This is a genomic window from Actinoplanes sp. 13, assembly GCF_056134165.1.
Genome location: NZ_JBVYOQ010000014.1, coordinates 1 through 57238 on the forward strand (window position 1 = coordinate 1; position 57238 = coordinate 57238).

Consider the following 57238-nt stretch of genomic DNA (forward strand, 5'->3'; position numbering starts at 1 on the left):
CCCCCACGCTCCTTTCTTTGTTATGAACAGTGGTCCCCCTACCCTCGATTACGTTTTCCGTCCCCCCCCCTCCCCTTTTTTGCGCCCCCCGTCCCCCACCGCGGCCGCCGGGCTGAAGCGGCCCGCCGCGCCGATCAGCGCGCCTGAGGTGGCCCGTCACGCCGATCAGCGCGGCTGGTGTGTCTCCGCGTACGCCTCCAGCCAGGCGACCTGTGTCGGGTCGAGCGACGCCCGGACCCGGCGCCGTGCGGTGTCCACGTTCGCCGCGGTGACTGTGGACGCCTCCAGCGAGTCCCGCATCGCGGCCAGCGCCGCCTCCCGGATCAGCGCCGCGCAGTCCGCCGCCGAGAAGCCCTCCAGCTCGGCGCCGAGTTTCCCCAGGTCGACGGTCTCGTCCAGCGGCACCGCCCGCGACGACGCGCGCAGGATCGCCGCGCGCGCCTCGGCGTCCGGCGGCGGCACATAGACCAGCCGCTCCAGCCGGCCGGGCCGCAGCAGAGCCGGGTCGATCAGGTCCGGCCGGTTGGTGGCGCCGATCACCACCACGTTGCGCAGGTCCTCCACGCCGTCCAGCTCGGTGAGCAGCGCCGCCACCACCCGGTCGGTGGTGCCGCCGTCGGTGGCCTGGCCCCGGGTCGGTGCCAGCGCGTCCACCTCGTCCAGGAAGACCAGGGTCGGCGCGGCCTCCCGGGCCCGGCGGAACAGCTCACGCACCGCACGCTCGCTGTCGCCGACCCACTTGCTGAGCAGCTCCGCGCCCTTGACCGAGAGCACGTTCGCCTTGCCGGTGCCGGCGATCGCCTTGACCAGGTAGGTCTTGCCGCATCCGGGCGGGCCGTAGAGCAGCACCCCGCGCGGCGGCGAGACGCCGAGCCGGGCGAAGGTGTCCGGATAGGTCAGCGGCCACAGCACCGACTCGGTGAGCATCTGCTTGACGTCGGCCATGTCGCCGACGTCGTCCAGGGTCACCTCGGCGACCTCCAGGGTGGACTCGGCCATCGAGGTGGGCCGGACCACGTCCAGCGCGGCCTCGAAGTCGGCCATCGTCACGATCGGTGACGCCTCCGCCTGCCGGCCGTCGCCGACCAGCCGCAGCGCGGCGCGGACCCCGGCCTCGCGGGCCAGGGCCCCCAGGTCGGCGGCGACGAACCCGGGGGTACGCCCGGCGACGTCGTCCAGCCGGACGTCCTCGGCGAGCGGCATCCCGCGGGTCAGCACGCTCAGCTGCTCGCGGCGCATCGCCGCGTCCGGCAGCGGCACGGTCAGCTGGACGGCGAGCAGGTCGGGGGAGCGCAGTGACAGGTCGACCGACTCCGGCCGGCTGGTGGTGCAGACCACCGCCACGCCGGCCGCCACCGTCTCGGCCAGCACCTGCCGGAACACCGTGGAGATCGGGCCCGGCTCCTCCCGGGGCGCCAGCGCCTCGACGTCCGAGATCAGCAGAACCGCGGGCCCTTCCGCACGTACCTCCGCCGCCAGTTCCCGCAGCCGTGCGGCCGCGGCGTTGTTGGTCAGGGCGGCGAGCTCCGGCGCCCAGATCGGGCGGACCCGCGCGCCGACCGTCGCGGCCACCGCCCGGACCAGCGCCGACTTGCCGGATCCGGCGGGACCGGAGATCAGCACGCCGAGTGACACCTTGGTGCCCAGGCGGGCCAGCACCTCGCCGTGGTGGAAGCCGAGGTCGAGCAGTTCCTCCAGTTCCTTGGCCTGGGCGCGCAGGCCGGGCAGGTCGTCCAGGCTGGGCGGCGGCACCTCCGGGTCGGTCGAGGCGGTGGTGCCGGTCCGGGCCGGGCGAGTGGTCGCCGTCCCGCCGGCCGCGACCGGGCCGTCCTGCCAGCCGACCACGGTGTCCATCGTGACCAGGGCGGCGTCCCCGCCGGTGAGATCCGTCACGGTCAGCAGGGTGCTGGTCCAGGCGTACCCCACCCGGTTGGCCAGACTGCGCCGGGCTGCCTCGACCAGGGACCGGTGCCCGGCCTCCGGGAGCACGTCCTGCGGCAGCAGCGAGACGTCGTCGCCGGCGCTGACCACCTTGCCGAGCAGGGCCAGGCGCAGCATCTCGGGGGAGACCACGGCGACGATCTCGGGCGGCCCGGCCAACGTGAGCCGGCGGGCCTCCACCACCGGCACCGGCGTCACCGTGACCTGGGCGCCGTCACGTACACCCAGGTTGCCCAGGGTGAGATCGTCGGCGTACAGCAGCGCGCGGCTGGCGGTGGCGTCGGCCCGGGCCACGATGCCGGCCGTGGTGCGGGTGCCGGCGAGCCGGACCGGGTCGCCAGGGCGCAGCGCCAGGGCCGCCATCACCTCGGGATGGAGCCGGACGATGCCGCGTCTCGCGTCCAGGGCCGCGGGCCGCAAAGTCACCGTCAGCGTGAGATCATCAGCCACCGCGGATGCCTCCGATTGATCGTTTTGGGGGCTCTCGAGTGTCAACGCTATCCGCCACGGGGTCGGCGGACCTGCCCCGTCGGCGCCGCCACGCCTTCTGGAGGCTACTGATGAGGCGCAGCCCTCTCACCCTGATCACCGTCGTGCTCGCTCTCGGCGCGCTCACCGCGTGCAGCGACGACGCCGAAGAGAAGGCCACCCCCGCGCCGAACGCCGCCGGCAGCGCGCCGGCCGGCGCCGAGCCCACCGTCTCGCTGGACGCGCCGGAGGGCACGTCCGGTGCCCCCAAGCCCGAGCCCACCGGCCCGGCCGTCGGCTTCGGCTCGATGGTCGAGGTGCAGCCGGACGGCGTCGGCCCGTTCGTGGTCGGCGAGCCGCAGGCCGACCTGGTCGAGTCGGGGCTGCTGGGCGCCCCGGCGGACGCGGCCGGCTGTGCCACCGCGGTCGGCACCGACCGGTTCGCCAAGCCCGAGGTGTTCCTCGCCCAGGGCAAGGTCGTCATGGTCAAGGCGACCAAGGAGGACCCGCGGATCGGCCGCCCGCTGACCGAGGTGCAGGAGGAGTTCTCCGACGGCAAGGCGGTGACCGGCGCCGGCGGGGCCCAGGGCTGGGAGATCGCCGAGGAGGGCAACGCGCTGCTGTTCTCCGCCACCGGCGGCACGATCAACGCGGTGATCGGTGGTGTCACGGCCAGCGTGGAGAAGCACTTCACCGCGGGAAGTGGTTGCTGAGGCTGTTCACAGGCACCGCTCAGCCGCATCCGGCTAGCGTGGGCGCCATGTCAGCCCTGACCGCCGGAGTGCGTCGCATGCTGCCCCGGCTGAACCGTCGCCGGGCCGTCGCCGCCGCGGTGGCGATCCTGGTGATCGCCACCGCGGTGGTCTGGGCGGTCCGCCCGGAGCGTGCCGCCTGGACCTTCGAGGACCTTCGGATCACCGTCCGTTCCGGCCCGGCCGGCGACGAGCCGGTCGACCTGGACGCCCGCTTCTATCTGCCCCGGGAGCGGTCCGGCAAGGTCCCGGCCGTGCTGCTGGCGCACGGCTTCGGCGGCACGAAGAGCTCGGTCCGCTCGGACGCCGAGTCGCTGGCCGACCGGGGCTTCGCGGTGCTGACCTACACCGCTCGGGGCTTCGGCCGCAGCGGCGGGCAGATCCACCTGGACCACCCGGACTACGAGGTCAAGGACGCGCAGGGCCTGCTCGACTGGCTCGCCGCCCGGCCCGAGGTGCGGACCGACGGTGCCGGCGACCCCCGGGTCGGCGTGGTCGGCGGCTCGTACGGCGGGGCGCTGGCCCTGCTGCTCGCCGGCCAGGACCAGCGGGTCGACGCGATCGTCCCGTCGATCACCTGGAACGACCTGGGCCGGGCTTTCCTCCCGCAGTCCGCCGGCACCGACGCGATCGGTGTCTTCAAGAAGGCCTGGGCGGGCTTGTTCTTCGGCAACGGATCGGCCGCTGCCGAGGGCGCTCTCGGCCAGGCCGGCCTGGGGGCGGCCGCGGGCGGCGACTCCCCGGCCGGGGAGGACGACGCTGCGGCAGAAGGCCCCGGGGCCGGTCCGGGCGAGACCGGCGCCGGCAGCGGCCTGGCGCCGGGCGCCGCGACGCCGGGCGCCGCGACGGCCGGTGACCCGGCGTGCGGGCGGTTCGCCGCCGACGTCTGCCGGGCGTACCTGTCGATGGCCACCACCGGCGTGCCCGACCAGGCGACCCTGGACCGGCTCGCCGAGTCCAGCCCGGCCGGCGTGCTCGACAAGATCAAGGCACCGACGCTGCTGATCCAGGGCGCGGTCGACTCGCTGTTCCCGCTCTCCGAGGCGGACGCCAACGCCAAAGGCATCGCCGCGTCCGGCACCCCGGTCCGGGTGGCCTGGTTCACCGGCGGCCACGACGGCGGCGCCGGTCCGGACTCCGACTCGGACCGGGTGAAGTTCCTCACCGTCCAGTGGCTGGACCACTACCTCAAGGGCGAGGGCGAGGCACCCGGCGACAGCTTCACCTGGTCCCGGGTGGCCGGCTTCAGCGCCCTGGACCGGGGCCTGGTGACGAACGGGTACAGCGTCGACTCGTACCCCGGGATCGCGGGCAGCGGAAGCACCCAGGTCTCCCTGGCCGGTCCGGCGCAGCCGGTCGCCAATCCGCCCAACGGCAATCCGGGCGCGCTCAGCTCGCTGCCCGGCATCGGTGGCCGGCTCAGCTCGCTGCTCAGCGGCGGCGTCGCCATGGACGTCCCCGGCCAGTTCGCCACGTTCGCCTCCGCCCCGCTGACCGAGGCGGTCGAGGTGGCCGGCTCGCCCACGCTGCGGCTGAAGGTGGCGTCGCCGACCGGCGAGGCGGTCGTCTTCGTCAAGCTGTACGACGTCGACCAGAACGGGGCCGCCACGCTCAGCGCCGGCCTGGTGGCGCCGGTCCGGCTGACCGGCCTGCCGGCAGGCATCGACCAGGCGCAGGCGGTCACCGTCACACTGCCGGCGATCGTGCGGCGCGTCGACGCCGGGCACCGCCTCCGGGTCGCTGTCGCCACCTCCGACCAGGCCTACCTCACGCCGGCCCGGCCCGCCGTCTACACCGTCGCGGTGGAGCCGGCGCTCACCCTGCCGACGCTGGTCGGCGATCCGATCGCCGACCCGGCGACGATCTGGTGGTACGTGCTGGCCGGCGTGGTCGGCGCGATCCTGCTCGGGCTGCTGGTGCTGATCCTGGTGCTGCGCCTGCGGAACCGGCGGCAGGAACGCACCGTGACCGAGGAGTACGCGGACACCCCGCTCGTCGTGAACGGGCTGCGCAAGGCGTACGGGGACGGGTTCGTGGCGGTCCAGGAGATCGGCTTCACCGTGCAGCGCGGCCAGGTGGTCGGCCTGCTCGGCCCGAACGGCGCCGGCAAGACCACCACGCTGCGGGTGCTGATGGGGCTGACCTCGCCGACCGCCGGTGAGATCTACGTCTTCGGGCACCGGCTGGTGCCGGGCGCCCCGATCCTGTCCCGGGTCGGCGCGCTCGTCGAGGGCCCCGGCTTCCTGCCGCACCTGACCGGCTATCAGAACCTCCAGGCGTACTGGCGGGCCACCGGCCGGCCGGCGGCGGACGCGCGGTTCGACGAGGCCCTGGAGATCGCCGGTCTGGGGTCCTCGGTGCACCGCAAGACCCGCAAGTACAGCCACGGCATGCGCCAGCGCCTCGCCATCGCCCAGGCCATGCTCGGCATGCCGGAGCTGCTGGTGCTCGACGAGCCGACGGACGGGCTGGACCCGCCGCAGATCGCCGAGATGCGCCGCGTCCTGCAGCGGTACGCCACCGACGGCCGGGCCGTGCTCGTCTCCAGCCACCTGCTCGCCGAGGTGGAGCAGACCTGCACGCACGCGGTCGTGGTCAACAAGGGCCGGATCGTGGCATCCGGCCCGGTCGAGGACATCGTCGGCGAGTCGCCGTCGGTGCAGCTCGACGTCTCCGACGTGCCGGCCGCCACCCGGGTCCTGGAAGAGCTGGGCGTGCGCTCGGTGACCCCGGAGGGCTCGTCCGGCTTGATCGTCGACATGAACGGCACCGCCCGTTCCGCGGTGGTCGTGTCGCTGGTCGAGGCCGGTATCGGGGTGGACCGGCTGGTGCCGCGGCGCCGGCTGGAGGACGCGTTCCTGGCCCTGGTGGGCGACAACTCGCGAGGGAGTGGCGACCGATGAGCTCTGCGACGTCCGAGCGGCCGGGCGATGCCCTGGAGGCCGCGCCGGGTTACCGGCCCACCCGGACCCTGCCGATCCTGGCCGAGGTGCGCCGGCAGGCGGCCCGCAAGCGGACCCAGCTCGCCCTCGGGTTCATGGCGCTGCTGCCGATCATCATCCTGCTCGCGTTCGAGTTCGGCGGCGACGCGGTGGAGGACGACGACGCCGACGGCGGCGGTGCGTTCAGCAGCATCGCCGACCTGGCCACCTCGGGCGGGCTCAACTTCACCCTGTTCTGCCTCGCGATGTCGGCCGGTTTCCTGCTGGTCGTGGTCGTCGCCCTGTTCTTCGGTGACACCGTCGCCAGCGAGGCGAGCTGGGGCAGCCTGCGGTACCTGCTGGCGGTCCCCGTCCCGCGGGCCCGGCTGCTCGGCGTCAAGCTGATCGTCGCGGCCGGGTACTCGTTGCTCGCCCTCGCGATCCTGGTCGGCACAGCGATGCTGATCGGCACGGTCCGGTACGGCTGGGGGCCGCTGGGCAGCACCATCGCGGCCGAGATCCCGCCCGCCGAAGGCATCGTGCGGCTGCTCGGCATCGTCGCCTACCTGGCCGTCGTCCTGCTGGTCGTGGCCGGCCTGGCGTTCCTGCTGTCGGTGCTCACCGACGCCGCTCTGGGCGCGGTCGGCGGTGCGGTCATGCTCTGGATCCTGTCCAGCATCCTGGACCAGATCACCGCGCTCGGCGGTATCCGCAACTTCCTGCCCACCCATTACGCGGACGCCTGGCGGGGGTTGCTCTCCACCCCGGTGCAGGGGGAGGACCTGGCGCAGGGCGCCATCTCGGCGGTCGTCTACGCCACCCTGTTCTGGGGGATCGCCTTCTACCGCTTCACCCGCAAGGACGTGACCTCCTGACCCCCGCCGGGTAATCCCGTGTGTGAAGTTCGGGCTCGATTCGAGCCCGAACTTCACACACGGGTTTTGGGGTGACCACTCACGCACGTTGCCGGGTGGTGGGGAGTGGTTTGGACGCGTAGCGGCCAGCGAGCCGCCGCGCGGCCCTCGGCGTGAGCAGCGGTCTGTACCCACCACCCCGCTACGACAGCCTGCTCCTGATCTTGCAGTTGACCGTGGATGTGACCGGCCGTCACGGACGATGAGGATCAGCTCACAGCTCGGGAACTCGTGGTGGCGCCGGCGGCATCTCGTCGTAAGGTGTGGGAAACAACTGAATACCTCATCCAGAGGGGCTGAGGGATACGGCCCGTTGACGCCCCGGCAACCACCACGCATGTCTCGATGACGAGGCCGCGCGTGGCAGGTGCTAATTCCGTCCCCGTTCGTGCAGGTCGCCGCGGGGAAAGATGAGAGGAAAGGCCTCGATGACGTCTACCGTCAGTGCACCTTCTGCTATCAAGACCCCGGCACGTGGCCTGGTCTGCCGTGCCTGCGGCGCGGAATATCCGCTGGCCGCCCAGCACGCCTGTTACGAGTGTTTCGGCCCGCTCGAGGTCGCCTATGACGAGGCGGCGCTCGCGCGGGTGACCCGGGCCCAGATCGAGGCGGGCCCGCAGAACATCTGGCGGTACGCGGGGCTGCTGCCCGCCGGCCAGGACCCGGCGACCCGGGTGACGCTGGACCCGGGCCTGACCCCGCTGGTGAGTGCTCCGGCGCTGGCCGCGGCGGTCGGCCTGCAGGCGCCGCTGTGGGTGAAGGACGACTCGCAGAACCCGACCCACTCGTTCAAGGACCGGGTCGTGTCGGTGGCCCTGACCGCGGCCAAGGAGCTGGGTTTCAACCGCTTCTCCTGCGCCTCCACCGGCAACCTGGCGAACTCGGTGGCCGCCCACGCGGCCCGCGCCGGGGTGCCGAGCATCGTCTTCATCCCGTCCGATCTGGAACCGGGCAAGATCATCACCACCGCGGTGTACGGCGGGGAGCTCGTCGCGATCGAGGGCTCGTACGACGACGTCAACCGGCTCTGCAGCGAGCTCGTGGAGACCGACGAGTTCGAGGACACCGCGTTCGTCAACGTGAACGTGCGGCCCTTCTACGCCGAGGGCTCGAAGACGCTCGGTTACGAGGTGGCCGAGCAGCTGGGCTGGCGCATCCCGCCGCAGGTGGTCATCCCGATGGCCTCCGGCGAGCTGCTCACCAAGGTGGACAAGGCGTTCTCCGAGCTGGTCGAGATCGGACTGGCCGAGGCGCCGGAGGGCGGCTGGGCGGTCTTCGGCGCGCAGTCCGAGGGCTGCAACCCGATCGCCACGGCGCTGCACGCCGACACCGACGTGATCACCCCGGTGAAGCCGGCCGGCATCGCCAAGTCGCTCAACATCGGCGACCCGGCCGCGGGGCCGTACGCGATCGAGGCGGTCAGGCGGACCGGTGGCTGGATGGATTACGCGAACGACGACGAGATCCGCGACGGCATCCGGCTGCTCGCCGAGACCACCGGCATCTTCGCCGAGACCGCGGGCGGCACCACGGTCGCGGTGCTGAAGAAGCTCGTCGCGACCGGCAAGCTGGACCCGGCCAAGGAGACCGTCGTCTACAACACCGGCGAGGGTCTCAAGACGATCGACGCGGTCGCCGGCCAGGTTGGACCGACGCACACCATCAAACCGTCGCTGCGTGGCGCCCGCGAGGCCGGCCTGCTGGGATAGCTCTCCGTAACCGGTTCCGAGCCGGTTGTCGAAGAATCCCTCCTCGGAGGACTTGCACACCGATCTCCGGATGGGCAAGATGCATGACGCGGGAGGACGTGACGCCGTACGAGGCCCCTCACCTGGACATTGGCGACAATCTCCGAGGGACCCGACGACCCCAGTGCTGACCCTCTGCGGAGGCACTGTGCGTCCGTCCTCCCGACCAAACTTCCCCTACCGCCTGCGCAGGGCTTTTTGCGCCCACGGGCGCAGCGGGAGCTCCTCGGGATAACCACCGTCCAGCAGCCCGGCGTGCTTCTCGAAGAAATTCCGCACGCCGTACGACCTGGTGAGCGCGATCGACCAGCCGCAGGCGAGCCAGTACGCGGGCCAGAAGAGCGGGCCCAGAACGGCGTACTGGCCGGCGTGACGGCACTCGTGGGTCAGCAGGCGGGCCCGCTCCTCGGCGAGCAGCCAGTCGGCGGACCGTTTGGTGAGGATCACCGAGCCGACGGTGAAGCAGGTGTTCCGGGGGACCTGCAGCCGGTATCCCTCGGCGATCAGCACGCCGTCGCGGCCGCGCCTGATCCGCGCCCCGGCGACCTTGGCGAGCAGGAGCCCGGCGGCGGTCGTGCCGTTGAGGGCGGTGAGGACGCTGCGGACCGCCGGCCTCATCAGATCCGCCGGCGCATCTGCAGCTCGGCCAGTCCGGGCACGGTGGGGTGGGCCAGCCGGAGGCCGGTGTCGGCGAAGCCGAGCTTCTCGTACGCCCGGACGGCCCGGTCGTTGCCGACCACCACCTCCAGCATCAGCTCGGTGCGCCCGGACGCCGCCGACCAGTCGGCCACCGCGTCGATGAGGTGGGCCAGCACCTTGCCGCCGCGGTAGGCGGGCGTGAGGTAGACCGCGAAGACCACCGTGCAGTCCGGCTCGTCCGGCACCGTGGCGCCGCCGGCGTGCCCGATCAGCGGCCCGCCCGGGTCGGCGATGAACTGGGCGGTGTCCGGGCCGCTGGCGGACTGGGCGATCCGCTGCCGGTAGCTCTCGTGCGGCCGGGCGGCCGCCTGCGCCAGCGTTTCCAGGAAGGCCAGCGGGCTGTCGGCGAGCATCTCCAGGCGCAGCGCGCGCATCCGCCCCGCGTCGGCCGTGGTCACTCGTCGAACCGTCCAGTTGTCCATGCCGTACTCCATACCGCCCGGTGTGACGAGCGGCAACCCGGTTGACGTAAACCGGTCGTGACCAGGCCTTCAAGATCTTTGCAAGGAAACCGGGGCCGGTCGCGGGGTTTCGCGAGAAGATGGGGTTTCTTGCACTCGCCACCGGGGAGTGCTAAACAAGTGATTGGCACTCGCGCCCAGTGAGTGCCAAGCAGGTCGGGACGGTGGGGTTCCGGTCACGGCGCCGCCATCGGCGCTGCGGCACGGAGCCGGTCGTCGCGGGCTATCCGGCTCGGCCTGAGGACGTCACATCGCCAGGTGGTGACGTCCGCAGTCGTTCCTCAACGTGCGGAGAGCGGGGCCGAGCAGGCCCGGCACCGCGGATGTCCGGGAGGACAACGCCGTATGGCCAAGATCATCGCATTCGACGAGGAGGCTCGTCGGGGCCTCGAGCGGGGCATGAACCAGCTCGCCGACGCGGTCAAGGTGACCCTCGGCCCCAAGGGCCGCAACGTGGTTCTCGAGAAGAAGTGGGGCGCCCCCACGATCACCAACGATGGTGTATCCATCGCCAAGGAGATCGAGCTCGAGGACCCGTACGAGAAGATCGGCGCTGAGCTGGTCAAGGAGGTCGCCAAGAAGACCGACGACGTCGCCGGTGACGGCACGACGACGGCGACCGTCCTGGCTCAGGCGCTGGTCCGCGAGGGCCTGCGCAACGTCGCTGCGGGCGCGAACCCGATGGCCCTGAAGCGGGGCATCGAGGCTGCGGTCACGAGCGTCTCCGAGGCGCTCTCGCAGCTCGCCAAGGACGTGGAGACCAAGGAGCAGATCGCCTCCACCGCGTCCATCTCGGCCGGTGACTCCACGGTCGGCGAGATCATCGCCGAGGCCATGGACAAGGTCGGCAAGGAAGGCGTCATCACCGTCGAGGAGAGCAACACCTTCGGCCTCGAGCTCGAGCTCACCGAGGGTATGCGCTTCGACAAGGGCTACATCTCGGCGTACTTCATGACCGACGCCGAGCGCATGGAGGCCGTCTTCGACGACCCCTACATCCTGATCGCGAACAGCAAGATCTCCGCGGTCAAGGACCTGCTCCCGGTCCTCGAGAAGGTCATGCAGTCGGGCAAGCCGCTGGTGATCATCGCCGAGGACGTCGAGGGCGAGGCGCTGGCCACCCTGGTCGTCAACAAGGTCCGTGGCACCTTCAAGTCCGTTGCCGTCAAGGCCCCGGGCTTCGGTGACCGCCGCAAGGCCATGCTGGAGGACATCGCCATCCTGACCGGTGGCGCCGTCATCAGCGAGGAGGTCGGCCTCAAGCTGGACGCCGCCGACCTGAGCCTGCTGGGCCAGGCCCGCAAGGTCGTCATCACCAAGGACGAGACCACCATCGTCGACGGTGCCGGCAACGCCGAGCAGATCCAGGGCCGGGTCAACCAGATCCGCGCCGAGATCGAGCGCTCGGACTCCGACTACGACCGTGAGAAGCTGCAGGAGCGCCTGGCCAAGCTGGCCGGCGGCGTTGCGGTGATCAAGGTCGGCGCGGCCACCGAGGTCGAGCTCAAGGAGCGCAAGCACCGCATCGAGGACGCCGTTCGCAACGCGAAGGCGGCCGTCGAGGAGGGCATCGTCCCGGGTGGTGGCGTCGCGCTGGTGCAGGCCGGCAAGACCGCCTTCGACAAGCTGGACCTGTCCGGCGACGAGGCCACCGGTGCGAACATCGTCAAGGTCGCGCTGGACGCCCCGCTGCGTCAGATCGCCGTGAACGCCGGCCTCGAGGGCGGCGTCGTGGTGGAGAAGGTGCGCAACCTCGAGGCGGGTCACGGCCTGAACGCCGCGAACGGCGAGTACGTGGACCTGCTGGCCGCGGGCATCATCGACCCGGCCAAGGTCACCCGCTCGGCGCTGCAGAACGCCGCGTCGATCGCCGCGCTGTTCCTCACCACCGAGGCCGTCGTGGCCGACAAGCCCGAGAAGAACCCGGCTCCGGCCGGCGCCCCGGGCGGCGGTGACATGGACTTCTGAGTCCAGTCGTAAGAAGGCGGGTCGCGCGAGCGACCCGCCTTTTTCGTTCTCCGGCGTGCGTGTTCAGGAGGCGTCCCGCCGGGGGTCGCCGGGTGGGTGCGGCCGTATGAACCCGCTGAGCCAGTGCAGCACGGCGCCGCCGATCACGGCGGCGGCACCGGTGCGGACCACGGCCGCCACGTCCGAGCCGGTCACCGGCATCTGCGGGGCCGGCCTGACGTGCACTGTGACGGTGCCGGTCCCGGCACCGTCCCGGCCGTCGCCGACCGTGTAGGTGAAGGTGTCGGCTCCGGCGGCGAGACCGGCCGCCGGGGCGTAGGTGATCGATCCGTCGGCGCTGCCCGCCGCGGTGCCGTGCGCCGGCTGTCCGACGTCCACGAGTTCGAGCGGGTCGCCGTCCGGGTCGCTGTCGTTGCGCATCGGCTGGAGCGTCACCCGGCTGCCGGCGTCGACGGTGGCGGTGTCCGCGCCGGCAACCGGCGCCCGGTTCGGTGCGTTCGGCGGCGAGGTCACCGGGGGTGACGAGGTCGGCGAGGTGGGGGCCGGCGGAGCCGGTGTGCCCACCTGGACCACGATGGTGGCCTGAGCCGCGGTCCCGTACGCGTCCACGACCGTGTAGCTGAACGTGTCCGTCCCGGTGAACCCGGGGTTCGGCCGGTAGACGACGGTTCCGTCCGCGTTGAGGACCACGGTGCCGTTCGCCGGCGTGCCGACCGCGACGACGGTGACCGGACGGCCGCTGAGGTCGACCGGGGGCAGCGGGATGGTCACCCGGGCTCCCGGCTGCGTCGCCGCCGCCTTGTCCGACACCGACGGTGGTCGCTCCGGCCCCCGACTGGGCGGAGAGGACCCGGGAGTGGGCGGAGAGGACCCGGGAGTGGGCGCAGAGGACCCGGGAGTGGGCGGGGAAGACCCGGGAATGGGCGCAGAGGACCCGGGAGTGGTGGGCGAGGGTCCCGGAGCAGTGGGCGAGGGTGCCGGCGTGGTGGGCGAGGGTCCCGAAGCAGTGGGCGAGGGCCCCGGAACCGTGGGCGAGGGGCTCGGCGGTGACGGGCTCGGTGCGACCGGTGGTGCCGCCGCCACCCACACGCTGACCTGACCGTAGGCCGTGTTGCCGACGGTGTCGCGCACCCCGTACCCGAAGGAGTCCGTGCCGCTGAGACCGTTGCTCGGCGCATATCCCACCGTGCCGTCCGGATTGATCTGTGCCGTTCCCCTCCCCGGTACGCCCACCGAGAAGACGGTCAACGGGTCGGTCTCCGGATCGGTGTCGTTGCCGAGTACCGGGATGTTCAGCGGTGTCATCCAGGCTGTCGACACCGAGTCGGGCACCACCACCGGCGGGCCGTTGATGGTGACGGTCACCGATCCGGTGTCGGTCCGCCCGAGATCGTCGCTGAGCACGTAGGGGAACGTGTCCTGGCCGGTACTGCCCGGGGCCGACCGGTAGGTGACGGTCCCGTCCGGGCGCAGGACCACGGCACCCTTGACCGCCGGACCGGCCGCCGCCACCGACAGCGTCTGCCCGATGTTCGGGTCAAGGTCGTTGGCGAGCACGGCGAGCGGCGTGGTCACCTGCGGATGGGCCATGAAACTGTCGTCGACCGCGATCGGTGCGGCATTGCGCACGGTGACGGTGAGGACGGCGGAGGTGGCCAGCCGGGCCGGGTCCGCGACCGTGTAGACGATCGCGTCTGTGCCGTAGAAGCCCGGCGACGGCGTGTAGGTGAGGGTGCCGTCCACGTTCGGCACGACCGTGCCGTGCCCCGCCGCAGTCACTCCGAGCAGGGTCAGCGCGTCGCGGTTCGGATCGTCGTCGTTGGCCAGCACGTCCACGGTGACCGGGGTCCCGGTGTCGGTGGTGGCGGAGTCCGGGCGGGCGGTCGGCGCCGAGTTGACCACACCGATCGTCACGGTTGCGCTGGACGAACCCTGGCCGTCGCTCAGGGTGTAGTCGAACTGGTCGGCACCGGTACCGGTCGGGTGGAACGTGATCCGGCGGCCGGGCCCGACGATCGCCGTGCCGTGCGCGGGTGGCGCCGTGATGCTGACCGTGACCGGGTCGCCGTTCGGATCGTCGTCGTCGTTGGCCATGACGTCGATCGCCAGCGGTACCCCGGCCTGCACGGTGACCGCGTCCGGCCGGGCCACCGGCAGCGCGTTGGCGATGGTCACGGTGATCCGGCGGGTGTCGGTGCCGCCGTGACCGTCGTCGATGGTGAAGTCGAACTGGTCGACACCGGAGAACCCGGGGTCGGGGGTGTAGCGGATGGTGCCGTCCGGGAGGACCACAGTGGTGCCGTCGGCCGGGTTCGTCGTCCCGCTCACCCGCAGCAGCGGAAGATCGGCGGGATTCGGATCGGTTGCGGTGGTCAGCACGTCGATGTCGAGGTGCCGGCCGTAGCCGGTGCCGATCGCCTGGTCGGCGGCGACCGGCGGGGCGTTGCGCACGGTCACCGTGACGGTTGCGGTCGCGGTGGCCAGGCCGAGATCCCGGATCGTGTACGGGAAACTCACGGTCCCCGAGAATCCGCTCGGTGGCCGGTACCGGATCCGGCCGGCGTCGATCGTGGCGGTTCCGGTGCCGGGCGTGCCGACCGAATAGATGCTCAGCACGTCACCGAAGAGCCGATTCGGATCGGTGTCGTTGGCCAGCACGTCGATCAGGACGTCGGTGTGATGAGGCGTGCCGGCCGCGTCGTCCGCCGCGGTCGGCGCCGAGTTGGCGACGTCCACGTACACCCTGCCGACGGCCTGCCCGCCGTGGCTGTCCTGGACGGTGTAGGTGAAGTGCGCCCGGCCGGCGAACGCCGGGGCAGGCGTGTAGGTCAGTAGCGGCCCCACCCGGGTGACCGTGCCGGCGCCGGTCTGCGGCTGGCCCGCGTCGACGACCGTGAGCCAATCTCCGGTGTTCGGGTCGGTGTCGTTGGTCAGCACCGCTACCACGACCGGGACGGCGGGCGGGGTGTTGATCTCGTCGTCGTTCGCGGTCGGCAGCGCGTTCGCCGTGGTCACCGTGACCGTGGCGGTGCCGGTCCCGCCGTTGCCGTCGTCCGCGGCGTAGGAGAACGTGTCGGCGCCCGTCCACCCCGGAACAGGGGTGTAGGTGACTGTGCCGTCCGCCTCGGCCACGGCGCTGCCGTGCGACGGCTGTGTGGTGATCGAGACGGTCAGGTCGCCGGTGGAGCCGTCGGGGTCGGTGTCGTTCGCGAGCACGGCGACGTTCGTGGGTGCGCCGTTCGTGGTGCCCGCGCTGTCCGCGGCGAGCTGCGGCGGCGAGTTGATCGCGAGGGTGGCGGTGGCGGTGTCGTTGCCGGCCACGGTGTCCCGGCCGGTACCGGTGGCCGTGAGCGTGGCGACCGCGGCCGGGTCCGCGCCGGAGGTCGCGTTCGCGGGGACCGGCACGTGCGCGGTGTGCCCGGGGAGCAGGGGGCCGATCGTGCAGGTGACCACTTGCCCCGCGGCGGTGCAGGTGCCCGGCAGGGCGGCCGGGACGACGCCGGCAGGCAGGGTCAGCCGGGCGCGTGCCGCCGGCTCCGGCTGGGGGCCCTGGTTGGTCACGGATGCGGTGTACGTGACTGCGTGCGGCGCCGTGGCCTGCTGCACGTGAACGGGGACGACGGAGAGGCCGGCGGACAGATCGGCGGCCGGCTGGAGAACCGGAGACGCTGTCGTCCCGCCGGCCGCGGCGACGCTCACGCTGGTGGTCCGGCCGGTGTAGCTGACGTTCACCAGGTTGGTGATCGCGTACCCGGCGGGCACGGTCAGGGCGACCTTGACCCGGAAGGTGACGTAGGTGGTGCCGAGATAAGGGATGCTGCCCAGCCGGAAGACCGCCGCACCGCCCGACGCGTGCCCACCGTCCGCGTCGGCGGCATCGGTGACCGGGGTGCCCTTGATCGTCAGCGAGCCGGGCACGTACGCGGTGTAGGCGGGGAACGCGTCGGACAGCGTGACGCCGTCGGCTATGTCGTTGCCCTCGTTGCGCACCGCGATCCGGTACTCCATCTCGTCGCCCGGCACCAGCGTGCCGCCGTTGAGGTCGGTGGAGGTGGTCGTGGTGACGATTTTGGGGGCATACAGGTCGATGGCGATGGTGACGACGCCTGGATAGTAGGTCTCACCCGCCGTGGTCATGGTCAGCGTCGCACTGGTCGAGGCGTTGTCCAGCATCCCGGAGGCGTCGAACTTGTCGATGTCCACCCCGAACAGGTTGGCGTCATTCGGGTTTCGCCCGCCGAGCCTCACCCCACCGTCACTGACTGTGCTGTTGAAGACGTTGTTCGCCGGGTTCGCCGGGTCACTGAGCGACTGGCCGTTCAGGCGCAGGCCGTCGCCGCTCTTGCCCAGGTCACCCTCGTACGCGACCGCGCCCACCTCGGCGCGCACCGTCCCGGTGTGCGGCGCCTCGAAACCGGTCACCGGGATGCTCACGCTGCCTGAGGCGATCGAGCCGAACCCGTCGTAGACGCGCAGGCTGCGCAGGGCCTCGGCGGGATTCCGGTACGCGATCACCAGTGTCCATCCGGCGTACCGGTCGGCGCCCCGGCCGGCCTGGATGTCGGCCACCCCGTACACGCCGTCGCCGGCTCCGGCCACCAGAGCGGTCACGTCGGCGAAACCCTGATAGGGGCCGTTCGCGCTGATCGTGTACAGGCTCGACGCGGTGATCAGATTCCAGGACGGGCCGGCCGGCGTACGAAGACGAATTTTGTTCTTGTCGGCCGGGGCCGGCGCCGCGGCACCCAGCAGGCCGGCGAGGCCACCGCCCGCGCTCGTGTCAGCGCCCCAGTAGAGACCGGCGAAGAGGACGGTGCTGCCGGCCGGCATGGCCACCGTCGCGGTGCTGTCGTTGAAGGTCGCCGGGTCGGCGTCCGCGTCGGTGTAGACCATCGGATAGCCGTTGTCGTTCAGCTCCTCCCCGGCGGTCGAACCGGTGCCGTTGCGCGCGGCGGCGCAGGCCGGCGTGACCAGCAGCACGGGGCAGGTGAGGTTCGCGTTGCCCCGCAGCAGGATGGAGCCGTTCGCGTTGACGTCGAACCGGGTGGTGAAGGGCGTCGTGATCGCCGCCTCCAGCCGGGCCGGCAACGTCGTCAGCACCACGGTCAGGACCAGTAACAGTATTGCGGCGCTTCGTCCACGCACGCACTCACGCTAGGGACGATTGACGGCCACCGGGCGGGAATCGGGAGAGCGGGGGCGGGCCGCGCAAGCGACCCGCCCCCGCTGGTGTCCCGGGTCAGCCCCGGTGGCGTCCCGGCCGGTGACGCCCGGGCCGGTCGGCGGCGGTGAGCAGGACGAGCACCCCGCCGACAAGCAGCGCCAACGTGCCCACGGTGAACACCGGCGCGATGCTCAGACCGGTTCTGGCGAGGTCGTCGCCCGCGGCTGCGGCGGTGACCCGGATGACCACCGTCGCCCGTGCGGTGCCGCCGTCCTCGCTCCGGACGGTGTACGAGAACGTGTCCGTCCCGGTGAAGCCGGCGGCCGGCGCATAGATGACCGTCAGCCCGTTCGTGAGGACCGCGGTGCCGTGTCCCGGCTTGCCGACCTTCACGATGATCAGCGGGCGGCCGGCCGGGTCGGAGTCGTTCTCGGCGGGGCGTACGTCGATCGTTCGGCCGCTCGGCACGGTGTAGCGGTCCGTCACCGCGACCGGCGACTTCGCGGCGCCGGCCACGGTGACCGTGACGGTTCCCTCGGTGAGGTTGCCGTCGGCGTCGACCGCCTCGTACGAGAACGCGTCCGTCCCGGTGAAACCCTCGTCCGGCGTGTACGAGACGGTGCCGTTCGCGTTCAGCTTCGCCGTGCCGTGCTTCGGCTGCCCGATCGACGTCACCTTGATCTTGATGCCGTGCTCGTCGACGGTCGGCAGCACGATGCTCGTCGCCCGGCCCGGCGCGGCCCGGGCCTGCCGATCCGGAGCCACCGGCGCGGGGCCGACCGTGATCGTCACGGTCCCGGTGGTGGTCCGGCCGGTGGCGTCGGTCGCGGTGTACTCGAACGTGGCGACACCGGAGAAGCCCTTCGGCGGGGTGTAGACCATGGCGTCGGCCTTGATCGTGGCGGTGCCGTGGTCCGGCCTGCCGGCCGAGGTGAGGGACAACGACCGGTCCGGGTCCAGATCGTTCGCCAGCACCTTCACGGTGACCGCCCGCTGGTACGGCGTGGTCCGCTGATCGGGCATCGCGGCCGGCCGGCCGTCGCTGACCGTCACGGTCACCGTCCCGGTGACCGCCTCGGTGCCGTCGCTGAGCGTGTAGGTGAAGGTGTCGGTCCCGGAGAACCCGGCGTTCGGGGCGTACCGGACCTTGCCGTCGACCAGGACGGCCGTGCCGTGCGCGGGCCTGCCGACCGCGGTGATCGTGAGCTTCTGGCCCGGGTTCACGTCGGAGTCGTTGGCGAGCACGTCCACGTCGACGTGCCTGCCGGCCATCACCGCGGCCGTGTCCGGGCGGGCGACCGGCAGCGCGTTCGCCATCGTGACGGTGACCGTGGCCGTGTCGGTCGCCCCGAGGTCGTCGGTGAGCACGTAGGTGAACGTGTCGGTGCCGGTGGCGCCCGCGTTCGGCCGGTAGGACACCTTGCCGCCGGTCAGCGTGACCGTGCCCTTCGACGCGGAGCCCACCGAGTGCACGCTGAGGACCTGGCCGGTGTTCGGGTCGGTGTCGTTGGCGAGCACCGTCAGTTCGGTGGGGACGCCGGGCAGCACGGTGAACCGGTCGTCGAGCGCGTTCGGCGCGACGTTGCCGACGGTGACGGTGACGGTCGAGGTGGAGGTGTTCCCGCCCGGGTCACGCACCGTGTAGGTGAAGGTGTCCGTGCCGTAGAAGCCGGTGGCCGGGGTGTATGTGATGACGCCGGCCGGGGCCGTGGTGATCGTGCCGTGCGCCGGTGCGGTCGTCGCGGACAGGGTCATCACGTCGCCGTTCGGGTCGCTGTCGTTGGCCAGCACGTTCACCGTCACCGGGCTGTCGGTGCCGGTGACCGCCGCGTCCGGGTTCGCCTGCGGCGCCGCGTCGATCGCGACCACCGTGACGGTGGCGCCGGACCAGCCGCCCCTGCCGTCGGAGACGGTGTAGTGCAGTGTGTCGGTGCCGTGGAAGCCGTTCGCGGTCCGGTAGACGATCCGGCCGTTCACCACCTGCGCGGTGCCGTTGCCGGGCGGGGTGTCGATGGTGATGGTCAGCGGGTCGCCGTTCGGGTCGGTGTCGTTGGCGAGCACGTCGATGGTGGCCGGGGCGTTCGACGAGACGGTGACCGAGTCGGCGGTGGAGGCAGGTGCGGCGTTGCCGACGGTCACGGTGACCGTGCCGGTGGCGCTCGCGGTGCCGTCGCTGATCGTGTAGATGAAGGTGTCGGTGCCGGAGAACCCGGTGTTCGGGGTGTACGTGATCGTGCCGTCCGGGTTGGTGACCACGGCGCCGTTGGCCGGGGTCGAGGTGCCGGTGACGTGCAGCGGGTCGCCGTTGGGGTCGGTCGAGTCGCCGGCCACGTCCAGCGTCACCGGGGTCCGGTACCCGATGCTCGGCGTCTTGCCGGCGGCCACCGGGGCGGCGTTGCCGACGGTCACGGCCACCGTGGCGGTGTCGGACTCCCCGTTGCTGTCCTGGACGGTGTAGGTGAAGGTCGCGGTTCCGGCGAACCCGGCCGGCGCGGTGTAGTCGATCCGGCCGCCGTTCTCCACCGCGGTGCCGTGGCTGGGCGTCCCGACCGAGGTGATCGAGAAGGTGCCGGTGAGCGGGCCGGTGTCGTTGGCGAGCACGTCCACGGTCACCGTGCCGGCGTAGGCCACGGTGGCGGTGTCGCCGGCGGCGATCGGCAGCCCCACGCCGACGACGACGTCAGCGGTGTCGGTTCCGCCCTGACCGTCCGAGACGGTGTAGCTGAAGCGCGCCGTCCCCTTGAACGCGGGGTCCGGCGTATAGACGATCTGGCCGCTGTTGACCGCCACCGAGCCGGCGCCGGCCTGCGGCTGGGTGACCGACTGGATCGTCCGGGTGTCGTTGTTCGGGTCGGTGTCGTTGGCCAGCACGTCGACGGTGACCGGGGTGTTGGCCCGGGTGGAGCCGGCGTCGTCCTGGCCGGCGGGGTCCGCGTTCGCGGTGGTGACGGTGACCGTGGCGGTGTCGTGGGCGCCGTCCGGGTCGGTCAGCGTGTACTGGAAGGTGTCGGCGCCACGCCAGACCGGATCCGGCGTGTAGGCGATCGTCCCGTCGCTGTTGACCGTGGTCACGCCGTGGCTGGGCGGGGTGCTCACGGAGACCGCCAGGCTGCCCACCGGGCTCTCGTGGTCGGTGGCGCCGGCCCGGGCCGTGATGACGACCGCGGTGTTGTGGGTGGTGACGGCGGTCTTCGGGTCGGCGTGCGGCGACGCGTTGCGGGTGACCACGGCCGAGGCGGTGTCGTTCGAGGGGTCGCTGTCGAGACCGAGGCCGGTGACGGCCAGGTCGGCGGTCGCGGTGTCGGCGGCGCCGTTGTCCACGGACGCCGGGAAGGTCACCGAGCCGCTGGTGGCCGGTGCGACCGGGGCCAGGACACAGACGACCTGCCGGCCGTTGACCGCGCACCCGGGCGGCACGGCTCCCGCCGTGAAACCGGCCGGGAGGTCGACCGTGGCGGTGGGCCGCGGCTCGATGCCGGGGCCGGTGTTGCGGACGGTGGCGGTGTAGGTGACCACGTTCGGCGATGTGGCCCGGTTGACCACGCCGGGTGCGACGGTCAGGGTCGCGGCCAGCCCGACGCCGGGGCGGTCCACGATCACGGTCGCGGTGTCGCCGGGGGCGTTGACCGGCATGTTGTTGGTGCCCCGATAGGTCAGGTTGGGCACGTTGACGATCGAGGTGCCGGGCGCGACGTCGTCGTTCACCCGGGCCCGGAAGGCGACCGACGACGTCGCGGCGGGGTTCAGCGCCGGGAGGCTGAACGACAGCGGGTTGCCGTCGGCGACCGGGGCGCCGTCCACGGCGGCACTGCCCGGGACGAGCGTGAGGCCGGTCGGGATCGCGTCGGCCAGGACGCTGGTGGCGTCGGCCGGGTCGCTGCCGTCGTTGCGCACCTCGATCGTGTACTCGACGATGTCGCCGGGCAGCAGGGTGCCACCGTTGCGGTCGACGGTGGTCGTGGTTGTCACCAGCTCCGGGGCGAACAGGTCGGTGGTGAAGGTGACCACACCCGGGTAGAAGGTTTCGCCGCTGGTGGTGAGCCGGAGGGTGGCCTGGGTGGCGTTCGGCAGCAGCTTGTCGGTCGCGTCGAAGTGGTCGATGTCGACGCCCATCAGGTTCGGCCAGCCCGGGACGCGGTTGGCGAGGTGGGCGCCGCCGTCGCTGATCGTGCTGTTGAAGAAGTTGGCGGCCGGGTTGGCGCCGTCGGTCATCGCCACGCCGTTGAGTTCCAGCTTGTCGCCGGTCTTGTTCAGGTCGCCCTCGTAGACGACCGTGCCGATCTTGACGTTGACCGGGGTGGTGGTCGGTGTCAGAAAACCGGAAACGGCGATGTCGACCGAGGTGGCGCTGCTGTTGACCACGTCGAAGCCGTCGAACACGCGCAGGCTGCGCACCGGCTCGCCGGTGTCCCGGTACGCCACCACGAGCGCCCACCCGGCGTACCGGTCCCGGCCCGTGCCCGCCTGGATGTCAGCGACCCGGTACGCGCCCGCGCCCGCGCCCGCCACCCGCGAGGTCACGTCCACGAACTTCTGGTAAGCGTTGCCCTGCGACCAGGTGGAGGTCGCGTTGAGCGTGGTCAGCGCGCCGCCCGGCACCCCGAACTTCACCCTGCCGGAGTCGGCCACGCTCAGCGCCGCGTGCGCACCCGTGCCGGCGCCGGCGCTCGTGTCCGCGCTCCAGTACAGCCCTGCGAAGAGCACCGTGCTCCCCAACGGCAGGACCAGGTCCGCGGTGCTGGAGTTGAAGGTGCCCGGGTCGCTGTCGACGTCCGTGTAGGCCATCACGTACCCGTTGTTGTTCCCCAGCTCGCCGGCGACGTTCGGTGCCGGGCAGCTCGTGTTGCCGCCCGGGCACTGCAGGTTGCTGTTGCCGGTGAGCAGGATCGACCCCTTCGCGTTGACACTGAAACGCGGGCTGGTCCCGAACGTCGCCGACGCCGCGGCCTCCGCCTCTTCGGTGGAGACGGCGATTCCCGCCATGACGGTGAGCGCCATGACAACCATCGCGGACACCACCCGGTACGGGCGGGACCGCAGCGCGGCTCGATGCATGCTCTTCCTCGACGTGGGGCGGACCCGGGCGGTCCGGTCTCTCCAGGACGCTAGGAAGCGCCGAGTGCGGAACGGGTGCAGCCGAGAGCCAGTCCGGAAGCGGGATAAGTCAGACGGCCACGATTAGCCCGCCGGGGTGAACCCGCGAAGCGCTAACCTGGGACGGGTGCGTGATCCCTCGGTTTCTCGTTATGCGGCCGGCCGGCTCTCCCCGATCCGGCGGACGGCCGACCTGCGGCGCCTGCGAGACGAAGAGTTCGACGTCCTGGTCATCGGCGGCGGGGTCACCGGTGCCGGCGCGGCCGTGGACGCCGCCTCCCGCGGGCTCAAGGTGGCCCTGGTCGAGGCGCGTGACCTGGCCGCCGGCACGTCCAGCCGGTCCAGCAAGCTGATCCACGGCGGTCTGCGATATCTGGAGCAGCTCGAGCTCCACCTGGTGCACGAGGCGCTGACCGAGCGCGGCCTGCTCGCCACCCGGCTCGCCCCGCACCTGGTCCGGCCGGTGCCGATCCTGGTGCCGCTGCCGTCGGCGAACCCCGCGCAGCGGGTCTGGCAGCGGGCCTACTACGGGCTCGGCGTCGCGGCGTACGACGTGTTCGCCGGCGTCTTCGGCGGCGGCCGGGGCATGCCGCTGCACCGGCACCTGACCCGCGACGGCGCCCGGCGGCTGTTCCCCAGCCTGCGCGCCGACCGGGTGACCGGCGCGATCCGCTACTTCGACGGGCAGGTCGACGACGCCCGGCTGGTGGTCGACCTGGCCCGGACCGCGGCCAGCCTGGGCGCGGCAGTGGTCACCAGCGCGCGGGTCACCGGTTTCGTCCGTGAGGCCCGCCAGGTGGTCGGCGTACGGGTCCGGGACCTGGAGGCGGCCGGCACGGAAGAATTCGAGGTGCGAGCCAGGACCGTCGTCGCGGCCACCGGCGTGTGGAGCGACGACATGTCGCAGATGCTGCGCGACGTGGGCGTCCGGCCCGGCTTCAGGGTCCGCGCCTCCAAGGGCGTGCACCTGGTGGTGCCCCGCTCGGCGATCACCGGCGAGGCCGGCCTGATCCTGCGGACCGCCACCTCGGTGCTCTTCGTCATCCCGTGGGGCGGCCACTGGATCATCGGCACCACCGACACCGACTGGCAGCTCGACCGGTCCCACCCGGCCGCGTCGGCCCGCGACATCCGGTACCTGCTCGACCAGGTCAACACGGTCCTGGACCGGCCGCTGACCATCGACGACATCGAAGGCGTCTACGCCGGGCTGCGCCCGCTGCTCTCCGGCGAGGCGGACTCCACCTCGAAGCTGTCCCGCGAGCACGCGGTGATCGAGCCGATGCTCGGCCTGCTGCTGGTGGCGGGCGGGAAATACACGACGTACCGGGTGATGGCCGCCGACGTCATCGACCGGGCGGCCCGCCGGCTGGGCGGCCACGTGCGGCCGTCGCGCACCGCTGAGCTGCCGCTCCTCGGCGCGGACGGTTACGCCTCCGCCTGGCGGGACCGGCACGACCTGGCCCGGCGGCACGGTGTCCCGGCGGGCGTCGTCGAACACCTGCTGGAGCGGTACGGGACGCTGACCGTACACCTGCTGGCGATGATGGCGGCGGACCCCGCGCTGGCCGCCCCGCTGGCCGGTGCCCCCGAATACCTGGCGGCCGAAGTCGCCTACGCGGCCCTCGCCGAAGGTGCCCTGCACCTCGACGACGTGCTGACCCGGCGCACCCGGATCTCGATCGAGACGTCGCACCGCGGCGCCGAGTCCGCCGCGCACGCCGCCGAGATCATGGGGGAGGCGCTGGGCTGGGACGCCACCGTGCGGCAGAAGGAGGTCGAGCACTACCTGGCCCGGGTGACCGCCGAACGGCAGTCGCAGACCATGCCGGACGACGCCACCGCCGACGCCGCCCGCATCGGCGCCCCCGACGTCCGGGGCCTGGCCGCGGACCGGCGGGTCGAACTCCTCGAGATCGATCTTTGATCCTCGTCGACGAACCGCTCTGGCCGGCCCGCGGCCACCTCTGGTCCCACCTGGTCAGCGACGTCTCCTACGCCGAACTGCACGTCTTCGCGGAGATGCTGGGCGCGCCGCGGCGGGCGTTCGACCGGGACCACTACGACATCCCGGAGCACCGGTTCCGCAGCGCGCTCTGGCTGGGCGCGACCCTGCTGCCGTCACGCGACCTGACGGCCCGGCTCAGAGCGGCAGGCTTACGCCGCCCGAAGCATGTGGCTGAGCGAGCTCGGCCAGCTCGGCCTTGAGGTTGGCCTGGGCTGCCTGCTCCCACTGTTCGCGGATCGGGGCCAGCCGGTAGATCGAGGGCAGTTCGAGCAGCGCGGTCAGCACCTGCGTCCGCCCGGCCCGGAACGCGTCGTCCGGCACGTGCGCGTACTCCCGGCGGATCGCGTCCGTGTAGCGGGCGTACCGCTCCTGGTCGGCGGCGAGGATGGACAGGTCCGCGTCGCAGAGCAGTTCGCCGTCCGGGTCGTCGTCGCCGGGGGCGTGGCCGGCGGTCAGCCCGACCAGGCGAGCCACCTCGGCCGCCACCTCGGCGGGCGCGCCGAGGCTCTGCAGCAGGCCTTCGGCGAACTCGGCGCTGTCCCGCTCGTTGGCGTCGCCGAGGGCCTGGGGGTCGTAGACCGCGTCGTGCATCCAGGCGGCCAGTCGCACCCGGTCCGCGTTGGGCGCCAGAGCGGCCCAGCGGTCCACCACGTCGAGCACGGCTTCCAGGTGCGTCACGTCGTGATAGTGGCGTTGCGGCTCGGTCCAGCGGCCGATCAGGTACTGCGCGGCGGCGTCCAGGTCCGCGTCCGGTGCGGTGGCGCCGGCGCCGTGCGCGGCCGCACGAAAACGTTCGGGGAGAGATGTCACCATCGCATCCTGGCACGTAGGTTGAGGCCATGATCGGCGGTAACCGGCCGGCCGCCGCCCTGTCCCGGGCCCGCGCCGGGCTGATGCTCGCGGTGCAGGCCGGCCTCGCCGCCGGTCTGGCCTGGTTCGTGGCGCACGACCTGTTCGGCCGTCCGATGCCGTTCTTCGCGCCGATCGCCGCGGTGATCACGCTGGGTTCGTCGGTGGGGCAGCGCCTGCGGCGGACCACCGAGTTGGTGATCGGGGTCGCGGTCGGCATCGGGATCGGCGACCTGATCATCCTGCTGATCGGTGCCGGGCCGGTGCAGATCGGCCTGATCGTGCTGCTCGCGGTGCTGGTGGCGACGGCGGCCGGCGGCGGCGCGGCGCTGATCGTGCAGTCCGCCTCGTCGGCGGTGCTGGTCGCCACCCTGACGACCGGCGCCGAGCAGCCGTGGACCCGGTTCTTCGACGCGCTGGTGGGCGGCGGGCTCGCGCTCGCGGTGATGACCCTGCTGCTGCCGCTCAACCCGCTCACGGTGGTCAGCCGGGCCGCCGACCCGGCGCTGCGGGCGTTCACCGCCGGGCTGCACGAAGCGGCGGCGGGCCTGGCGGCCGCCGATCCGGTGGCGGTGCAGGCGGCTCTGGAACGGCTGCGGGCGGCTGAGAGCACTTTCGAAGCATTGCGTACGGCCATCGAAGCCGCCCGGGAGAACGTGGCGTTCGCTCCGGCGCGCTGGCGGACCCGCGGCGCCCTCGCCCAGTACGTGGAGGGCGCGGCGCAGCTGACCTATGCGCTGCGCAACGTGCGGGTGATGATCCGGCGGGCGCAGACCGCGCTGAACGACGCCGAGCCGGTCCCGGACGTGCTGCCCACCTCGATCCGGCACCTCGGTGACGCTGTGGAGCTGCTGCGGCAGGAGTGGGATCGGGGCGCGGAGCCGGTGGCGACCAGGGAACAGGCGCTGCGGGCGGCGGCCGAGTCGGGACGTGCGTACCAGCAGGGGGTGGGCTATTCCGGCGGCGTGGTGGTGGCGCAGATCCGCACCGCGGTCGCCGACCTGCTCCGGGCCACCGGCGTGGAGTACGCCGAGGCCACCCGGCAGGTCCGGGACGCGATCGGCTGGCGTGGCCGGCCGCACCGGTCCCGGAAACGGCCGGGAAGATCAGTCTAGGGATCCTCGGGCACGCCTGGTGCGTGAGTGGTGACTACGCTGGAGAACATGGCCGACGTCTCGCCGGCCGGGTCGTCCGACCCGGCTGCCCCCTCGCAGCCAGTCCACCCCGGCTCCGCGCCGCCGTCGCCGGGCGCCGGCCCGGAACCGAGCCCCGAGCCGGTGTCCGCCCGTCCGGCCGCCGACTCTGCCGCGCAGCCGGGCGTCCAGGTGGTGCCGGATCAGGTCGCTGCCGACCCGGTCCCGCCGTACCCGGTGGCCACCGACGCCTCGGCGCCGATCCCCGGCCGCCGCACCGGCTGGCGGCGCTGGCTGCCGGTGACCAGCGTGATCACGCTGATCGCCGTCGCGGCCGTCAGCATGCTGGTCTTCCTCGGCTACAACATCGGCATCACCGGTCTGCTGATCGGCCTGACCGCGGCGATCCTGCCGGTGCCGCTGCTGGCCAGCGCGTTCGCCTGGCTCGACCGGTACGAGCCGGAGCCGGTGAAGTACCTGGTCTTCTGCTTCGCCTGGGGCGCCGCCGTGGCGACCGCGGTGGCCCTGCTGGTGAACACCGGCGCGGCCTACCTCTTCGAGGAGATCGGCCTGCCCGAGGAACTGGTGCGGGTGCTGGTGGCGCCGTTCATCGAGGAGTCGATGAAGGTGCTCGGCCCGCTCCTGCTCTTCTGGCGCCGCCGCACCGAGTGGTCCGGGATCACCGACGGCATCGTCTACTGCGGTCTCTCCGCGCTCGGCTTCGCCATGGTGGAGAACGTGCTCTATCTCGGCGGCCACGGGTACGCGGCCGGCGCCGAGGAGTACGGTCCGGCCACCGGCCTGCAGAACGTCTTCCTGATCTTCATCGTGCGGATCCTGTTCACCGGCTTCGCGCACCCGCTCTTCACCTCGATGGCCGGCATCGGCCTGGGCATCGCGGCGCGTTCCGCGGACCGGACGGTGCGCTGGCTCGCCCCGGTGGCCGGCCTGCTCGCCGCGATGATCCTGCACGGCCTGTTCAACCTGCTGCCGACACTCTCGATGGCCACCGGCCAGACGCTGATCATGTTGTACGGCTATCTCGGTTTCATGATCCCGTTCTTCTTCGCGGTGGTCGGCTTCGCGATCGCGCTGCGCAGCTGGGAGGGCCGGCTCGCCGAGCGGGTGCTGCACCACTACGTGGGGACCGGCTGGTTCTCGCCGCCGGAGGTAGCCGCGCTGGCCGGTCTCGGCCGCCGGCACTCCGCCCGGCAGTGGGCCAAGCGGGTGGCCGGTCCGGCCGGGCACAAGGCGATGCGCAGTTTCCAGTTCGCCTCGACCCGGCTCGCGCTGCTCCGCGACGGCATGCAGCGCGGCCTCGACCAGCACCCACGCGAGCTGGATCGGGCCGTCGCGGAGGAGCGGGAGCTGCTTGCCGCGATCGTCGGGTACCGGTCGGTCTTCGCCGGGCGCGACCCGCAGATGCCGTCGGCCTGGTGGGACGGGCAGAGCTACCGGATCACCTTCCCGGACGGGGTGGTGCGCAGCGTGGCCGCCCCGCCCGAGCCGGTCGTGCCGATGCCGGTGCGGATGGCTCCGCCCCCGGTGTACGCCGGTTACGGCGGCCCCCCGCCGGGATATGGCCCTCCGCCGGGTTACGGCCCTCCGCCCGGGTACGGCCCGCCGGCGGGTTATGGCCCTCCGCCGGGTTACGGCCCTCCGCCTGGTTACGTGCCGCAGGGATACGGCCAGCCGGCGCCGCCACCCTTCCCGCCGCCGCCGGGCTCACCGCCCCCGCTGCGGGACAGCCACCCCGGCCCGTCGGCCTGGCAGCCGCCGGATCAGAGGTAGAGGCCGGTCCCGTCCGGCTCGACCCGGGTGGCCGCCACCGCGTGCACGTCCCGCTCGCGGAGCAGCACGTACTCCTTGCCGTGCAGCTCCACCTCGGAACGGTCGTCCGGGTCGAAGAGGACCCGGTCGCCGACCACGATCGACCGCACGTTCGGCCCGACCCCGACCGCGGTGGCCCAGGACAGCCGCCGGCCCATGGTCGCGGTGGCCGGGATCACGATGCCCGCGGTGGACCGGCGTTCCCCCTCGCCACCGTCCTGGCGGACGAGGACACGGTCGTGCAGCATCCGGATCGGCAGTCCGGTCTCGGTTCGGGCTTCGACACTCACAGACGCAGACGGTACGCCGGTGGTTCTGGTCTCCCTGCACGTGGTGCGGGTCTGCCTGGCGGGGAACCGGGCGCCGGAGCACTACGGTGATAACCGCGCATGTCGACGGTCGAGGGGGTACGTGGGTTGAACCGCTTCCAACGGGTCCGGGACAACCTCAGGAGGGCGTACGACGCGGGGCGGGACTCGGTGCGCCAGGCCCGTGCCCAGCGGCCCGCCCCGGATCCGTACGAGGACGACTTCCTCCCGCCGCGGCCCGAGCCCGCCGTGGTGCACCACTCGACCGGCAGCAAGGACGACGCCGAGGTGCCGCACTCGCTGCGGATAGCGGCGGCCTGGAGCTGGCGGCTGATCGTGGTCGGCGTGATCGGCTGGGCGCTGCTGCAGCTGATCGGCATCGTCAGCGTGGTGGTCGTCCCGCTGGCCATCGCGCTGCTGCTGTCGGCGCTGTTCGGCCCGGCGGTCGGCTATCTGCTGCGCGCCCGGGTGCCGCGCTCGCTGGCGACGTTCCTGGTGATGGTGGGCGGCATCGCGGCGGTCGCCGGCACGCTGACGCTGGTGGTGAACCAGTTCATCGACGGTGTGCCGAAGCTGACCGAGAACGCCAGCGCCGGCGTCCGGCAGATCCAGGAGTGGGCCCGGACCGGGCCGTTGCACCTCTCGGACGCGCAGGTGGACCAGGCGATCGACGCCGGCCAGCAGTGGATCAACTCGAACACCACGTCGCTGACGTCCACCGGCATCGCCACCGTGGCGACAATCGCCGAGCTGGTCACCGGCCTGCTGCTGGTGATCTTCGCAACCTTCTTCTTCCTGCGGGACGGGCGCCGGATCTGGCGGTTCATCGTCCGCCTGTTCCCGGTCAACGCGCGCTGGTCGCTGGCCGACGCCGGGGACGCCTCCTGGGCCACGCTCGGCTCCTACGTCCGCGCCACCGTGCTGGTCGCCTTCATCGACGCGCTCGGCATCGGCCTGGCGCTGACCATCCTCGAGGTGGAGTTCGCGTTCCCGCTGGCCGCGCTGGTCTTCCTGGGCGCGTTCATCCCGATCGTCGGTGCGAGCGTCTCCGGCGCGGTCGCCGTCCTGGTGGCGCTGGTCGACGAGGGCTGGGTGGTCGCGCTGATCACGCTGGGCGCGGTGATCCTGGTGCAGCAGCTCGAAGGCCACGTGCTCCAACCGCTGATCATGGGCCGGGCGGTGGCCATCCACCCGCTCGCCGTGATCATCGGCATCGCCTGCGGGGTGGTGCTGGCCGGCATCATCGGCGCGCTGGTCGCGGTCCCGCTCATCGCGGTGCTCAACACCGGTGTCCGCCGGCTGTCGCGGCGGCGCCCCGAGGTCCCGCCGGACGCCGTGGTGGTCACCCCGGGCGAGACCGCCTGACGCCGTGGCGGTCACCCCGAGCGAGACCGCCTGACGCCGTGGCGGTCACCCCGAACGGCGAGACCGCCTGACGAGCGTGTGAAGTTGCGGCTCGATTCGAGCCGCAACTTCACACAGTCGGGTTGTGCCTCAGAGGCGTTACAGAGCGTGAGCGATCAGGCCGTGGCCACGTTCAGCGCGATCTCGTTGACGCCACGGGTGGCGTCAACCGCGAGTTCGCCGTTGCCGTGCCGGCTCAGCGCCCGCACGGTCCACGAGCCGGGCGCGGCGAAGAACCGGAACACGCCCTCCGGCGAGGAGACGACCTCGGCGGTGAACTCGCCGGAGGCGTCCAGCAGGCGCACGTACGCGCCGCCGACGGGCTCGCCCTCGGCGTTGCGGACGAGACCGGTGATGACGGTCTCCTTCTCCAGGTCCACGCTGCTGGGGAGGGGCGCGGACTGGTCGGGGGCGGCGCAACCGGCCGCGACGTTGGCAGTGGGAGAGGTCATGACGGTCACGCCTTCCCGGGTTCGTCGCCGAGCGCGATCGGCACGCCGATGAGCGAGCCGTACTCGGTCCACGAGCCGTCGTAGTTCTTCACGTTCTCGTGGCCGAGCAGCTCCTTGAGCACGAACCAGCTGTGCGAGGAGCGCTCGCCGATCCGGCAGTACGCGATGGTGTCTTTCGAACCGTCCAGCCCGGCGTCGCCGTAGATCTTGGCGAGTTCCTCGTCCGACTTGAAGGTGCCGTCCTCGTTGGCCGCCTTGCTCCACGGCACGCTGATCGCGGTCGGGATGTGGCCGGCCCGCTGCGACTGCTCCTGCGGGAGGTGGGCCGGCGCGAGCAGGCGACCGGCGAACTCGTCGGGGCTGCGCACGTCGACCAGGTTCTTCGCGCCGATGGCCTGAACCACCTCGTCGCGGAAGGCCCGGATCTCGAGGTTCGGCGCCTTGGCGGTGTAGGTGGTCCTCTCCCGGACCGGCACGTCCTTGGTGTAGACGCGGGCGTCCAGCTCCCACTTCTTGCGGCCGCCGTCGAGCAGCTTCACCGACTCGTGGCCGTAGAGCTTGAAGTACCAGTACGCGTACGCCGCGAACCAGTTGTTGTTGCCGCCGTAGAGGATCACGGTGTCGTCGTTGGAGATGCCGCGCTCGGAGAGCAGAGCGCCGAACTGCTCCTGGTTGACGAAGTCACGCCGGACCGGGTCCTGGAGGTCCTGCTTCCAGTCGATCTTGATGGCGCCCGGGATGTGGCCGCCGTCGTAGGCCGTGGTGTCCTCGTCGACCTCGACGAAAACGATTCCCGGCGTTTCGAGGTTGTTCTCGGCCCAGTCGGCCGAGACGAGTGCGGTGTCGCGACTCATCGATTCACTCCCTGATGGTGGGTGAGGGGAGAGTCAGCGCACGGAAGTGTGTGTCGCACTCCGCGCGGACCCATGGACAGGTGGGATCACGGGCTGCTGTGCGACGGCGCCACTGCCGGACAAAGAAGAATGCCCTGGGCTTAACAGAGAGGGTGCTCAAGCACCTAGTGGCCCCGTCAGTTGACAGGGCGACACAGGCACGCGGCCACGCGGCACAGGTCGACCGCGCGCCTCTTCGTGAGCAACAGGCTCATGAGATTGGACAGTACCAGCGAGCCCAGTCGGCGGAACAGCACCGACCACCATCCGGGATCAGATGCCACCCGCGGAGAGCGTGACCTGCTCCGCCCCGGCGGTCACCCGCAGGCCGTCCGGGAGCACCTCGACCTCGCGTACAGCCAGGTTCAACGGCAGTTCCGGCACCCGCAGGTCGAAGCCCAGGTTCGCGGCCAGGTTGGAGACCAGCTGCCGGATGAGCGGGTTACTGTCCAGACCCTTCGCGGTCACATCGGAGAAACGGGCCCGCACCACGCCCTCGTTCACGGTCAGGTCGGCGGTGCCGTTCACCTCGATGGTCTGTCCGGCGGCCTGGAGGGGGAGGGTGGCGACCAGCTTGCCGTCGCGCTCGGCGAGCTGCAGCCCCTCCTGGCCGGCCAGCGCGACGATCTGGCCGTAGTCCACGGTGCCGGCGCCGGTCACCGAGCCGGCCACCACGTCGCCCTGGCCGGTGCGCAGGGTGTCCAGCGGGGCGGAGACGTCCCGGGCCCGGATGTCCAGCAACGACATCGCGACGTTCTCCCCTGTCCCGGTCGGGGTGACCAGGTCCGGCAGCGCGATCTGAATCTCCTGGTAGTCGCCGGCGGCCACCTGGGTCAGGAACGGCACGCCGGCGATGGTGACCTCGGGGTGGCCGCTCGTGGAGTTCTGGTTGCGGACCTCCTCGGCCACCCGGTCGGCGAGGACCCGCTCGGCGTACGACGCGCCGAATCGGTCCAGGGCGATCAGGCCGAGTGCGAGCAGCACCAGCAGGACCACGAGCACGACCAGGAGCGCACGGCCCCGGTGCCGCCGCCGTGGACGGTCTGTCTCGTACACCTCGGCCACTGATCCTCCCGATCCGCCCGGCTGTTCAGGGGAACCTACATTCCCGCGCGCCGGGTGCCCCGAAACAGCCGGGGGCGGTGAGTTGGCAGAGTCGGGTGAGACAACGTGGTGACTTCCGGTGCGCTGCGCACCCCAACTCACCACGCTGGCGGCAGAGTCAGGTGAGATAGAAGTTCGCCAGCGCGTACGCCGTGGCCGCCGTCAGCGCGAACCCGCCGAGCGGTCCCTGCATGTGCCGGGCCAGCCAGAACGTCGGGACCTCGCCGGCCAGCCGGCGTCCCGCCTCGCCGAAGTTGACCGCCAGGTCGATGAGGCTGGCCGCCACCACCGCCACCAGGCCGAGCACCGCGCCCTTGGCCGGCGTGAACGGCAGCACCAGGTAACTGCCGAGCATGGCCGAGGCGAGCGTGCCCAGCATCGCGCCGAGCACGATGCCGGTCGCGCCGCGGGGCACCTGCGCCGCGATCCGCGGCTTCGGGAACACCGCGTCGGTCAGCCGGGCGACCAGCAGGGCCACTCCGGCGCCGAGGCAGCAGATCAGGATCGTCTGGGCGCCGACCGGCTGCCGGACGAGGACGATCAGGATCGCGTACGCGACCGCGCCGAGCACGATCAGCACGGTCGTCCGCCAGTGGTCCCGGGCGCGCTGCCGGTCCCCGGCGCGGATGAACTGGCCGGCGACCGCGATCAGGAAACCGGCGAGCGCCACGGCGAACAGCGGCATCAGCCGGGCCGGCTCGCCGGTCACGGCGAGGTAGTCGGCCACCAGCGCGGTGATGCCGACCACCACGGCGGTCGCGCCCGGCGCCGGTGGCCGCAGCGCCACGGTCCAGGCCAGCAGGCCGAGCAACTGCACCCCGAAGAGCACGATGGCGTACGACATGCGGCCGTCCGGGCCGGTGAGCTGGGCGCCGAGGGCAAGCGTGACGGCGAGCAGCGCGGCGAACCCGCCGATCGCGACCGACAGCTGCGGCCGGACCGGGACGACCTCGATCTCCTCGAACTCCTCCGAGTCCGGATCGTCGGACGAGGGCCGCTCGTCCTCCTCGGAGTCCGGGACGGCGCCGTAGAGCCCGGCCTTGGGCCGGCCCGGGCTCATTCGTGCGACCTGCTGGGAGGCTTCGGCATCCCAGGAGTCGTCCTGCGGCATGGAGGGGAACACGCCTGCGATCGTGCCAGACCCGTGACCGTGGTCCCAATCGCCGGGCTGTGTAAAAGGCTGGTTACGGCATGCCCGTTCAGTCACCTTCGTGGCGTTCTCTGCGTCACTTGCGATCGCGACCAGGGTGCCGAGACGGATGCATCGGTTAAGGTGAGCGCAACCCACCCGTCGGTGACGCCGGGCCCCAGTTCTCCGGTGGCGAAGCTTTGAGCTGCGCAGACCGGGTCACCCGAGCGGCCTTCGAGGCCGCGAGGACGGAGGTGAGTGTGGAGATCCTTCTGCTCGTGACGGCACGTGCCGGTGAGCCATCCGCCGTGCTGCCCGCTCTGGACCTTCTACCCCACTCAGTACGTACCGCCCCCCGTGACGTGCGCACCCTGGTCTCCGGGCCGAGCCCGGACGCCGTTCTGGTGGACGCGCGCTCCGAGCTCTCCGAGGCTCGGGCCACCTGCCGGATGCTGCACGCCACCGGCATCGGCGTCCCGCTGATGGCGGTCGTCACCGAGGCCGGCCTGATCGCCCTCAACGCCGACTGGGGCGTCGACGACGTCATCCTGGCCAGCGCGGGTCCGGCCGAGGTCGAGGCGCGGCTGCGGCTCAGCGTCGGCCGTCTCAACAACGCGACGGCGGGTGCCGGCGGCTCGATCCGGGCCGGCGAGCTCAACATCGACCCGGACACCTACGCGGCCAAGCTCAAGGGCCGCCCGCTCGACCTCACCTACAAGGAGTTCGAGCTGCTGAAGTTCCTCGCCCAGCACCCGGGCCGGGTGTTCACCCGCGACCAGCTGCTGCGCGAGGTCTGGGGCTACGACTACTTCGGCGGCACCCGCACCGTGGACGTGCACGTCCGGCGGCTGCGCGCCAAGCTCGGCTCGGAGTACGAGTCGATGATCGGCACCGTCCGCCAGGTGGGCTACAAGTTCGTCACCCCGCCGTCGGGCCGCCAGCTGCCCGACAACGAGCCGGTCTCCCTTCCGGTCTGATCCGCCTGCCATGACGATCGAGCAGCCGGTCCGTGCTGCGGACCGGCTGTCCGCGTCCGAGGTGGACGACGTTCTCGCCCTGGCCGCGGCCGCGGCCCACGCGGACGGCGTCTATCCGCTCTCCGAGGACGTCGTGCTGCGCGTGCGCGGCGACGTCGAGCACGACGGCACGCACCTGCTCGCCCACGCGGGTGATCACCTGGCCGGTTACGCGTTCGTGAACCCGGCCGAGAGCGGCGAGTTGGTCGTGCATCCGCGGTTCCGCCGTGCCGGTCACGGCACCGCTCTGCTCGCAGCGGCTGGTACCGGCCCGATGCGGTTCTGGGCGCACGGTGACGATCCCGGCGCCCGTGCCTTCGCCGAGCGCAACGGCTTCACCCGTGCCCGGGTGCTCTGGCAGATGCGCCGCCCGCTCACCGAGCCCCTGCCCGACATCGCTCTTCCGGACGGCGTGACCGTGCGGACCTTCAGCGTCGGCAGCGACGAGCAGGCCTGGCTGGAGGTCAACGCCCGGGCCTTCGCGCACCACCCGGAACAGGGCCGGTGGACCCTCGACGATCTGCGCGCCCGGCAGGACGAGCCGTGGTTCGACCCGGAGGGCTTCCTGCTCGCCGTGGACGTCGCCGGCACCCTGCTCGGCTATCACTGGACCAAGGTGCATCCCGCCTCCGGTGACGAGCCGGCGATCGGCGAGATCTATGTGCTCGGCGTGGATCCGGGCGGGCACCGCCGTGGCCTGGGTGCCGCGCTGAGCGTCGCCGGCCTGCGTCACCTCGCAGCCGCCGGTCTGACCGTCGCCGGCCTCTATGTCGACGAGTCGAACCCGGCCGCGGTCGCTCTGTACCGCCGGCTCGGCTTCGAGGTCTACAAGACCGACGTGAGCTACCAGCGCGACTGAGCGGCTCTTTCCCGCATATGGCTATTGCTCCGGTCACGCCCCGGCCAAGCTGAAGTCTCGCTAAGGTTACAGCCTGCCCGGAATATCCGACATATCGGTCGCCGGGGCCGCGGTTCACTTAACGGACAACTATCCATCGGTGGATGGCTACCTTCAAGGCCGAACGTGTTCACCCCCAGTTCATTTGCGGCCGGTGAACCAGTCACTTCGCGCTCTTAGCTTTTGCCGTGTGAGCCGGTGAGAGGCCGGCGGCAAGAGAACTCGAAGGGACAACCGTGAAGCTCCAGCGGTCCGGTTTCGTGGCCGGCATTGCTTTGACTGCGACTCTCGCGCTCACCGCGTGCGGCTCGGACAACAACGAGCCCGGGGCAGGCGGCACGTCCGCTGCTCCTCCGGAGAACTGCGTCAGCGGCAGCCTGACGGCGTCGGGCTCCACCGCCCAGAAGAACGCGATGGACGAGTGGATCAAGGCGTACCAGGGCCAGTGTGCCGACGCCAAGGTCGACTACCAGGGCACCGGCTCGGGCGCGGGTATCGAGGCGTTCATCGCCGGTACCGCCGACTTCGCCGGCTCCGACTCCGCCCTCAAGGAGGAGGAGATCGAGCAGGCGAACGCCAAGTGCCCCGGCGGCAAGGCGCTCAACCTCCCGATGGTGATCGGCCCGGTCGCCGTCGTCTACAACGTGCAGGGCGTCGACGGCCTGCAGCTCTCGCCGGCCACGCTGGCCAAGATCTTCGCCGGCAAGGTCACCAAGTGGGACGACGCCGCGATCAAGGCGGAGAACGAGGGCGCGACCCTGCCGAGCGCCACCATCGAGACGGTGCACCGCTCGGACGAGTCCGGCACCACCGACAACTTCACCAAGTACCTCAGCAAGACCGCTGAGGCCGACTGGAGCTACAGCAACGCCAAGGCGTGGCGGGCCCCGGGCGGCACCGGCGCGTCCAAGTCGGACGGCGTTGCCTCCAAGGTGAAGAGCACCCCGAACACCATCTCCTACGTCGAGCTCTCGTTCGCCGAGAACAGCGACCTGCAGATGGCGAAGATCAAGAACGGCGCCGGCGAGTTCGTCGAGCTGACCGGCGAGAGCGCCGGCAAGACCTTCGAGAACGCCACCGTCAAGGGCACCGACGGCGACCTGGCCCTCGAGCTCGACTACGCCACCACCACCCCGGGTGCGTACCCGATCGTGCTGGTGACCTACGAGATCGCCTGCAGCAAGGGCAGCGGCAAGGCCAAGGAGATCCAGGCCTTCCTGAAGTACACCTCCAGCACCGCGGGCCAGGCCGCGCTGGCCGAGCTGGGCTACGCCCCGCTCCCGGAGACGCTGCGCGCCAAGGTCGAGGCCTCTGTCGCCACGATCTCCTGACCGATTCGTCAATCCCTCCGAGACGACAGCGAGCGCGTAGATGGGTGACATCCCCTCCCGCTCGGTGAACGCCACCGCCGGCGACCTGGGTGTGACCGATGGTCACACCCGGGGCGCCGGCTCCGGCGCTTCCCCGAGTAGTTACCAGGAGCCCCCGCTGGGTGGCGGCGGCGGCCTGCCCAAGAAGGCCAGGTTCTCGATCGAGACAGGGTTCCGTGGCCTCTCCACGGCAGCCGGCGCGATGGTGCTGGTCATCATCGTCGCCATCGCCGTCTTCCTGGTCTCCAAGGCCGTACCCGCCCTTCAGGCGAACACCGCCAACTTCCTGACCGAGAAGACGTGGTTCCCGAACGACGCGGAGCCGGTCTTCGGCATCGCGGCCCTCGCCTTCGGCACCGTGCTGAGCTCAATCATCGCGCTCGTCATCGCGGTCCCGATCGCGCTGGCCATCGCGCTCTTCCTGTCGCACTACGCGCCGCGGCGGCTGGCCACCCCGCTGGGCTTCGTGATCGACCTGCTGGCCGCCGTACCCAGTGTGGTGTTCGGTCTCTGGGGCCGCGACGTGCTCCAGCAGCCGGTCCGTGATTTCTCGACCTGGCTCAACCAGTACTTCGGCTGGCTGCCGATCTTCGGCGGCGACGGACCGTTCGGGCAGTCGATCATGCTCGGTGGCCTGGTCTTGGCGATCATGGTGCTGCCGATCGTCACCTCGCTCTCCCGCGAGGTCTTCCAGCAGACCCCCGGCATGAACGAGGAGGCCGCGATGGCCCTCGGCGCCACCCGCTGGGAGATGATCCGCACCGCGGTCCTGCCGTACGGCAAGCCCGGCGTGATCGCCGCCGTGATGCTCGGCCTCGGCCGTGCCCTCGGCGAGACCATCGCGCTCGCGCTGACCCTCGGCATCACCTTCAACATCTCGTTCAACCTGATCGAGAACGGCGGCAACTCGATCGCCGCCAACATCGCGAACACCTTCGGTGAGGCGAACGCCACCGGCCGCGGTGCGCTGATCGCCTCCGGCCTGGTGCTCTTCGCGATCACACTGGTGGTCAACATGACGGCGCGGGCGATCATCTACCGCCGTCGCGAGTTCCGGGACAGTGCCGCATGAGCCTGCTTGATCGTGAGATGCCCGGCGTCGTGATGACCCCGGACAACATCCGGAGCAAGAAGCTCCCGGTGCTGACCAACGTGCTCGTCGCCGTGGCCGCTTTCGCGCTCGCCGCCGTCGTCGTGCTCGGCACGGACATCGGCAACTGGGTGCTGGTCGTCGTGCTCGGCACCGTCTTCTACCTGATCGGCCTGAACATCGTCGCGAGCCGGATCGAGGGACCCCGGCCGGCACGTGACCGCACCATGAAGTCGCTCATCTACGCCGCCTGCGTCCTGGCGATCCTGCCGCTCGCGTCGGTCGTCTGGACGCTGTTGTCCAAGGGCATCGAGCGTCTCGACGCCGACTTCTTCGGCACCTCGATGAACAACATCGGTGCTCGCGACCCGGAGGGTGGCGCGTACCACGCCATCATCGGCACCCTGCAGCAGGTCGGTATCGCCACGCTGATCGCCGTTCCGCTGGGCGTCCTCGGCGCGATCTACCTCGTCGAGTACGGCCGGGGGCGGTTCGCCAACACGGTCCGCTTCTTCGTCGACGTGATGACCGGCATCCCGTCCATCGTGGCGGGTCTGTTCATCCTCTCGTTCTGGGTGCTGATCGTCAGCCCGTGGTTCAACGACGGACAGCCGCGCTACTCGGGTTTCGCCGCTGCCCTCGCGCTGACCGTGCTGATGCTGCCGACGATCGTCCGCTCCACCGAAGAGATGCTGCGCCTGGTGCCCGGACCGCTGCGGGAGGGTTCGTACGCGCTCGGCGTGCCCCAGTGGAAGACCATCCTCAAGGTGGTCCTGCCCACCGCCCTGCCCGGTATCGTCACCGGTGTCATGCTCGCCATCGCCCGCGCGGCCGGCGAGACCGCCCCGGTGCTCCTGGTCGCCGGCGGCGCCGCCGCGATCAACTTCGACCCGTTCGGCGGCAACCAGCAGTCGCTGGCGCTCTTCGTGTACCAGCAGGCCGGTGACGCCTCGCGGTACGCACCGGCCCGGGCCTGGACGGCCGCGCTCACCCTGGTGGCGCTCGTCCTGCTCCTGACCATCGCCGCCAAGCTGCTCGCCCGCCGCAACAAGCTGTCCCGTTAAGAGGTGTCATCCATGGCCAAGCGCATCGAGGCGAGCAACGTCTCGTCCTACTACGGCTCCTTCAAGGCGATCGACAGCGTTTCGATGACCGTCGAGCCGAAGACCATCACCGCCCTGATCGGCCCGTCCGGTTGCGGCAAGTCGACGTTCCTGCGGTCCGTCAACCGGATGCACGAAGTGCTGCCCGGCGCCCGGATCGAGGGCCGTCTCACCATCGACGACCAGAACATCTACGACCAGGACGTGGACGTCACGGCCGTACGCCGCATGATCGGCATGGTCTTCCAGCGCCCGAACCCGTTCCCCACCATGTCGATCTATGAGAACGCGGTGGCCGGGCTCAAGCTCAACGGCGTCAAGAAGAAGGCCCTGCTCGACGAGGCGGCCGAGAAGTCGCTGCGCTCCGCGAACCTCTGGGACGAGGTCAAGGACCGCCTCGACCGGCCCGGCGCCGGCCTCTCCGGCGGTCAGCAGCAGCGCCTCTGCATCGCCCGCACCATCGCGGTCGAGCCGCAGGTCGTGCTCATGGACGAGCCGTGTTCCGCGCTCGACCCGATCTCGACGCTGGCGATCGAGGACCTGATGTTCAAGCTGAAGGACCGCTTCACGATCATCATCGTCACGCACAACATGCAGCAGGCCGCCCGGGTGAGCGACAAGACCGGCTTCTTCTCGATCGACAAGACCGGTGACCCGGGACGCCTGATCGAGTACGACGACACCCAGAAGATCTTCAGCAACCCGTCCCAGAAGAAGACCGAGGACTACATCACCGGTCGCTTCGGATAAGCAGCACACGAGGGGTGGAGCGCCGGCTGTGCCGGCGCTCCTTTGCTCTATGCCACGTGGAACGTCGCCTGCCCGTCGGCGCCGATCTCGACCCGGGGCGTCACCGGCGTGGCCGCGTCCCGGTGCGCCGCCGCGGCCACCACCTCCGGGATGTTCCCGCAGGCGGCGAGCTGGCGCAGCGTACGCAAGGTCGGCGGCAGCATCGGCAGGTCTTCGGTGGCCGGGTCGATCCAGGCAGTGCCCTCGGCCTCCCCGGACACGTCACGGGGCTGCTGCGACTCCGGCAGCAGCGCCACGAAGAACCAGGTGTCGTACCGCCTCGGCTCGAACTCCGGTGTCACCCAGCGCGCCCACGGCAGCAGCAGGTCGTCGCGGAGCCGCAGCCCGCGCCGGTCCAGCAGCTCCGTCATGGTCAACTCGCGGCGCAGCACGGCGCCCCGGTCCGCCTCCCAGTCGTCCGAGCCGACGCCGGTGACCGTGCGGTCCGGCTGCCCGACCGGCCCGGCCAGCACCACGCCGGCCTCCTCGAACAACTCCCGGGCGGCCGCGCCGACGACCGCACGGGCCTGCTCGGCCGGCACGCCGAGACGGTCGGCCCAGTCGGTGCGGATCGTCTCCGGCCGGTCCGACGGATCCACCACGCCGCCCGGGAACGCGTAGACCCCGCCGAACACCATCGTCGTCGCGCGGCGAAGCACGTACGTCTGAAAAGCATCCGCGTGCGGACGGAGAAGGACCACCGTCGCCGACGGGCGGGCCGCCGCGGGCGGCCCGGTGAACTCGCGGGCCCGCTGAACCATCGCGGGCGGAAGAATCATCGAGAAGGGCGAGTCGGTCACCGGTCGATCCTGCCACCGGAGGCGGTGGGAGCGATACCGTATCGATCATGACCGGACAGAACGTGCGCTGGGGCATTCTCGGCCCCGGCGGGATCGCCAGCAGCTTCGCCGCCGACCTGCCCCTGGTGCCGGGCGCCGAGCTCGCCGCCGTCGGCTCACGCTCCCTGGCGAACGCGGAAGCCTTCGCGGAACGGCACGGCTTCGCCCGGGCACACGGCTCCTACGCCGAACTGGCCGCGGACGACGGGGTCGACGTCATCTACGTCGCGACGCCGCACGCCTTCCACTTCGAGAGCGCGATGCTCTGCGTGGAGGCCGGCAAAGCGGTGCTCGTGGAGAAGCCGATCACCCTCGACCTGCCGACCGCGGCGCAACTCGTCCAGGCCGCGCGCAACCGCGGGGTGTTCCTCATGGAGGCGATGTGGATGCGCCTCAACCCGGCCATCCGCAAGATCGCCGAACTGGTCCAGGACGGCGCCATCGGCGAGGTCAGCGCGGTGCACGCCGACTTCGGCCTGCAAGGACCCTTCGAGCCCACACACCGGCTGCGCGACCCCGCCCTCGGCGGCGGCGCCCTCCTCGACCTCGGCGTCTACCCCATCCACCTGGCCCACCTCCTCCTCGGCGCGCCCGCCACGGCCCAGGCCTGGGCCAAACTCACCCCCGAACGCGTCGACGAGAACACCGGTGTCCTGCTCGGCTACGAATCCGGCGCCGTGGCCGCCCTCACCTGCAGCATCAACGGCAACAGCCGCAACGGCGCCTCGATCACCGGGACCGACGGCCGCATCGACGTACCCCCGGGCTTCATGGTCCCGCGCTCCTTCCTGCTCAACCGCCCCGGCAAGGACGTCGAGACGGTCGAGGTCCCCTTCGAGGGCAACGGCTACCAGTTCGAGGCGGCCGAGGTGCAGCGCTGCCTGCTCGCGGGGGAGTTGGAGAGCCCGCTGCTCACGCACGCCACCACCCTTGAGGTGATGGCGTTGCTCGACCTGCTCCGGGAGGAGATCGGGGTGCTCTACCCCGCCTGAACCCCTGGGCTCCCACTGGAACTCCCATTGGTCTGCGCGGCTCCCACTGGTCGGCGGCTCCCACTGCTCGGCGTTTCCCACTGCTCGGCGTTTCCCACTGGTCGGCGTTTCCCGCTGCTCGGCGTTTCCCACTGGTCGGCGGCTTCCGCTGGTCCGTCCGACTTCCGCTGGTCCGCCGGGCTCCCGCGAGTCCCGCCGCTCTCGCTGGCGCCTCCGACCGCGATGGCTGTGGTTCCTCGGCTGGCGTCCATCCACGTGATCATGGACGCGAAGCGTGGAAGACCGCCGGCTGGGTGGCGCGGGCCGGTGGCCGCGGTGGCGCGGTGGATTGGCGCGCCGTGGCCCGTGGCGCAGACCCGTGCGCGTGACGCTTGGGGTTGGTGGGGCGGTGGCCCGTGGCGCGTGGCCTGTGGCCCGTGGCGCGTGGCCGTGCGCGTGGACCGGGGGGTGGGTGGGCCGTGGCGCAGTCCCGTGCTCGTGAGGCTTGGGGTTGGTGGGGCGGTGGCCCGTGGCGCGTGGCGCGTGGCGCGTGGCGCGTGGCCCGTGGCCCGTGGCCCGTGGCCCGTGGCGGGTGCGGTGGGTGGGTTGCTGGGTGAGTGGTCAGCCGAAGAGGGGGCGGACCAGGAAGTAGAAGACGCACGCGATGAACGCCGCCGCCGGGAACGTGGTGATCCAGGCGATGATGATGTTGCCGGCGACGTTCCAGCGGACGGCGCTGAGGCGTTTCGTCGCGCCCACCCCCATGATCGCCGAGGTGATCGTGTGGGTGGTGGAGATCGGCGCGTGCAGGACCAGCGCGTTGAAGTAGAGCACCGAGCTGGCCACCGTCTCGGCGGCGAAGCCCTCGGCCGGGCCCAGGTCGATGATCTTGCGGCCCAGGGTGCGGATGATGCGCCAACCGCCGGCGTAGGTGCCGGCTGCCAGGACGGCGGCGGAGCTCCAGTAGACCCACTCGGGAATGTGGGTGGGGCTGTCCTGGAAGCCACCGGTGTAGAGGGCCAGCACGATGATGCCCATGGTCTTCGCGGCGTCCTGCATGCCGTGGCCGATCGACATGGCGGCGGCCGAGACGGTCTGTGCGTGGCGGAAACCGCGGTTCAGCTTGCCGGGCTGGCCGCGCCGGAAGATCCACATGATGGCGACCATCATCACGAAGCCGAGGCACAGGCCGACCACCGGCGACACGACCATCGGGATGAGGACCTTCGACACGATGGTGTCCCACTGGACGGTGCCGCCGGCGGCGAACAAGGTCGCGCCGACCAGGCCGCCGAAGAGGGCGTGCGAGGAGCTGGAGGGCAGGCCGAAGTACCAGGTGATCAGGTTCCAGGTGATGGCGCCGAGCACGCCGGCGAAGACCACGCCCAGGCTGGGGATGCCGAGCGGGAGTTTGACCAGGCCCTCACCGACGGTCTTGGCGACCTCGCCGCCCAGGTGGGCGCCGATGAAGTTGCCGACGGCGGCCATCCCCAGTGCCACCCGCGGGGTCAGTGCGCGGGTGCTGACGCTGGTGGCGATCGCGTTGGCTGCGTCGTGGAAGCCGTTCGTGTAGTCGAACGCCATCGCGGCGAGGATCACCGCCAGGACGGCGATGAGTTCGGGATCCAAGGTCTAGGACTCCTTGACCGCGATGGTCTCGACCGTGTTCGCCACGTGCTCGAAGGCGTCGCAGGCCGCCTCCAGTTCGTCGACGACCTCTTTCATCTTGAGGACGGTCAAGGCGTCGTACTCGCCGGAGAAGAGACGGACGAGCAGCATCCGGTACGCCCGGTCGCCGTCGTTCTCCAGGCGGTTGATCTCGATCCAGTACTCCTCGAGATTCTTCATCGAGCGCAGCCGCGGCATCGCCTCAGCGGTGATCTTCGCCTGCTGGTCGAGCACGGTCACCAGCTCGTGCATCTCCCGGGGCAGCGACGGCAGGTCGGTCAGCCCGTACAGGTAGAGCAGGTTGCCGGCCGCCTCCAGATGGTCCATCACGTCGTCGAGCTGGGAGCCCAGCGAGTAGATGTCCTCCCGGTCGAACGGCGTGATGAACGTGGAGTTGATCTTCTTGTAGAGCTCGTGGGTGATGGAGTCGCTGTCGTGTTCCACATCGCTGAGCCGGTCGGCGACCGACTGCACGTCCACTCCGGGCAGTGCCAGCTCGTTGAGCAGCTCGGTGCCCTTCACCAAGTTGGCCGCGGCCTTGGTGAAGAGTTCGTAGAAGGCGCCCTCGACAGGACGGAATGAGAACTTCACTGCGCGGACCTCGATCGACGGGCTTGGTGGTGGATCTCCAGATGGCATGCTATCGGTCCACGCTGGGTTCACCCGTTCGACACCTGGCTAAACAGGTTCGTGACGGTTCGCGATCCGTGGGGCGTGCGGGCGGGGCGCGGTCCGGCGTACCGCGCGTACCGGCAGGTGGGGCGCCGGCGGCGCGCTGACCGGGTGTCGCCGCAGGTGCCGGGCGAGGCCCGCGTGGTCGGTGTCGGCGATCACATCGACACCGGCGGCGCCCAGTTCGGCCCAGACCGCGGCGCGCGCCTTGCGGGAGGCGCTGGGCAGTCCGGCGACGCGTACCGTGCGGCCGTCCTCGTGGGCGGCCCGGACAAGGGCGTGCAGCTGGTGGCGTTCCTCGGCGGTGATCTGCTCGCAGCCGTCCCAGCCGAACCGCCGGCTCCACGGCTCGCTGATCGTCGGGACCAGGGTGGGCGGGGCGGAGCGGGAGCCGAGGTCGTCGAAGGTGCCGTCGGCGAACGCGTACCGGTCGGGCTGCGCGGCCAGCAGCTCACGGGCGTCGACGATGCCGGCGACGGTCACGGTCACCACGCCCGGTGTCAGCACGTCGTCGCGGCACCGGCTGAGCAGGGCGGCGTGGTCGCGCAGCTGACGATCGAGCATCCGGTACGCCCGGAGCAGCGCCTCCGGGTCGCGGTTCTGCCCACCGAACTCCACCACCAGGCGGAACGGCGTCTCCTGGTCGCGCCAGAGGCGTCCGCCGCCGGCCTGCGCGCGGGTGAACAGCGGCGCCAGCACGAGCCGGCGCAGGGTCCGGCCGGGCTGCGGGGCACCGGGCCCGAGGAACAGTTCGCCGTGTGGGCCGGGTGTCACCCGTACGGTCATCCCGCCCAGCCCGAGCCGCAGCACCCCCGGCAGCGGGTCGCTGTCCGTCCCGCTCACCAGGGCATGCCCGGCGGCGATGCAGCGGCGCGAGCGGCGGAGAACGGCGACCGAGACCGCACCGCCCGCACCGGCGAGCCCGGCCAGTCCGCCTGCGATTGTGGCCACGTCCTGCACGAAGCACCATCCGATTCGTACTTTTTAGGTGTTTATTACTGTGGCACAGGTGCTACCCGAGGCCGGGCAATGTCGCGCAGAATTCCCCTATGCCGTCGCCGACCGTGGACACGTTCGAAGCCCAGCGTCCCTATCTGACGGCCGTGGCGTACCGCATGCTGGGCAATCGGTCGGAGGCCGAGGACGCGGTGCAGGAGGCCTGGCTGCGCTACGCGCAGCATGCGGCCGAGGTCCGCGACGCCCGGGGCTGGCTGACGACGGTCACCGCGCGGATCTGCCTGGACCAGCTCAATTCCGCGCGGGTACGACGCGCGGCTTACGTCGGCGAGTGGCTTCCCGCGTACGTCGTGGACCCGGACGCCGACCCGGCCGGCCAGGCCGAACTCTCCGACCAGGTCTCCATCGCCCTGCTCGTGGTCCTCGAACGACTGACCCCGGAGCAGCGGGTGGCGTTCGTCCTGCACGACGCGTTCGCGGTCCCGTTCGAGGAGGTGGCCGCCGTGCTCGACACCACGCCCGCGGCCGCCCGCCAGCACGCCTCCCGGGCCCGTCGCGCCGCCGCCGAGGGCAACATCCGGCACACTGCCGATCTGGCCGAGCAGCGCCGGGTGCTGAACGCCTTCCTGGCCGCCGCGCAGAGCGGTGACATGCACACGCTGGCCTCGGTGCTCGCTCCCGAGGTGGTGACGATCGGCGACGGTGGCGGCGTGGTCCGCACCGCGCTGCGGCCGATCCTCGGCGCCGAGAAGGTGGCCCGCTTCTGGGCCGGTCTGCTGCAGAACCGGGTGACCGCGGTGGCCGACGCCAAGGTGGATCCGGTGCTGGTCAACGGCTCCGCCGGGATGATGTTGCGGGGCACCCGCGCCGACGGCATGCCGTTCCTCGCGGTGGTCACGATCGCGGTCGACCAGGGCCGGATCACCGGCATCTTCAACCAGCAGAACCCGGAGAAGTTGTTACTCGCCGGTGACCTCTAGCAGGTGCTTGCGGTAATGCGTGGCGAACGGCTCGGAGCCGTCGCCGAGCGCGACCAGCAGTTGCCCGGCCGCTGCCCGGGCGTGGCCGACCAGGTCCTGCGGGTAACCGAACGCCTTGCGGTGCTCGTCGAACTCGTCCTCGTCGCGCAACTCGACCAGGCCGGTCTCGCGGCGCCGCACCGCGTCCAGGTCGAGGTCGATGATGTGAACGGTGTCACCCTCCCAGCGCGCCGGCGTGGTGATGTCGCAATACACCTCGCTGGTGCGCGGCGGTGGGTTGAACATCCCGGTCCACCAGGCGTGGTGCGGGATGAGCAGGACGAACGGGATCTGTTCCACCGAGGGGCGGCCGTGATAGACCGAGGCCGTGCCGCGGGTCACGCCGACCCAGACGCCCAGGTCGTCCTCGGCCAGACGGCGGGCCGGGTAATCACGATGAGCCGATCCGTCGTACTTCGTGTAGATCACCCGGACCATCTCGCTCGGCATGAGGTGCACCCTAGCGGTGACCCGGTTCTGTCGGTGGTGGCGGGTACGGTTCCTCCGTGCCCGCAGCTACCAAGAAAAAGGCGACCGCCGAGCAGGTCCTCGCGGCGGCGGTCGGCGCGGTCCCCGGCGGGTCCGCACGCCCAGGTCAGCAGGCCATGGTCGCGGCCATCGACAAGGCCGTCAAGGACCGTGAACACCTGCTCGTGCAGGCCGGCACAGGCACCGGGAAAAGCCTCGGTTACCTGACGCCGGCCCTCCTCGTGGACGGTCCGGTGGTGGTCTCCACCGCCACCCTCGCCCTGCAGAACCAGTTGGTCGAACACGACCTGCCCCGGCTCGCGACAGCGGTCGAGCCGGTGCTCGGCCGGCGGCCCACGTTCGCCGTCCTGAAAGGCCGGCACCACTACCTCTGCGTGGCGAAACTGGAGCACGCCGACGAGGAGGCGCCGGGCGACACGCTCTTCGACGAGGCGCCCAAGGCGACCCAGTGGCTCGGCGAGGGCGCCCGGCTGGGCAAGCAGATCCAGCGGGTCCGCGCCTGGGCGGACAAGACGCAGACCGGCGACCGCGACGAGCTCACCCCGGGTGTGGACGACACCGCGTGGCGGCAGGTCTCCATGCCCGCCCGTGACTGCGTCGGCGCCGCCCGCTGCCCGTACGGGGCTGATTGCTTCGCCGAGGCCTCCCGCGCCCGGGCCCGCGAGGCCGACATCGTGGTCACCAACCACAGCCTGCTCGCCGTCGACATGCTGGCCGACCGGCACATCGTCCCGCCGCACAAGCTGCTCGTGGTGGACGAGGCACACGAGCTGGCCGACCGGGTCTCGTCGGCGGCGCAGGCCGAGCTCACCCCCGAGGCGGTCGAGCGGGCCGCGCGCCGCTCCCGCACGATGATCCCGCCGTCGGCCGCCGAGCAGATGGCCGCCGCCGCCGACGCGCTCACCGTCGGGCTCGCCGACGTGCCGGCCGGCCGGCTCACCAACGGGCTGCCCGAGCAGCTGCGGCTGGCCGTGTCGCAGCTGGAGTCGGCCACCCGTGCCGGTCTCACCGCGATCGGCGACGTCAAGTCCGACGATCCCGACCCGGTCGGCAAACAGCAGGCCAAGGCGGTGCTCGACGAGCTGTCCAGCACGTCGCAGCGCCTGCTGGAGGAGGACGACTTCGACGTCGCCTGGGTGGAGAAGTCCGACCTGGGCAACGGCCGCCGGGCGCTCGTGGTGGCGCCGCTCTCGGTGGCCGGCACGCTCGCGGAAAACCTGTTCTCGGACCGGACCGTGGTGGTCACCTCGGCCACGCTGACCCTGGGCGGGCGCTTCGACACGGTGGCCCGCTCGCTCGGCCTGCCGGCGGCCGCGCCGGGCCCGGACGGGACGGTGACCTCCGGGCAGGGCTGGACGTCGCTGGACGTCGGCTCCCCGTTCGACTACCCGAAACAGGGCATCCTCTACGTCGCGGCGCACCTGCCCCGGCCGGCCATGTCGGGCCTGCCGCAGGCGGCGGGCGACGAGTTGCTCCGGCTGGTGGAGGCGCTCGGAGGGCGTACCCTCGGGCTCTTCTCCTCCCGCAAGGCCGCCCTGCAGGCGGCCGAGCTGTTGCGCACCAAGACCGACCTGCCGATCCTGCTCCAGGGTGACGAGACGCTGCCGATCCTGGTCCGCAAGTTCCGGGAGGAGAAGGCGAGCTGCCTGTTCGGCGTGATGTCGCTCTGGCAGGGCGTGGACGTGCCCGGCGACGCCTGCCAGCTCGTGGTGATCGACCGGCTGCCCTTCCCGCGCCCCGACGAGCCCCTGGCCGCGGCCCGCTCCGCGGCGGTCGACGCCACGGGCGGCTCCGGCTTCGCCTCGGTCAGCGTCCCGATCGCCGCGGTCCGGCTGGCCCAGGGCGTGGGCCGGCTGATCCGCTCGACCGGCGACAAGGGCGTGGTCGCGGTGCTCGACTCCCGCTTGGAGACCGCCCGCGGTTACGGCGCCTTCCTGCGCAAGTCGCTGCCCCCGTTCTGGTACACGACCCGCCAGGAGGTCGCGCTGGGCGCCCTCAACCGCCTCGCCAAGAGCTGACCGTGCCGCAGGTCGCAGGAAGTCGGGCGAGCGCCCGCCGAGTCCCGCATCTTCCTGCCGGACTCTTTTCAGCCCTGCGGATCACTCTCGAGCTCGTGGTGGGCAACAACGCTGTGACCGCTGCCCGGCCGGGCGTTCTGACGGTTCCGATCTCGGATGTGGCTCCCGCCCCAGATGGTCGAACCCGTAGTGATCGACCATGCACGGGGCCGCGCTCGGTGTGGCGCAGGTTCCGGGAGTCGGCGAAGTCAACAAGAGCTGTTTCACAGCGCTCGTGGGTGACCTGGCACCGGCCAGTGCCGAAGTCGTGGACATGGCGTTGCGGGCGGCGCTTGATCTCTGAGCGGGGCGTGTCACCATGGCTGCCGTGACGGGGCCGGGACGAGGGCATCCGCCGGCGGCTCGGTCCGGGGCGCGGCGGTGGTTGCTGATCGCAGTGACCGCAGTGTGGACGCTGGTGCTGGTGGCGGGCGTCTATTGGTCGGCCGACCACGATCCGGCCACGGTGCCGGAGCAGCGGGATGTCGGCCAGGCCGTTCCCGAGGTGCAGCGGGCGACCGGTGCGCTGGTCGCGGCCGCTGACGATGCGCGGTGGGTGATCCGGCTGGGGGCGCTGCGGGTCGAGGCTTGTTCGATCAACCCGGCTTGGAAAGGTGGGCGGGCCGGCCGGGAGCTGACCGTCTATGTGCCCGAGGGCGAGGCGCGGGGCGCCTTGCAGGGGATCGCGGAGCGGCTCCCCGAGCGTTACGAAGCGGGGATCGCGGCCACCAAAGGCGGGACGCGATTGTCGCTGGGGGCTGACGCCGGCGAGCTGATCGCGATCGACGCGGAGGCGCAGTCGACCGACCAGGTGCTGGTCCTGCGCGTCGACTCGGGCTGCCGTCCGCCGAGCGACTCGATCGTCGCTGACGATCCGCCGGCGGGTGAGGTGCCGAAGAGCGTGCGGGGGCTCGGCGCCGAGCCGGACGTCTATTCGGTGACCTGCCCGGGCGGTGGGGCCGCGGCCACGTTCGAGGTGGAGGGTGGCCAGGCCGACCCGGCGAGCGAACCGGCCGGGCTGCCGGCAGGGACCAGTCCGGTGTGGGCGGAACCGGGCGGCTGGGCGTATCGGACGGGTCCGGAGTCTGTGGTGATCACCACAGAGGGCGGGCGGCTGCTGACGAGCGTGACCACCGGCTGCCGGGCCGGCTGACCAGCCTCAGTAGACGAGCGCCTGCGCGCCGTCCGACATGATCTCTTCGACGAAGACCGCCGCACCGGCGATGCGCACGCCCGGCAGGACGTCGTCCGGGCCGATCTCGCGGCGTGCCGCGCACTGGGTGCACGCGGTCACCCGGCCGCCGGCCAGCAGCGCGTCGAGGAGGTCGGGCAGCGGCGCGGCGTGCGGCAGCACGAACTCGGCGGCGCGGCCGGGCAGCGCGAACCAGGTGGACTCGCCGGTCAGCCACAGCGAGACGTCCACGCCGGACGCCAGCGCTGTGCTCGCCACGGTGAAGGCCTGCGAGCAGCGCTCCGGGGCGTCCGCTCCGGCGGTGGCCTTGACGACCAGCAAACGTGCCATACCGGCCAGCATAAGATGGGCGCGATGGTTACGGAGATCGGGTTCGTGAGTCTGCTGGTGGCCGCTCTGGGCGCGCTCGCCGGCGGCTTCGGTTACCTTGCGGTGCGTATTTCGAGGGGGCGTTGGTGAGCAGCGAGACGGAAAACCCACTGGGACCGCCGCCGTGGCTCAACGCTCCGCCGGTCGAGCCCTACCCGTTCGAGGACACGCACGACCTGCGCAGCGGCCCGGACCTGCACCCGGCGCTGCTCGGTCTGCTGCCGTTCGTCGGGTTGTGGCGGGGTCGCGGTCAGGGCGGGTTCCCGGCGGAGCAGGACTACGACTTCGCTCAGGAGATCAGGATCAGTCACGACGGCCGCGACTTCCTGCGGTACGAGTCTCGTGCCTGGCTCCTCGACAACGAGTCGAAGCCGCTCGGCCGGGCGCTGACCGAGTCCGGGTTCTGGCGGCCGGTGCTGGTCGACGGGCGTCCCGGCGACGAGATGGAAGCCACCATGATCCGTCCGGACGGGGTGGCCGAGCTGTACCTGGGGAAGGCAGCGACGACCCGGCTGGAGATGGCGGCGGACGCGGTGGCGTACACGCCGTCGGGCCTGCACGTGACCGGCGGGCACCGGCTGTTCGGCATCGTCGAGGGCGCGCTTCTCTACGCCCACGAACTCGCCGTCGACGACAGCGGGCTGAAGCCGCACATGTCGGCGCGGCTCCTGCGCATCGGCGGCTGACAGCGGGAGCGGCGAAAAGCCGGCCGGACAGAAGCCGGCCGGTCGAAGTCGGCGGAAAGCCGGGCGGACAGAAGCCGGCGGGCGCAAAGCCGGCCCCCAAGAGGCCGAACCGTCGAGAGCGGCGGTCAGAACCCCAGCAGGGCGAGCAGACGGGGAGTCCAGGGCGACCGAGCCCGGGTCTCCCCGTCCAGCGAGACCACCTCGGCGAGCCCGCGCAACGACGACGCCAGCCAGATCGCGTCCGCCGCCGCCAGCTCCGGCAGCGTGACCATCCGCTCCTCGGCCGCCAGCCCCACCGTCCCCGCCACCGACAGCAGGTGTGCCGAGGTGATGCCCGGCAGGATCCCGGCCGCGGCCGGCGGGACCGTGCACAGCGTCTCACCGGACAACCAGACGATCGACGACGTCGGCGCTTCGAGGGCGTACCCCTCGAGGGAAAGCCAGATCACGTCGTCGGCGTGATGCCGCGCCGCCCAGCGCCGCGCCGCGAAGTTGCTCGCGTAGGAGAGCGACTTGGCCGCCGAGAGCGACCACGGTGGCCGCCGCGCGGTGGAGACGCCGAGGTCGGCGCTGATCACCCGGATGCCGTCGCGGCGCTCCCGCAGCACCGACGACGGGATGTCGAAGATGGAGGCGTGCAGGAGGGCGCTGCGCGTGTAGACGATCCGCAGGGCGCCGTCGCCGGAGCGGTTGGCCGCGGCCAGCACGTTGTTCCGGCACAGGGCGGGCAACTCCAGCAGGGCCGCGGACTGCACCAGACGATCCACGTGCGCGTCCAGCAGCCAGGGGCCGGACGGGCGCAAATGCATCGTCTCGAACACGCCGTCGCCGAGAAGGTCGCCGGGGGAGACCAGGATCCGCTCACTCACCGTACGAAAACTAGCGAACTATGCTTCGTAACGTGTCCGCCACCTCGCTTGCCGCCATGCTCCGTGAGCGTGGTCTGCGGCTGACCCCACAACGTCAGCTGATTCTCGAAGCGGTGCACGAACTGGGTCATGCGACCCCGGAGTCGGTGCACAACGCGGTCCGTGAGCGGGCCGCCGGTGTCAACATCACCACGGTCTACCGGACCCTGGAGCTTCTCGAGGAGCTCGGGCTGGTCAACCACACCCACCTGTCACACGGTTCGCCGACCTATCACGCGACCGGCGAGGACCAGCACGTCCACCTGGTCTGCCGCGCGTGCGGCTCGATCGCCGAGGTCGACCCGGAGGTGATGGCGCCGGTGACCACGCTGCTGCGCGACGAACGCGACTTCCGGGTGGACGTCGGCCACGTCTCCCTCTTCGGCGTCTGCGGCGACTGCAAGGAATCCCAGTGAGCGTCTGCGTCCGCAAGGAGTTCCAGTGAGCGTCGTCATGGTCGAGGACCTCGACCCGAGTTCCGCCGACGCCGGTGTGCCGGCCCACTTCGGTGACCCGATGCGCGAGCAGCGCCTGCTGGAGACCGCCGTCGGCCTGGTCGACCGCTCCAACCGCGAGATCGTCGCGGTGCCCGGCGAGGAACGGGCGAGCTGGCTGCACACGCTGACCACCCAGCATCTCGCCGCGCTCGGCAAGGATCAGGGCAGCGAGCTGCTCGTCCTGTCCCCGCACGGGCACGTCGAGCAGCACGCCTTCGTCACCGAGGACGGCGTGACCGCCTGGCTGGACACCGAGCCCGGGGCGGGCGCCGGGCTGCTCAAATACCTGGAGATGATGCGGTTCTTCACCCGGGTCGAGCCGCGCGAGGCGACCGGCGAGCTGGCGGTGCTCTCGCTGGTCGGCCCGGGCGCGGCCGACCTCGTCCCCGGCCTCGGTGAGCCCCGGGTGGGCGCGGTGCCGGGCCCCAAGTTCGCCGCCGGCTCCGTTCCTCCCGAGCCGACCAGCCTCTATGCGGTACGACCTTTCGAAGGCGGCCTGGCACGCCGGGTCCCGCTCGGGGTCGACCTGCTGGTGCCGCGTGAGACCACGTCGGCGGTGATCGAGAAGCTGGGCGTGCCGCGGGCGGGCCTCTGGGCGTACGAGGCGGTCCGCGCCGCCCACCGCATCCCCCGCCTCGGCTGGGAGACCGACCACCGCACGCTGGCCGCCGAGGCGGGCTTCCTCGCCGCCGGCGTCCACCTGGACAAGGGTTGTTACCGAGGTCAGGAGACCGTCGCCCGGGTGCACCACCTGGGCCGGCCACCCCGCCGCCTGGTCCTGCTGCACCTCGACGGCGTCGCGACCGACCATCCGCCGGCCCGTGCCACCCCGGTCGAGCTGGACGGCCGCGCTGTCGGCTTCGTCGGCACCGCCGTCCGTCACCACGAGCTCGGCATGATCGCGCTGGCCGTGGTGAAGCGCAACGTCCCCGACGACGCGAAATTGACCGTAGGGGAGTCCGCCGCCGCCATCGACGCCTAGGTCCTGCGTGGCAGGATGCGAGGCATGACCGGGACCTTGATCACCGTGGCCCCCACCGGCGCGGAGAGCAGCAAGGCGGACGTTCCGGCTCTGCCAGTGACCCTGGATGAGCTGGTCTCGACCGCGAAGGAGTGCGAGGCCCTGGGCGCCTCGATCATCCACGTGCACATCCGCGACGACGCGGCCCTCCCCACCCTGGACCAGGGCCGGCTGAAGGCCACCGTCGCGGCGCTGCGGGAGTCCACCGGGCTGATCGTCCAGCTCTCCTCGGGCGGCGCGGTCACCGATCCCGAGTCGGACCGGCTGGCCGTCCTGGACGCCGGTCCGGAGATGGCCTCCTGCACGATGGGCACCGTCAACTTCGGTGACGGCGTGTTCCTGAACCGCTGGGAGTTCATCGTCGACCTGCACACCCGGATGCAGGAGCGCCGCATCGTTCCGGAGTACGAGATCTTCGACCTGGGCCAGCTGACCACCCTGCAGCGGCTGCTCGGCAAGTACGGCCTGCCGTTCGGCGGTCACGTGCACGTCGATCTGGTGATGGGTGTGCCGGGCGGGATGCCGGGGACGGCGGCCGCGCTGGTCGCCTGCGAGCAGGTGATCCGTGACCTGCCGGCGGGCACCACTTTTTCGGCCACCGGGATCGGGCGCAGCGCCCTGCCGGTGATGCTGGCGTCGCTGTCGGCGGGCGGGCATCTGCGGGTCGGGATGGAGGACACCCTGACGTACGCGAAGGGCTGCCCGGTCGAGTCGAACATGCAGCTGGTGGCCCGTGCGGTCGGGTTCGCGCAGTTGGCGCAGCGTCCGCCGTACACCCCGGCGCAGGCTCGTGAGCTGCTCGGAGTGCCCGCTCGATGATCGTCGCAGAGGTCGTACGGTCAGGTTTCGTGGAAAGCGTGCACCACGGTGTCGTGGCGATCACCGGCCGGTCCGGGATCGGCGACGTCCGGGTCCCGATCTTCCCCCGCTCCTCCAACAAGCCGTTGCAGACCGTGGGGATGCTCAACTGTGGCCTGGTCCCGCGGGACGAGGCCGACCTGGCGCTGATCAGCGGCAGTCACGACGCCGAGCCGTTCCACGTGGAACGGGTCCGGGCCATGCTCGCCGCGGTGGGTCTCGGCCCGGAGGCGCTGCGCTGCCCGGCGGAGCTGCCGATCGGGTTCGCGGCGCGGAACGCGTGGCTGCGGGCGGGCGGCGGGCCCGAGCCGGTCCTGATGAACTGTTCGGGCAAGCACGCCGGGATGCTGGCCACCTGCGTGGTCAACGGGTGGCCGCTGGACTCGTACCTCGATCCCGGCCATCCCCTGCAGAAGGCGCTGGCCGACGCGGTGACCGACCTGGCCGGCGAGCCGATCGCGGCGACCGGGGTGGACGGCTGTGGCGCGCCGGTCTTCGCGATCTCCCCGCTGGCCCTGGCGAACGCCTTCCTCCGGCTGGTCGAGGCCGCGCCGGGCACTCCGGAGCGCCGGGTCGCCGACGCGATGCGGGCCGACCCGGCCCTGGTGGCGGGCACCGGCACCGAGGACACCGTGCTGATGAGTTCGGTGCCGGGGCTGCTGGCCAAGAAGGGCGCGGACGGCGTGGCCGCGGCGGCGGTGCCGGGTGCCGGCGCCGTCGTGGTCAAGATCTCCGACGGCTCGGCTCGGGCCAGGATGCCGGTGCTGGTCGCGGCGCTGCGGGAGCTGGGCGTCGCCCCGCCCGCGATGGAGGAGGTCGTGCTGGGCGGGGGCCGTCCGGTCGGCGAGGTCAGGGCTGTTCCTTACGGGTGACTGGACTCACGCTAGCTGTAGTTAGCGTTTTGCTTGCAACAGCTAGCACTCCCGGCTAACTTCGAGTCATGGCCGCGCCCAAGGATCTGCCCGAGGACATCGGAACCTTCATCCGAGACCTGCGGCAGACCGCAAAGATCTCGCTCCGGCAGCTTGCCGACAAGGCGGGGGTGAGCAACCCCTACCTCAGCCAGATCGAGCGCGGCCTGCGTAAGCCGAGCGCCGAGGTGCTGCAGCAGATCGCCAGCGCCTTGCGAGTGTCGACGCCCGCGATGTACCTGCGGGCCGGGCTGCTCGATGGCGAGGGCCAGCAGGGCGTGCTGGCCGCCATCGCGGTCGACCCGGAGCTCACGGTCGCGCAGAAGCAGTCCCTGTCGCAGATCTACGAGACGTTCCGCAACGAGAACGCGCGTAACGCGCCACCCCGGCCCACTCCGACCGCTGAGGAGCAGTCATGACCGAGCAGACCAACACCAAGATCCCCGCCCCGCTGTACGCCGCTGCCGGCGCCGGCGACCTGGCGTACGAGCAGATCCGCAAGCTCCCCACCGTGCTGACCCAGCTCAGCGACCGGGCCGCCGCCTCGCTGAAGGTCTACAACTCGCAGGCCGGCTCCAAGGCCGCCGAGCTGCGTGAGAAGGCGAACACCACCGACTTCGTGGCGCTGCGCGAGAACGCGGCCAGCGTCGCCACCTCGATCGCCCAGCTCGCCCAGGACCGTGCCGTCGCGGCCTACACCGCCTTGGTGGCGCGTGGCGAGCGTGTGGTCGGCACCGGCGTCGTCGAGGCCGCTGACGTGGTCAACGCCGACATCGAGACCACCGAGCAGCCGAAGGCCGTCGAGGCTCCGGTCACCCCGGCCGTCGTGGCCGAGGCCAAGGCCGTCGACGCCGCGCCGAAGCCCCGCAAGCGGGCCAAGCCGGCCACCCCGAAGGCCGCCGAGTAAGCAGCCTGACACGACATGATCCGCGGGCCCCGGCGTTGCCGGGGCCCGCGGCATAGAATTCCCCGCATGGCCTCTTCCGCGCCGATCTTCTACGACGTTGCCGTCGGCTATATCAACCTGCTGGTCTTCCTGGTGTCGCTGGTCCTGCAGGCGGTGGCGCTGATCCACTGCCTGACCCAGCGCGGCGCCGGCTTCCAGGCCCTCGGCACGCTGCCGAAAGGCGCCTGGGCCGCGATCATCGGCGTCTGTCTGGCACTGACCGTCCTGACCCTCGGCCGGCTCCTGATCATCAGCATGATCGGTGTCGCCGCGGCCTTGATCTATCTGCTGGACGTGCGGCCCGGTCTGAAGGACCTGACAGACGGCAAAGGTTTCTGGTGACCTGAGTGCGCGGTCGTTTCGGCCCGCCGCCACCGGACGGCGGGCCGCGCCTGCAGCGCGGAGATCGGACCGGGCCGCGGACGGGTCGCCCCACGTTGCCGGGTCCGGCCACCGAGCTGGTCCCTCTTCCCTCGTCAGCGGTACGCGTCGAGCAACTCGTCACCGGCGCCGGTGAACCGGTCACCGTCTTCGCGCACGGGCTCGCCGGCGACATCTCCGGCACCCGCCCGCTGGGCAGCGCGGTCACCGGCCGCCGGGTGTTCTTCCACTTCCGCGGGCACGGGCGCTCCGACGTGCCACCCGGCCCGTGGTCCTTCGCCGACCTCGCCACCGACCTGCGAGCCGTCGCCGACCTGTCCGGCGCCACCCGTGCCGTCGGCGTCAGCATGGGCGCCGCCGCACTCTGCCGGCTGCTCGCCGCCACACCCGGCCGCTTCGAGCGGATCGTGCTCTACCTGCCCGCCCCGCTCAACGGCCCGCGCCCGCCCGCCTCGGCCCAACGGCTCACGCGCCTGCTGGCCGCCGTCGAGTCCGGCGAAGCCGCCATGATCGCCGAAGCCGTCGAGGCGGAGATGCCGCCCTCGGTGCGCAACACCCCGGCCGGCTGGAGCTTCCTCCGCCAGCGGGTCGACCAACTGCAACGCGACGGCCTGGCCCCGGAACTCGAATCCCTCTGGTCGGCGCCCGCCCTGGCCGACGACTCGCTCCTGCGGGCCTGCCGGTCCCCGGCCCTGGTGATCGGCTGCCTGGGCGACGAGATGCACCCCGTCGGGTGGGCCGAGCGGCTGGCCGAGCTGCTGCCCGACGCCGAGCTGGAGGTCTTCGACCGCCCCGCCGTCCTGTGGAACAGCCGCCGCGAGCTGCGCGATCGCATCTCCACGTTCCTCAACCAGTAACCGCGGGGCGTGCCACGCCACTGCGGTCACCTGCGCCACCCGCACTCCGTCGCTGACTTCAGCCATCCAGCCACTGCCGTCATCGCCACCGTCGCCACTGCTGTCACCGTCACCGTCGCCACTGCTGTCACCGTCACCGTCGCCACTGCTGTGACCGTCACCGGCGCCACTGCGGTCACACGCGCCGGTGGTCTCTCCGGGCGCCCGTGCCACGCCGCCGGCGCCATCTCCGCTGCACGCCGTATCGCGCCCGTTTGTGCGGCAGTCTACGAACTTGCGCCGTTATGTCCGTAACCCGTAACTTTTCGGGCTGCCGAGCGGTGTTTGAGACGTGCGCTTGTCCCCTAAATCCGTCTTTTTCGCTCTGGTGGTGGTCGGGCTGCCGTTCGCGGTCGTGGCGGGCTGGGCACTCGGTGCTCCCGCAGCGCGACTGG

49 protein-coding genes, 1 pseudogene and 1 riboswitch (1 of these 51 cut by a window edge) are annotated in these 57238 nt (G+C 71.5%); of the genes and pseudogenes, 31 read left to right on the top strand and 19 right to left on the bottom strand.

The features are described 5' to 3' along the window. Positions 1 to 165 precede the first annotated feature (165 nt). Positions 166 to 2391, bottom strand: coding sequence for an AAA family ATPase (locus AC0NH5_RS24895; RefSeq protein ID WP_474408079.1), 2226 nt, complete (start codon positions 2389 to 2391; stop codon positions 166 to 168). A 110-nt stretch (positions 2392 to 2501) separates the two neighbouring features. On the opposite strand from AC0NH5_RS24895, the gene AC0NH5_RS24900 reads away from it, so the two are divergent. The 4 genes from AC0NH5_RS24900 to thrC all read left to right on the top strand — a co-directional run bounded on the left by AC0NH5_RS24900 (position 2502) and on the right by thrC (position 8705). Further along, on the top strand, positions 2502 to 3122 hold the full coding sequence (locus AC0NH5_RS24900; RefSeq protein WP_474408081.1) for a hypothetical protein: 621 nt from the start codon (positions 2502 to 2504) through the stop codon (positions 3120 to 3122). A 47-nt stretch (positions 3123 to 3169) separates the two neighbouring features. After that, entirely contained in the window at positions 3170 to 6064 is a 2895-nt protein-coding gene (locus AC0NH5_RS24905) for an alpha/beta fold hydrolase (RefSeq protein WP_474408083.1), read from the top strand. Then, entirely contained in the window at positions 6061 to 6957 is an 897-nt protein-coding gene (locus tag AC0NH5_RS24910; protein ID WP_474408086.1) for an ABC transporter permease, read from the top strand. The genes AC0NH5_RS24905 and AC0NH5_RS24910 overlap by 4 nt, the downstream gene beginning before the upstream one ends. 319 nt (positions 6958 to 7276) lie before the next feature. Beyond that, positions 7277 to 7413, top strand: a riboswitch (SAM riboswitch). 11 nt (positions 7414 to 7424) lie between these two features. Continuing rightward, a complete protein-coding gene (gene thrC / locus AC0NH5_RS24915) occupies positions 7425 to 8705 on the top strand; it encodes a threonine synthase (protein ID WP_474408089.1) in 1281 nt (426 codons plus the stop codon). A 216-nt stretch (positions 8706 to 8921) separates the two neighbouring features. Here thrC and AC0NH5_RS24920 read toward each other — a convergent pair whose 3' ends face one another. Then, the gene (locus AC0NH5_RS24920) at positions 8922 to 9362 is read right to left on the bottom strand and encodes a hypothetical protein (protein ID WP_474408092.1); all 441 of its coding nucleotides are present in this window, start codon (positions 9360 to 9362) and stop codon (positions 8922 to 8924) included. After that, on the bottom strand, positions 9362 to 9865 hold the full coding sequence (locus AC0NH5_RS24925; RefSeq protein ID WP_474408095.1) for an N-acetyltransferase family protein: 504 nt from the start codon (positions 9863 to 9865) through the stop codon (positions 9362 to 9364). Before AC0NH5_RS24925 ends, AC0NH5_RS24920 begins: the two co-directional genes overlap by 1 nt. A gap of 384 nt (positions 9866 to 10249) precedes the next feature. Here AC0NH5_RS24925 and groL point away from each other — a divergent pair, with 384 nt between their 5' ends. Further along, a complete protein-coding gene (gene groL, locus AC0NH5_RS24930) occupies positions 10250 to 11872 on the top strand; it encodes a chaperonin GroEL (RefSeq protein ID WP_474408097.1) in 1623 nt (540 codons plus the stop codon). A gap of 63 nt (positions 11873 to 11935) precedes the next feature. Here the strand turns inward: groL and AC0NH5_RS24935 are convergent, their stop codons facing one another. Both AC0NH5_RS24935 and AC0NH5_RS24940 read right to left on the bottom strand, forming a co-directional pair. Further along, on the bottom strand, positions 11936 to 17017 hold the full coding sequence (locus tag AC0NH5_RS24935; protein WP_474408098.1) for an Ig-like domain-containing protein: 5082 nt from the start codon (positions 17015 to 17017) through the stop codon (positions 11936 to 11938). Positions 17018 to 17111: 94 nt separating this feature from the next. Further along, positions 17112 to 22091, bottom strand: a complete 4980-nt coding sequence (locus tag AC0NH5_RS24940) for an Ig-like domain-containing protein (protein WP_474408100.1) — start codon at positions 22089 to 22091, stop codon at positions 17112 to 17114. Between the two features lie 166 nt (positions 22092 to 22257). On the opposite strand from AC0NH5_RS24940, the gene AC0NH5_RS24945 reads away from it, so the two are divergent. Together AC0NH5_RS24945 and AC0NH5_RS24950 are read left to right on the top strand one after the other, a co-directional pair. Beyond that, positions 22258 to 24057, top strand: coding sequence for a glycerol-3-phosphate dehydrogenase/oxidase (locus tag AC0NH5_RS24945; protein WP_474408103.1), 1800 nt, complete (start codon positions 22258 to 22260; stop codon positions 24055 to 24057). Continuing rightward, complete coding sequence (locus tag AC0NH5_RS24950; protein WP_474408105.1) at positions 24054 to 24338, top strand: DUF4031 domain-containing protein; 285 nt, start codon at positions 24054 to 24056, stop codon at positions 24336 to 24338. Before AC0NH5_RS24945 ends, AC0NH5_RS24950 begins: the two co-directional genes overlap by 4 nt. Here AC0NH5_RS24950 and AC0NH5_RS24955 read toward each other — a convergent pair. Further along, positions 24274 to 24948 carry an HD domain-containing protein gene (locus AC0NH5_RS24955; protein WP_474408107.1) on the bottom strand — a complete coding sequence of 225 codons (675 nt, stop codon included), beginning with the start codon at positions 24946 to 24948 and terminating at the stop codon, positions 24274 to 24276. The genes AC0NH5_RS24950 and AC0NH5_RS24955 overlap by 65 nt on opposite strands. A 29-nt stretch (positions 24949 to 24977) precedes the next feature. On the opposite strand from AC0NH5_RS24955, the gene AC0NH5_RS24960 reads away from it, so the two are divergent. Both AC0NH5_RS24960 and AC0NH5_RS24965 read left to right on the top strand, forming a co-directional pair. After that, positions 24978 to 26102, top strand: a complete 1125-nt coding sequence (locus AC0NH5_RS24960) for an FUSC family protein (RefSeq protein ID WP_474408110.1) — start codon at positions 24978 to 24980, stop codon at positions 26100 to 26102. Between the two features lie 48 nt (positions 26103 to 26150). Then, positions 26151 to 27911: a PrsW family intramembrane metalloprotease gene (locus AC0NH5_RS24965; RefSeq protein WP_474408112.1), complete on the top strand. Its 1761-nt coding sequence runs from the start codon at positions 26151 to 26153 to the stop codon at positions 27909 to 27911. Here the strand turns inward: AC0NH5_RS24965 and AC0NH5_RS24970 are convergent. Further along, positions 27902 to 28198 (bottom strand): GroES family chaperonin, encoded by a 297-nt coding sequence (locus tag AC0NH5_RS24970; protein WP_474408467.1) that lies wholly within the window; start codon positions 28196 to 28198, stop codon positions 27902 to 27904. The genes AC0NH5_RS24965 and AC0NH5_RS24970 overlap by 10 nt on opposite strands. Positions 28199 to 28339: 141 nt before the next feature. Between AC0NH5_RS24970 and AC0NH5_RS24975 the strand changes: the two genes are divergently transcribed. Further along, positions 28340 to 29623, top strand: coding sequence for an AI-2E family transporter (locus AC0NH5_RS24975; RefSeq protein ID WP_474408115.1), 1284 nt, complete (start codon positions 28340 to 28342; stop codon positions 29621 to 29623). Between the two features lie 155 nt (positions 29624 to 29778). On the opposite strand, the gene AC0NH5_RS24980 is transcribed toward AC0NH5_RS24975, so the two are convergent. The 5 genes from AC0NH5_RS24980 to AC0NH5_RS25000 all read right to left on the bottom strand — a co-directional run bounded on the left by AC0NH5_RS24980 (position 29779) and on the right by AC0NH5_RS25000 (position 33234). Continuing rightward, on the bottom strand, positions 29779 to 30114 hold the full coding sequence (locus AC0NH5_RS24980; RefSeq protein WP_474408117.1) for a DUF1416 domain-containing protein: 336 nt from the start codon (positions 30112 to 30114) through the stop codon (positions 29779 to 29781). 5 nt (positions 30115 to 30119) lie between these two features. Beyond that, positions 30120 to 30968, bottom strand: a complete 849-nt coding sequence (locus AC0NH5_RS24985; protein WP_474408119.1) for a sulfurtransferase — start codon at positions 30966 to 30968, stop codon at positions 30120 to 30122. 176 nt (positions 30969 to 31144) lie between these two features. Further along, on the bottom strand, positions 31145 to 31222 hold the full coding sequence (locus AC0NH5_RS24990) for an Ms5788A family Cys-rich leader peptide (RefSeq protein ID WP_316248150.1): 78 nt from the start codon (positions 31220 to 31222) through the stop codon (positions 31145 to 31147). A 58-nt stretch (positions 31223 to 31280) separates the two neighbouring features. Beyond that, on the bottom strand, positions 31281 to 32063 hold the full coding sequence (locus AC0NH5_RS24995; RefSeq protein WP_474408122.1) for an LmeA family phospholipid-binding protein: 783 nt from the start codon (positions 32061 to 32063) through the stop codon (positions 31281 to 31283). Between the two features lie 166 nt (positions 32064 to 32229). After that, positions 32230 to 33234 (bottom strand): hypothetical protein, encoded by a 1005-nt coding sequence (locus AC0NH5_RS25000; RefSeq protein WP_474408123.1) that lies wholly within the window; start codon positions 33232 to 33234, stop codon positions 32230 to 32232. Between the two features lie 266 nt (positions 33235 to 33500). Here AC0NH5_RS25000 and AC0NH5_RS25005 point away from each other — a divergent pair, with 266 nt between their 5' ends. From AC0NH5_RS25005 to pstB, 6 genes are all read left to right on the top strand, one after another. After that, positions 33501 to 34217, top strand: coding sequence for a winged helix-turn-helix transcriptional regulator (locus AC0NH5_RS25005; RefSeq protein ID WP_474408125.1), 717 nt, complete (start codon positions 33501 to 33503; stop codon positions 34215 to 34217). A 10-nt stretch (positions 34218 to 34227) separates the two neighbouring features. Next, positions 34228 to 35115: a mycothiol synthase gene (gene mshD, locus AC0NH5_RS25010; protein ID WP_474408127.1), complete on the top strand. Its 888-nt coding sequence runs from the start codon at positions 34228 to 34230 to the stop codon at positions 35113 to 35115. Positions 35116 to 35390: 275 nt separating this feature from the next. Beyond that, entirely contained in the window at positions 35391 to 36485 is a 1095-nt protein-coding gene (gene pstS / locus AC0NH5_RS25015; protein ID WP_474408129.1) for a phosphate ABC transporter substrate-binding protein PstS, read from the top strand. A gap of 40 nt (positions 36486 to 36525) precedes the next feature. Next, entirely contained in the window at positions 36526 to 37596 is a 1071-nt protein-coding gene (gene pstC / locus AC0NH5_RS25020) for a phosphate ABC transporter permease subunit PstC (protein ID WP_474408131.1), read from the top strand. Between the two features lie 32 nt (positions 37597 to 37628). Further along, positions 37629 to 38678 carry a phosphate ABC transporter permease PstA gene (pstA, locus tag AC0NH5_RS25025; protein WP_474408469.1) on the top strand — a complete coding sequence of 350 codons (1050 nt, stop codon included), beginning with the start codon at positions 37629 to 37631 and terminating at the stop codon, positions 38676 to 38678. 12 nt (positions 38679 to 38690) lie between these two features. Beyond that, entirely contained in the window at positions 38691 to 39467 is a 777-nt protein-coding gene (gene pstB / locus AC0NH5_RS25030; RefSeq protein WP_474408133.1) for a phosphate ABC transporter ATP-binding protein PstB, read from the top strand. 47 nt (positions 39468 to 39514) lie between these two features. Here the strand turns inward: pstB and AC0NH5_RS25035 are convergent, their stop codons facing one another. Beyond that, positions 39515 to 40285 carry an NUDIX hydrolase gene (locus tag AC0NH5_RS25035; protein WP_474408471.1) on the bottom strand — a complete coding sequence of 257 codons (771 nt, stop codon included), beginning with the start codon at positions 40283 to 40285 and terminating at the stop codon, positions 39515 to 39517. A 68-nt stretch (positions 40286 to 40353) separates the two neighbouring features. Between AC0NH5_RS25035 and AC0NH5_RS25040 the strand changes: the two genes are divergently transcribed. Further along, positions 40354 to 41337, top strand: a complete 984-nt coding sequence (locus AC0NH5_RS25040; RefSeq protein ID WP_474408136.1) for a Gfo/Idh/MocA family protein — start codon at positions 40354 to 40356, stop codon at positions 41335 to 41337. A 600-nt stretch (positions 41338 to 41937) separates the two neighbouring features. Here AC0NH5_RS25040 and AC0NH5_RS25045 read toward each other — a convergent pair. The 3 genes from AC0NH5_RS25045 to AC0NH5_RS25055 form a co-directional block, all read right to left on the bottom strand. Next, on the bottom strand, positions 41938 to 42945 hold the full coding sequence (locus AC0NH5_RS25045; RefSeq protein WP_474408138.1) for an inorganic phosphate transporter: 1008 nt from the start codon (positions 42943 to 42945) through the stop codon (positions 41938 to 41940). Positions 42946 to 42948: 3 nt separating this feature from the next. Then, on the bottom strand, positions 42949 to 43575 hold the full coding sequence (locus AC0NH5_RS25050) for a DUF47 domain-containing protein (RefSeq protein ID WP_474408141.1): 627 nt from the start codon (positions 43573 to 43575) through the stop codon (positions 42949 to 42951). A gap of 87 nt (positions 43576 to 43662) precedes the next feature. Further along, positions 43663 to 44607: a PI-PLC domain-containing protein gene (locus AC0NH5_RS25055; RefSeq protein ID WP_474408142.1), complete on the bottom strand. Its 945-nt coding sequence runs from the start codon at positions 44605 to 44607 to the stop codon at positions 43663 to 43665. Positions 44608 to 44705: 98 nt separating this feature from the next. Here AC0NH5_RS25055 and sigJ point away from each other — a divergent pair, with 98 nt between their 5' ends. Beyond that, positions 44706 to 45593, top strand: coding sequence for an RNA polymerase sigma factor SigJ (sigJ, locus tag AC0NH5_RS25060; protein ID WP_474408144.1), 888 nt, complete (start codon positions 44706 to 44708; stop codon positions 45591 to 45593). On the opposite strand, the gene AC0NH5_RS25065 is transcribed toward sigJ, so the two are convergent. Further along, positions 45573 to 46082, bottom strand: coding sequence for a DUF402 domain-containing protein (locus AC0NH5_RS25065; protein ID WP_474408147.1), 510 nt, complete (start codon positions 46080 to 46082; stop codon positions 45573 to 45575). The genes sigJ and AC0NH5_RS25065 overlap by 21 nt on opposite strands. Positions 46083 to 46138: 56 nt before the next feature. Between AC0NH5_RS25065 and AC0NH5_RS25070 the strand changes: the two genes are divergently transcribed. Then, on the top strand, positions 46139 to 48139 hold the full coding sequence (locus AC0NH5_RS25070) for an ATP-dependent DNA helicase (protein WP_474408149.1): 2001 nt from the start codon (positions 46139 to 46141) through the stop codon (positions 48137 to 48139). A gap of 436 nt (positions 48140 to 48575) precedes the next feature. Beyond that, a complete protein-coding gene (locus tag AC0NH5_RS25075) occupies positions 48576 to 49331 on the top strand; it encodes a hypothetical protein (protein WP_474408151.1) in 756 nt (251 codons plus the stop codon). Positions 49332 to 49337: 6 nt separating this feature from the next. Here AC0NH5_RS25075 and AC0NH5_RS25080 read toward each other — a convergent pair whose 3' ends face one another. Beyond that, positions 49338 to 49712, bottom strand: coding sequence for a DsrE family protein (locus AC0NH5_RS25080; protein WP_474408154.1), 375 nt, complete (start codon positions 49710 to 49712; stop codon positions 49338 to 49340). A 12-nt stretch (positions 49713 to 49724) separates the two neighbouring features. Between AC0NH5_RS25080 and mtfM the strand changes: the two genes are divergently transcribed. Both mtfM and AC0NH5_RS25090 read left to right on the top strand, forming a co-directional pair. After that, positions 49725 to 49829, top strand: a complete 105-nt coding sequence (gene mtfM / locus AC0NH5_RS25085; RefSeq protein WP_041830316.1) for a small membrane protein MtfM — start codon at positions 49725 to 49727, stop codon at positions 49827 to 49829. Beyond that, positions 49826 to 50425, top strand: coding sequence for a heme-binding beta-barrel domain-containing protein (locus AC0NH5_RS25090; RefSeq protein WP_474408156.1), 600 nt, complete (start codon positions 49826 to 49828; stop codon positions 50423 to 50425). The genes mtfM and AC0NH5_RS25090 overlap by 4 nt, the downstream gene beginning before the upstream one ends. A 125-nt stretch (positions 50426 to 50550) precedes the next feature. Here the strand turns inward: AC0NH5_RS25090 and AC0NH5_RS25095 are convergent, their stop codons facing one another. After that, entirely contained in the window at positions 50551 to 51294 is a 744-nt protein-coding gene (locus tag AC0NH5_RS25095; protein ID WP_474408157.1) for an aminotransferase class IV, read from the bottom strand. 20 nt (positions 51295 to 51314) lie between these two features. Here AC0NH5_RS25095 and AC0NH5_RS25100 point away from each other — a divergent pair, with 20 nt between their 5' ends. The 9 genes and pseudogenes from AC0NH5_RS25100 to AC0NH5_RS25140 form a co-directional block, all read left to right on the top strand. Continuing rightward, positions 51315 to 51749, top strand: a complete 435-nt coding sequence (locus AC0NH5_RS25100; protein WP_474408160.1) for a Fur family transcriptional regulator — start codon at positions 51315 to 51317, stop codon at positions 51747 to 51749. A gap of 37 nt (positions 51750 to 51786) precedes the next feature. Continuing rightward, complete coding sequence (gene ygfZ / locus AC0NH5_RS25105) at positions 51787 to 52812, top strand: CAF17-like 4Fe-4S cluster assembly/insertion protein YgfZ (RefSeq protein WP_474408473.1); 1026 nt, start codon at positions 51787 to 51789, stop codon at positions 52810 to 52812. A 24-nt stretch (positions 52813 to 52836) separates the two neighbouring features. After that, positions 52837 to 53670, top strand: a complete 834-nt coding sequence (locus AC0NH5_RS25110) for a beta-keto acid cleavage family enzyme (RefSeq protein ID WP_474408163.1) — start codon at positions 52837 to 52839, stop codon at positions 53668 to 53670. After that, positions 53667 to 54581 carry an asparaginase gene (locus AC0NH5_RS25115; protein ID WP_474408165.1) on the top strand — a complete coding sequence of 305 codons (915 nt, stop codon included), beginning with the start codon at positions 53667 to 53669 and terminating at the stop codon, positions 54579 to 54581. The genes AC0NH5_RS25110 and AC0NH5_RS25115 overlap by 4 nt, the downstream gene beginning before the upstream one ends. A 68-nt stretch (positions 54582 to 54649) precedes the next feature. After that, positions 54650 to 55000: pseudogene (locus AC0NH5_RS25120) on the top strand (helix-turn-helix domain-containing protein); the annotation flags it as partial. A 35-nt stretch (positions 55001 to 55035) separates the two neighbouring features. Then, complete coding sequence (locus AC0NH5_RS25125) at positions 55036 to 55527, top strand: hypothetical protein (RefSeq protein WP_474408168.1); 492 nt, start codon at positions 55036 to 55038, stop codon at positions 55525 to 55527. 66 nt (positions 55528 to 55593) lie between these two features. Then, positions 55594 to 55908, top strand: a complete 315-nt coding sequence (locus tag AC0NH5_RS25130; RefSeq protein ID WP_474408171.1) for a DUF2516 family protein — start codon at positions 55594 to 55596, stop codon at positions 55906 to 55908. Positions 55909 to 55913: 5 nt separating this feature from the next. Next, on the top strand, positions 55914 to 56804 hold the full coding sequence (locus AC0NH5_RS25135) for an alpha/beta fold hydrolase (RefSeq protein ID WP_474408174.1): 891 nt from the start codon (positions 55914 to 55916) through the stop codon (positions 56802 to 56804). A gap of 331 nt (positions 56805 to 57135) precedes the next feature. Further along, on the top strand, positions 57136 to 57238 hold the beginning of the coding sequence (locus AC0NH5_RS25140) for a hypothetical protein (protein ID WP_474408177.1). 377 nt of this gene lie beyond the right edge of the window; only the first 103 of its 480 coding nucleotides appear in the window; it begins with the start codon at positions 57136 to 57138; its stop codon lies beyond the right edge, outside the window.

Bases quoted from the DNA above. Each gene is read 5' to 3' on its own strand.
- pstA (WP_474408469.1), top strand. From the start codon at position 37,629: ATGACCCCGGACAACATCCGGAGCAAGAAGCTCCCGGTGCTGACCAAC.
- AC0NH5_RS25100 (WP_474408160.1), top strand. From the start codon at position 51,315: ATGCTTCGTAACGTGTCCGCCACCTCGCTTGCCGCCATGCTCCGTGAG.
- AC0NH5_RS25065 (WP_474408147.1), bottom strand. From the start codon at position 46,082: ATGCCGAGCGAGATGGTCCGGGTGATCTACACGAAGTACGACGGATCG.
- AC0NH5_RS24980 (WP_474408117.1), bottom strand. From the start codon at position 30,114: ATGACCTCTCCCACTGCCAACGTCGCGGCCGGTTGCGCCGCCCCCGAC.
- AC0NH5_RS25115 (WP_474408165.1), top strand. From the start codon at position 53,667: ATGATCGTCGCAGAGGTCGTACGGTCAGGTTTCGTGGAAAGCGTGCAC.
- AC0NH5_RS24970 (WP_474408467.1), bottom strand. From the start codon at position 28,198: ATGCTGCACGACCGTGTCCTCGTCCGCCAGGACGGTGGCGAGGGGGAA.
- groL (WP_474408097.1), top strand. From the start codon at position 10,250: ATGGCCAAGATCATCGCATTCGACGAGGAGGCTCGTCGGGGCCTCGAG.
- mtfM (WP_041830316.1), top strand. From the start codon at position 49,725: ATGGTTACGGAGATCGGGTTCGTGAGTCTGCTGGTGGCCGCTCTGGGC.
- AC0NH5_RS24965 (WP_474408112.1), top strand. From the start codon at position 26,151: ATGGCCGACGTCTCGCCGGCCGGGTCGTCCGACCCGGCTGCCCCCTCG.
- AC0NH5_RS24940 (WP_474408100.1), bottom strand. From the start codon at position 22,091: ATGCATCGAGCCGCGCTGCGGTCCCGCCCGTACCGGGTGGTGTCCGCG.
- AC0NH5_RS25110 (WP_474408163.1), top strand. From the start codon at position 52,837: ATGACCGGGACCTTGATCACCGTGGCCCCCACCGGCGCGGAGAGCAGC.
- AC0NH5_RS24985 (WP_474408119.1), bottom strand. From the start codon at position 30,968: ATGAGTCGCGACACCGCACTCGTCTCGGCCGACTGGGCCGAGAACAAC.
- thrC (WP_474408089.1), top strand. From the start codon at position 7,425: ATGACGTCTACCGTCAGTGCACCTTCTGCTATCAAGACCCCGGCACGT.
- AC0NH5_RS24910 (WP_474408086.1), top strand. From the start codon at position 6,061: ATGAGCTCTGCGACGTCCGAGCGGCCGGGCGATGCCCTGGAGGCCGCG.
- AC0NH5_RS24990 (WP_316248150.1), bottom strand. From the start codon at position 31,222: ATGAGCCTGTTGCTCACGAAGAGGCGCGCGGTCGACCTGTGCCGCGTG.
- sigJ (WP_474408144.1), top strand. From the start codon at position 44,706: ATGCCGTCGCCGACCGTGGACACGTTCGAAGCCCAGCGTCCCTATCTG.
- pstB (WP_474408133.1), top strand. From the start codon at position 38,691: ATGGCCAAGCGCATCGAGGCGAGCAACGTCTCGTCCTACTACGGCTCC.
- AC0NH5_RS25035 (WP_474408471.1), bottom strand. From the start codon at position 40,285: ATGATTCTTCCGCCCGCGATGGTTCAGCGGGCCCGCGAGTTCACCGGG.
- AC0NH5_RS25040 (WP_474408136.1), top strand. From the start codon at position 40,354: ATGACCGGACAGAACGTGCGCTGGGGCATTCTCGGCCCCGGCGGGATC.
- AC0NH5_RS24905 (WP_474408083.1), top strand. From the start codon at position 3,170: ATGTCAGCCCTGACCGCCGGAGTGCGTCGCATGCTGCCCCGGCTGAAC.
- ygfZ (WP_474408473.1), top strand. From the start codon at position 51,787: ATGGTCGAGGACCTCGACCCGAGTTCCGCCGACGCCGGTGTGCCGGCC.
- AC0NH5_RS25130 (WP_474408171.1), top strand. From the start codon at position 55,594: ATGGCCTCTTCCGCGCCGATCTTCTACGACGTTGCCGTCGGCTATATC.
- AC0NH5_RS25125 (WP_474408168.1), top strand. From the start codon at position 55,036: ATGACCGAGCAGACCAACACCAAGATCCCCGCCCCGCTGTACGCCGCT.
- pstC (WP_474408131.1), top strand. From the start codon at position 36,526: ATGGGTGACATCCCCTCCCGCTCGGTGAACGCCACCGCCGGCGACCTG.
- AC0NH5_RS24900 (WP_474408081.1), top strand. From the start codon at position 2,502: ATGAGGCGCAGCCCTCTCACCCTGATCACCGTCGTGCTCGCTCTCGGC.
- AC0NH5_RS24925 (WP_474408095.1), bottom strand. From the start codon at position 9,865: ATGGACAACTGGACGGTTCGACGAGTGACCACGGCCGACGCGGGGCGG.
- AC0NH5_RS24960 (WP_474408110.1), top strand. From the start codon at position 24,978: ATGATCGGCGGTAACCGGCCGGCCGCCGCCCTGTCCCGGGCCCGCGCC.
- AC0NH5_RS25080 (WP_474408154.1), bottom strand. From the start codon at position 49,712: ATGCTGGCCGGTATGGCACGTTTGCTGGTCGTCAAGGCCACCGCCGGA.
- AC0NH5_RS24975 (WP_474408115.1), top strand. From the start codon at position 28,340: ATGTCGACGGTCGAGGGGGTACGTGGGTTGAACCGCTTCCAACGGGTC.
- mshD (WP_474408127.1), top strand. From the start codon at position 34,228: ATGACGATCGAGCAGCCGGTCCGTGCTGCGGACCGGCTGTCCGCGTCC.
- AC0NH5_RS24920 (WP_474408092.1), bottom strand. From the start codon at position 9,362: ATGAGGCCGGCGGTCCGCAGCGTCCTCACCGCCCTCAACGGCACGACC.